At 47.1% G+C, this 57,671-nt stretch carries 49 protein-coding genes and 1 pseudogene (1 of these 50 running past the window's edge); 10 read left to right on the top strand and 40 right to left on the bottom strand.

The window, feature by feature from the left end; all coding sequences use genetic code 11:
- The 6 genes from FE296_RS12510 to FE296_RS12535 all read right to left on the bottom strand — a co-directional run.
- On the bottom strand, nucleotides 1-1,889 hold a 1,889-nt coding region (locus tag FE296_RS12510; RefSeq protein ID WP_190945177.1), incomplete at its 3' end, for a DUF5704 domain-containing protein.
- A gap of 457 nt (nucleotides 1,890-2,346) precedes the next feature.
- Entirely contained in the window at nucleotides 2,347-3,570 is a 1,224-nt protein-coding gene (locus tag FE296_RS12515; protein ID WP_190945179.1) for an S-layer homology domain-containing protein, read from the bottom strand.
- A 47-nt stretch (nucleotides 3,571-3,617) separates the two neighbouring features.
- Nucleotides 3,618-4,001: a hypothetical protein gene (locus tag FE296_RS12520; RefSeq protein ID WP_190945181.1), complete on the bottom strand. Its 384-nt coding sequence runs from the start codon at nucleotides 3,999-4,001 to the stop codon at nucleotides 3,618-3,620.
- Between the two features lie 77 nt (nucleotides 4,002-4,078).
- Nucleotides 4,079-4,288, bottom strand: coding sequence for a stalk domain-containing protein (locus FE296_RS12525; protein WP_150365108.1), 210 nt, complete (start codon nucleotides 4,286-4,288; stop codon nucleotides 4,079-4,081).
- A gap of 240 nt (nucleotides 4,289-4,528) precedes the next feature.
- Nucleotides 4,529-4,774 (bottom strand): hypothetical protein, encoded by a 246-nt coding sequence (locus FE296_RS12530; RefSeq protein ID WP_150365109.1) that lies wholly within the window; start codon nucleotides 4,772-4,774, stop codon nucleotides 4,529-4,531.
- A 234-nt stretch (nucleotides 4,775-5,008) separates the two neighbouring features.
- Nucleotides 5,009-5,332 carry a hypothetical protein gene (locus FE296_RS12535; RefSeq protein WP_150365110.1) on the bottom strand — a complete coding sequence of 108 codons (324 nt, stop codon included), beginning with the start codon at nucleotides 5,330-5,332 and terminating at the stop codon, nucleotides 5,009-5,011.
- An 86-nt stretch (nucleotides 5,333-5,418) separates the two neighbouring features.
- On the opposite strand from FE296_RS12535, the gene FE296_RS12540 reads away from it, so the two are divergent.
- The 3 genes from FE296_RS12540 to FE296_RS12550 are packed head-to-tail and all read left to right on the top strand — an operon-like array spanning nucleotide 5,419 to nucleotide 7,056.
- The gene (locus tag FE296_RS12540) at nucleotides 5,419-6,198 is read left to right on the top strand and encodes a Tle-like phospholipase domain-containing protein (protein ID WP_190945183.1); all 780 of its coding nucleotides are present in this window, start codon (nucleotides 5,419-5,421) and stop codon (nucleotides 6,196-6,198) included.
- On the top strand, nucleotides 6,195-6,764 hold the full coding sequence (locus FE296_RS12545; RefSeq protein WP_150365112.1) for a hypothetical protein: 570 nt from the start codon (nucleotides 6,195-6,197) through the stop codon (nucleotides 6,762-6,764). The genes FE296_RS12540 and FE296_RS12545 overlap by 4 nt, the downstream gene beginning before the upstream one ends.
- Before the next feature lie 19 nt (nucleotides 6,765-6,783).
- Nucleotides 6,784-7,056: a hypothetical protein gene (locus FE296_RS12550; RefSeq protein ID WP_076212169.1), complete on the top strand. Its 273-nt coding sequence runs from the start codon at nucleotides 6,784-6,786 to the stop codon at nucleotides 7,054-7,056.
- Nucleotides 7,057-7,139: 83 nt separating this feature from the next.
- Here FE296_RS12550 and nikE read toward each other — a convergent pair whose 3' ends face one another.
- The 10 genes from nikE to FE296_RS12600 all read right to left on the bottom strand — a co-directional run bounded on the left by nikE (nucleotide 7,140) and on the right by FE296_RS12600 (nucleotide 18,385).
- A complete protein-coding gene (gene nikE / locus FE296_RS12555; protein WP_150365113.1) occupies nucleotides 7,140-7,940 on the bottom strand; it encodes a nickel import ATP-binding protein NikE in 801 nt (266 codons plus the stop codon).
- Nucleotides 7,941-8,099: 159 nt separating this feature from the next.
- Nucleotides 8,100-8,906 carry an ABC transporter ATP-binding protein gene (locus FE296_RS12560; protein ID WP_150365213.1) on the bottom strand — a complete coding sequence of 269 codons (807 nt, stop codon included), beginning with the start codon at nucleotides 8,904-8,906 and terminating at the stop codon, nucleotides 8,100-8,102.
- A 32-nt stretch (nucleotides 8,907-8,938) separates the two neighbouring features.
- Entirely contained in the window at nucleotides 8,939-9,769 is an 831-nt protein-coding gene (nikC, locus tag FE296_RS12565) for a nickel ABC transporter permease subunit NikC (protein WP_124116722.1), read from the bottom strand.
- Entirely contained in the window at nucleotides 9,766-10,710 is a 945-nt protein-coding gene (gene nikB / locus FE296_RS12570) for a nickel ABC transporter permease subunit NikB (protein WP_124116723.1), read from the bottom strand. The genes nikC and nikB overlap by 4 nt, the downstream gene beginning before the upstream one ends.
- Before the next feature lie 76 nt (nucleotides 10,711-10,786).
- Nucleotides 10,787-12,421, bottom strand: a complete 1,635-nt coding sequence (nikA, locus tag FE296_RS12575; protein WP_150365114.1) for a nickel ABC transporter substrate-binding protein — start codon at nucleotides 12,419-12,421, stop codon at nucleotides 10,787-10,789.
- A gap of 294 nt (nucleotides 12,422-12,715) precedes the next feature.
- Nucleotides 12,716-13,657, bottom strand: coding sequence for a glycoside hydrolase family 113 (locus FE296_RS12580; RefSeq protein WP_150365115.1), 942 nt, complete (start codon nucleotides 13,655-13,657; stop codon nucleotides 12,716-12,718).
- Between the two features lie 192 nt (nucleotides 13,658-13,849).
- Nucleotides 13,850-14,887, bottom strand: coding sequence for a glycoside hydrolase family 130 protein (locus tag FE296_RS12585; protein ID WP_190945186.1), 1,038 nt, complete (start codon nucleotides 14,885-14,887; stop codon nucleotides 13,850-13,852).
- A gap of 265 nt (nucleotides 14,888-15,152) precedes the next feature.
- The gene (locus FE296_RS12590; RefSeq protein ID WP_150365116.1) at nucleotides 15,153-15,986 is read right to left on the bottom strand and encodes a carbohydrate ABC transporter permease; all 834 of its coding nucleotides are present in this window, start codon (nucleotides 15,984-15,986) and stop codon (nucleotides 15,153-15,155) included.
- A gap of 2 nt (nucleotides 15,987-15,988) precedes the next feature.
- On the bottom strand, nucleotides 15,989-16,876 hold the full coding sequence (locus tag FE296_RS12595; protein ID WP_074092704.1) for a carbohydrate ABC transporter permease: 888 nt from the start codon (nucleotides 16,874-16,876) through the stop codon (nucleotides 15,989-15,991).
- A 195-nt stretch (nucleotides 16,877-17,071) separates the two neighbouring features.
- Nucleotides 17,072-18,385 (bottom strand): ABC transporter substrate-binding protein, encoded by a 1,314-nt coding sequence (locus FE296_RS12600; RefSeq protein WP_100528225.1) that lies wholly within the window; start codon nucleotides 18,383-18,385, stop codon nucleotides 17,072-17,074.
- 224 nt (nucleotides 18,386-18,609) lie between these two features.
- Here FE296_RS12600 and FE296_RS12605 point away from each other — a divergent pair, with 224 nt between their 5' ends.
- The 3 genes from FE296_RS12605 (at nucleotide 18,610) to FE296_RS12615 (ending at nucleotide 22,196) form a co-directional block, all read left to right on the top strand.
- Nucleotides 18,610-19,800: an AGE family epimerase/isomerase gene (locus tag FE296_RS12605; RefSeq protein ID WP_150365117.1), complete on the top strand. Its 1,191-nt coding sequence runs from the start codon at nucleotides 18,610-18,612 to the stop codon at nucleotides 19,798-19,800.
- Nucleotides 19,797-20,981 carry a glycoside hydrolase family 130 protein gene (locus tag FE296_RS12610; RefSeq protein WP_150365118.1) on the top strand — a complete coding sequence of 395 codons (1,185 nt, stop codon included), beginning with the start codon at nucleotides 19,797-19,799 and terminating at the stop codon, nucleotides 20,979-20,981. The genes FE296_RS12605 and FE296_RS12610 overlap by 4 nt, the downstream gene beginning before the upstream one ends.
- Nucleotides 20,982-21,119: 138 nt before the next feature.
- Entirely contained in the window at nucleotides 21,120-22,196 is a 1,077-nt protein-coding gene (locus tag FE296_RS12615) for a substrate-binding domain-containing protein (protein WP_124116731.1), read from the top strand.
- Nucleotides 22,197-22,271: 75 nt separating this feature from the next.
- Here the strand turns inward: FE296_RS12615 and FE296_RS12620 are convergent, their stop codons facing one another.
- The 3 genes from FE296_RS12620 to FE296_RS12630 all read right to left on the bottom strand — a co-directional run bounded on the left by FE296_RS12620 (nucleotide 22,272) and on the right by FE296_RS12630 (nucleotide 25,632).
- The gene (locus tag FE296_RS12620; protein ID WP_150365119.1) at nucleotides 22,272-22,949 is read right to left on the bottom strand and encodes a hypothetical protein; all 678 of its coding nucleotides are present in this window, start codon (nucleotides 22,947-22,949) and stop codon (nucleotides 22,272-22,274) included.
- A 449-nt stretch (nucleotides 22,950-23,398) separates the two neighbouring features.
- Nucleotides 23,399-24,826: a pectate lyase family protein gene (locus FE296_RS12625; RefSeq protein WP_150365120.1), complete on the bottom strand. Its 1,428-nt coding sequence runs from the start codon at nucleotides 24,824-24,826 to the stop codon at nucleotides 23,399-23,401.
- 290 nt (nucleotides 24,827-25,116) lie between these two features.
- Entirely contained in the window at nucleotides 25,117-25,632 is a 516-nt protein-coding gene (locus tag FE296_RS12630; RefSeq protein WP_091012544.1) for a DUF2179 domain-containing protein, read from the bottom strand.
- 244 nt (nucleotides 25,633-25,876) lie between these two features.
- Between FE296_RS12630 and FE296_RS33915 the strand changes: the two genes are divergently transcribed.
- Nucleotides 25,877-27,193 carry a Leu/Phe/Val dehydrogenase gene (locus tag FE296_RS33915; RefSeq protein WP_190945188.1) on the top strand — a complete coding sequence of 439 codons (1,317 nt, stop codon included), beginning with the start codon at nucleotides 25,877-25,879 and terminating at the stop codon, nucleotides 27,191-27,193.
- 377 nt (nucleotides 27,194-27,570) lie between these two features.
- On the opposite strand, the gene FE296_RS12640 is transcribed toward FE296_RS33915, so the two are convergent.
- The 12 genes from FE296_RS12640 to FE296_RS12695 all read right to left on the bottom strand — a co-directional run bounded on the left by FE296_RS12640 (nucleotide 27,571) and on the right by FE296_RS12695 (nucleotide 42,354).
- The gene (locus FE296_RS12640; protein WP_150365121.1) at nucleotides 27,571-29,238 is read right to left on the bottom strand and encodes a hypothetical protein; all 1,668 of its coding nucleotides are present in this window, start codon (nucleotides 29,236-29,238) and stop codon (nucleotides 27,571-27,573) included.
- Nucleotide 29,239: 1 nt separating this feature from the next.
- The gene (locus tag FE296_RS12645) at nucleotides 29,240-30,025 is read right to left on the bottom strand and encodes an ABC transporter ATP-binding protein (protein WP_105600387.1); all 786 of its coding nucleotides are present in this window, start codon (nucleotides 30,023-30,025) and stop codon (nucleotides 29,240-29,242) included.
- A 234-nt stretch (nucleotides 30,026-30,259) separates the two neighbouring features.
- Nucleotides 30,260-31,768, bottom strand: coding sequence for an RICIN domain-containing protein (locus FE296_RS12650; protein WP_223868859.1), 1,509 nt, complete (start codon nucleotides 31,766-31,768; stop codon nucleotides 30,260-30,262).
- Between the two features lie 375 nt (nucleotides 31,769-32,143).
- Nucleotides 32,144-32,773: a PepSY domain-containing protein gene (locus FE296_RS12655; protein ID WP_190945190.1), complete on the bottom strand. Its 630-nt coding sequence runs from the start codon at nucleotides 32,771-32,773 to the stop codon at nucleotides 32,144-32,146.
- A 228-nt stretch (nucleotides 32,774-33,001) separates the two neighbouring features.
- Nucleotides 33,002-33,802: a PepSY domain-containing protein gene (locus FE296_RS12660; RefSeq protein WP_150365123.1), complete on the bottom strand. Its 801-nt coding sequence runs from the start codon at nucleotides 33,800-33,802 to the stop codon at nucleotides 33,002-33,004.
- 297 nt (nucleotides 33,803-34,099) lie between these two features.
- Nucleotides 34,100-35,476 carry a sensor histidine kinase gene (locus FE296_RS12665; protein ID WP_124116737.1) on the bottom strand — a complete coding sequence of 459 codons (1,377 nt, stop codon included), beginning with the start codon at nucleotides 35,474-35,476 and terminating at the stop codon, nucleotides 34,100-34,102.
- Nucleotides 35,473-36,228: a response regulator transcription factor gene (locus FE296_RS12670; RefSeq protein ID WP_150365124.1), complete on the bottom strand. Its 756-nt coding sequence runs from the start codon at nucleotides 36,226-36,228 to the stop codon at nucleotides 35,473-35,475. The genes FE296_RS12665 and FE296_RS12670 overlap by 4 nt, the downstream gene beginning before the upstream one ends.
- 55 nt (nucleotides 36,229-36,283) lie before the next feature.
- Nucleotides 36,284-36,928 carry an SDR family oxidoreductase gene (locus tag FE296_RS12675; RefSeq protein ID WP_150365125.1) on the bottom strand — a complete coding sequence of 215 codons (645 nt, stop codon included), beginning with the start codon at nucleotides 36,926-36,928 and terminating at the stop codon, nucleotides 36,284-36,286.
- 319 nt (nucleotides 36,929-37,247) lie between these two features.
- Nucleotides 37,248-38,429 carry an NAD(P)/FAD-dependent oxidoreductase gene (locus FE296_RS12680; RefSeq protein ID WP_036606574.1) on the bottom strand — a complete coding sequence of 394 codons (1,182 nt, stop codon included), beginning with the start codon at nucleotides 38,427-38,429 and terminating at the stop codon, nucleotides 37,248-37,250.
- Nucleotides 38,430-38,453: 24 nt separating this feature from the next.
- Nucleotides 38,454-38,900, bottom strand: a complete 447-nt coding sequence (locus FE296_RS12685) for a DUF1641 domain-containing protein (protein ID WP_124116740.1) — start codon at nucleotides 38,898-38,900, stop codon at nucleotides 38,454-38,456.
- Nucleotides 38,901-39,587: 687 nt separating this feature from the next.
- The gene (locus FE296_RS12690) at nucleotides 39,588-41,387 is read right to left on the bottom strand and encodes an RNA polymerase sigma factor (protein ID WP_150365126.1); all 1,800 of its coding nucleotides are present in this window, start codon (nucleotides 41,385-41,387) and stop codon (nucleotides 39,588-39,590) included.
- A 37-nt stretch (nucleotides 41,388-41,424) separates the two neighbouring features.
- Complete coding sequence (locus FE296_RS12695; protein WP_150365127.1) at nucleotides 41,425-42,354, bottom strand: cysteine peptidase family C39 domain-containing protein; 930 nt, start codon at nucleotides 42,352-42,354, stop codon at nucleotides 41,425-41,427.
- 192 nt (nucleotides 42,355-42,546) lie between these two features.
- Between FE296_RS12695 and FE296_RS12700 the strand changes: the two genes are divergently transcribed.
- A complete protein-coding gene (locus FE296_RS12700; protein ID WP_017691655.1) occupies nucleotides 42,547-42,720 on the top strand; it encodes a CsbD family protein in 174 nt (57 codons plus the stop codon).
- 166 nt (nucleotides 42,721-42,886) lie between these two features.
- Here the strand turns inward: FE296_RS12700 and FE296_RS12705 are convergent, their stop codons facing one another.
- On the bottom strand, nucleotides 42,887-43,888 hold the full coding sequence (locus FE296_RS12705) for an NAD-dependent epimerase/dehydratase family protein (protein WP_190945192.1): 1,002 nt from the start codon (nucleotides 43,886-43,888) through the stop codon (nucleotides 42,887-42,889).
- Between the two features lie 152 nt (nucleotides 43,889-44,040).
- Here FE296_RS12705 and FE296_RS12710 point away from each other — a divergent pair, with 152 nt between their 5' ends.
- The gene (locus FE296_RS12710; RefSeq protein WP_150365128.1) at nucleotides 44,041-44,559 is read left to right on the top strand and encodes a cupin domain-containing protein; all 519 of its coding nucleotides are present in this window, start codon (nucleotides 44,041-44,043) and stop codon (nucleotides 44,557-44,559) included.
- A 279-nt stretch (nucleotides 44,560-44,838) separates the two neighbouring features.
- On the opposite strand, the gene FE296_RS12715 is transcribed toward FE296_RS12710, so the two are convergent.
- The 8 genes and pseudogenes from FE296_RS12715 to FE296_RS12750 all read right to left on the bottom strand — a co-directional run bounded on the left by FE296_RS12715 (nucleotide 44,839) and on the right by FE296_RS12750 (nucleotide 56,752).
- On the bottom strand, nucleotides 44,839-45,918 hold the full coding sequence (locus FE296_RS12715; protein WP_150365129.1) for a DUF1835 domain-containing protein: 1,080 nt from the start codon (nucleotides 45,916-45,918) through the stop codon (nucleotides 44,839-44,841).
- A 67-nt stretch (nucleotides 45,919-45,985) separates the two neighbouring features.
- The gene (locus FE296_RS12720) at nucleotides 45,986-46,621 is read right to left on the bottom strand and encodes a TVP38/TMEM64 family protein (RefSeq protein ID WP_223868860.1); all 636 of its coding nucleotides are present in this window, start codon (nucleotides 46,619-46,621) and stop codon (nucleotides 45,986-45,988) included.
- 291 nt (nucleotides 46,622-46,912) lie between these two features.
- Nucleotides 46,913-47,356: pseudogene (locus FE296_RS33320) on the bottom strand (HNH endonuclease); the annotation flags it as partial.
- Between the two features lie 1,582 nt (nucleotides 47,357-48,938).
- Nucleotides 48,939-50,114 (bottom strand): acyltransferase, encoded by a 1,176-nt coding sequence (locus FE296_RS12730; RefSeq protein ID WP_124116745.1) that lies wholly within the window; start codon nucleotides 50,112-50,114, stop codon nucleotides 48,939-48,941.
- Between the two features lie 281 nt (nucleotides 50,115-50,395).
- Nucleotides 50,396-51,742 (bottom strand): cryptochrome/photolyase family protein, encoded by a 1,347-nt coding sequence (locus FE296_RS12735; protein ID WP_150365131.1) that lies wholly within the window; start codon nucleotides 51,740-51,742, stop codon nucleotides 50,396-50,398.
- Between the two features lie 36 nt (nucleotides 51,743-51,778).
- Nucleotides 51,779-52,975, bottom strand: a complete 1,197-nt coding sequence (locus FE296_RS12740; RefSeq protein ID WP_223868861.1) for a response regulator — start codon at nucleotides 52,973-52,975, stop codon at nucleotides 51,779-51,781.
- 75 nt (nucleotides 52,976-53,050) lie between these two features.
- The gene (locus tag FE296_RS12745) at nucleotides 53,051-56,137 is read right to left on the bottom strand and encodes a hybrid sensor histidine kinase/response regulator (protein ID WP_124116748.1); all 3,087 of its coding nucleotides are present in this window, start codon (nucleotides 56,135-56,137) and stop codon (nucleotides 53,051-53,053) included.
- 240 nt (nucleotides 56,138-56,377) lie between these two features.
- Nucleotides 56,378-56,752, bottom strand: coding sequence for an SRPBCC family protein (locus FE296_RS12750; RefSeq protein ID WP_124116912.1), 375 nt, complete (start codon nucleotides 56,750-56,752; stop codon nucleotides 56,378-56,380).
- 308 nt (nucleotides 56,753-57,060) lie between these two features.
- Between FE296_RS12750 and FE296_RS12755 the strand changes: the two genes are divergently transcribed.
- A protein-coding gene (locus FE296_RS12755; RefSeq protein ID WP_150365133.1) for a class I SAM-dependent methyltransferase crosses the window boundary here: on the top strand, nucleotides 57,061-57,671 show its 5' portion. 157 nt of this gene lie beyond the right edge of the window; the window shows 611 of its 768 coding nt (coding positions 1-611); its start codon is at nucleotides 57,061-57,063; its stop codon lies off the right edge, out of view.

The raw sequence follows: 57,671 nt of genomic DNA on the forward strand, positions 1-57,671 counted from the left end.
ACTTCGTCGCTGGCCAGATGATAGGTTAGATCTGTGTTGGCATCGGGTTGGGCATTGCTTCTGGACATCGATTCAAAGTCGGCAGGTGCATTTTCAGCAATATTGCGGAACTCCACTTGGTAATCTCCTTCGTCTACCCATACAGGCAGATAAAAGGTGGTATCGAGCACGTCCACCGGAATATCGATCCATGTACTACGCGGGTAAAACTGTGTCCGGTCGGCACTGTACACGTCAAACGGAAACCGCACCTGTTTGATTCGATAATATTTGGCATAATCCCGATCCCCATATCCCGGATACGAGTTGACATCCAAATGCTGTCCGCTCGTGGGGATACGGACTGTGAACGGCCGCTCCAAAATAAGGGCAGACCGAGCCATATTCGGTATTGTTTTCTGATTATGAGGCTGATCGTCTGAAACAAGAGAATAGTTCACGACTGGAGTATGAACAGTGACTGTGTTAATCCCGTAGATTTGGTATTCCAGTTCTTCTTCTTCAGCATCAATACTTCCATCGGCTAATATGTAATTAATATGCCCTTTGCTGGTTGTATCCTTCTTGTTAGTCTTTTCGATCGGGATGTAGTTATACGGGCTGTACAGTACGTCCTTCCCAATTTGCACCGGCGCTGGGATCTGTCCAGGCTGCGACCCCTCCTTGGCTGTGCGCTGCTTGTTCATGACCGTTTGACCCTTGAACACCAGTGAGTCGTTCTCAACTTGTACATCTGGAACAGCAGCTTCGGCCACTGCTTGTAGATTTTCCTCATCCATGGATGGTCTGCTTGTTCCTCCGTCCTTCGTTCGAGATGGTCCAGGAACGATACCCGGATCTGGAGCAGGGTAAATATCACCGGTAGTGTCGGCCGTAAAGTCTGGTGGCGTATAGCCTTCAGGCGTGATCATGATTTGTTCACCGCTAAACGCGTAGTTCACCAGCCTAGCTTCCATGATGTTGTATACTCCCAGTTCAGCAATTGTCCAGTACGAGTAAGGACGAATGACAGTGTACACCGGTGTCCGCTTATCTGGTTCGGATCTAGGAATGTCATACACCGTAGTTGTTCCTCCACCTGGCAAAGAGACCGTTCTACCATCCTTCCAGGTTAAGGTCCAATTTTGCAAGACGCTCACCTTATATTCGCATGTGCCTGTCATCTGTACGAATTTGTTCTGGAACAAATAATCTCGGCTGAAGACATTACCGTACAGGCTCTCCGATGTCGGAATACCCTTCAGGACATCGAACATCTCACTTCCGCGCTGATCGGCTTTGATCATGGCTGTGACGACTGGATCCATATACCTTCCTTCCATAACTTGCCCAGGTTCTGGTCTAGTGCATGTAGAACCAGTTGGTTCTTCTTCACCACCCTCACCAACTGTTATCATCACACTTTCCCAAATATAATATGGTTCTCCATTTTCATATGGCTTCCATAACGCTGTGATTGTAGCAGTTCCTTCCCCATGAGCGGTTACTACACCGTTTCGATCAACTGTGGCCACATTTTGACTATTTGTTTTCCATTCTGTCTGAGACCTTCTTGAAACATCCGTCCAACCAGATTCACTTCCCTTATAGTCAATAGTCCTGATTTCAGCTGAAAGCTGTTTAGTTTCGTTTTTCTCCATCGTGGCACTAGAGCTCACTTGAATCTGCTTTTCTTCATAGACGTGTCCTAAGTAAAATATCTCCATCGGTGTCTCATAATCTAACTGCCATTTTTTTAACCCATCAGGTCTAGTAGCATATGGATGTCCATCCGATGCTTCTTTAGGATATCCAGTTTCTACTGTTATTTTCGCTTTAGTGCCTCCTACGGTAAATACAGGCTTCGTTCCTGCTTCAAAAGTGTAAGAAACCGCTGGAACATATTTCATATCAGATATCCCCAGGTCATCAATAAAGTTTCTATTAAAAGGGTTCTCGGCTGTATCACTTAATGAATCTGGCGAATATCTCAAAACATCTATCGTGTCTGTGAATGCTTTTAATAAAGGAAATCCTCTTTTGTCTACTCCTGTACCTACCCAGTGAGTTCCCGTATCAACGCGGCTACTGGGTTGCTCACCAGTAGCCTGCCAATTTTCATAGTCACCTTGAGTCCATACAATCTTAGGCCGAGGTTTATCCTTCCCTTGAACTTTAACTTTTAGTTTTTGCCTGCCTTTAGATTTACCATTTGAATCTGTTGGAACCAGTTTTTCAATGTCAGTTGTAGGATACGGATTAGCTGGATCAGTACCAAAATCGGCATATGCTTGAAATGGAGATACTAAAAAGAATAATAGATAAGGTAGTTAACCATTTTGTTATTTTCATTGATACCGCCTGTTCTTAATTATTGTAGAGAGACAAAGCAGAACCATCGTCCATATAATACATACCAACTAACCCTTTTCGATCTACGTAAATATTTTCTTTGATCCACAATTTCACTCCTGAACTAGTACTATACTTTGCAAAGAACTGTTCTGAGTTATAGGCTGGCAGCGTCAGGTAACCATATTTTTCAGGTAGTGAAGAAGGTGTAATTCTTTGTCCGCTCAATGCAGTTCTCAATCCAGTCCTAATATGATCAGAGCTAAATTTTTTTGCTTTAGGATAGATTGTGATTTCATGGAATACGGGAATAACATTAGTGTACTCTTTGTAGAAATCTTTATTTTCTTCCGAAATAAAGAACGGAGCATAAACGCTCTTTTTGTTAGTCCAATTAGTAGTATTAACATAGATAGTTCGATGCAAGACTACTTTACCCGCACCATTTTTTAATGTTTTTGTTTTCCCAGAAATTACTGCATATGTTTTATCATTTGCTGTTGAAAAAGGTGTCACTTGACTCAAATTAGACTTAGTTGCCCCAACGGCTCTTATCTCATTCAGATCAGAAAATGAAGAAGCCTTTTTACCTTCCATATTTGCGATTCTCAGCAATATTACAGAAGCTTCTGCGCGAGTGGTTGTTTTGGTCATCCCGAATGAGTTATCTGGATATCCAGTCATCACTCCTGTTCCGATAACCACTGAAATGAATGGAGCTTTAGCTTCTGAAATTCCTGGAGAGAATGATTCCTTAACTGGTACAAGCGTTGTTTTAGTATCTTCCAATGCTTTTTTGAAGTCAGTGTCGGCGGTTGCTAATCCGGAACTAATCCACTTAGCCATTTCTTCGCGGGTAATAGGAGTATTTGGTTTAAAACCATTTGGATAGTCTGCAGGATTTATGAATCCCAGAGAAACTGCACGATCAACTTCCTTTTTGCTCCAATGATTGGATAAATCATTAAATACATTGGATATGTCGACGTTGGGATCTGCTTTAGACACACGTGCAAGCAACGAAGCAAATTCAGAACGTGTAACTGAAGCGGATGGTTTGAATGTCCCGTTGCTATATCCTTTGAAGTATCCTTTCGATACCGCTGAATCAATGGATGTTTTAGCCCAGTGATTGCTTGGAACGTCTTTAAACGATGCAGCTGCTTGTATGGACGCCCCCCCCATTATTGTTGTTACAGCGGTAAGTGCGGCAATAAGAGTAACTAAGATTTTTTTCATGAATTGTGTTCTCCCCTCATTTTTCATTTTCTTTCAATGTTTTCCCTTTACTTGAATGGATTGATGATGGCCACAGCGTACTCATCCAAATCACCATCTCTCAAGAGAATATAATCTGCTGAAGAAAGTTTGAACTTCGTGTAATCATAATTCTCTACGAATTTTCCATTTTGAAAAAGATCCAAGCTACTTACTACTGGATAGTTATTCATTCCTGTTTTATCACCATTATTTATAAAAGCCGCATCTAGCACCGAACGCCCCTTTGCGAAACTATTTTTCACTAGGAACGTTATGGGATTTCCTCTGACACTACTTCTAATCTGTACCACATCGCCGCTACGTCCAGGACCTTTTACCAAATTAATTCTGTACACCACTTGACTATTCCCTAGTTGAATCGGTGAATCACTTTCTTTGATAATCTTCACGCCAGGGTAAGTTTCTTTCTCCAAATTTTAAAAATATTCCGTGCTTTGTGTATATGCTTTAAAATCACTTAACTTGGTTAACTTAACGCCTTGTCATCTGTACTCCGGAAGTCTTTGTTACCGATCCATACCCAACGACCGATCTTATCCCACTCAACCTTTTGGCCAAGACCTTCACTCACCAGACGCAGGGGAACAAAGGTCCGGTTTTGCTCCAGAATGATTTGCGTCTCGCCTAACCAATTATTCCATGGATTTTCTTGTGATACATTAGACGCATGAGACATATCTTGTTCTCCTCTGCGGGGGGTGGTTTGTGGTACTTCTATTTTACGCAGAGAGTCAGGTTTGTCTTTATTCACATTTCATGGAACTGATTTTGAGCAAGTACAGAATATTATTATTTTCACGTGGTATGTATTGTGCAAGCACTCTCCAATAAGACAAAAGACGCAAATATATCAATACTATCTTGAGTTTTAGGACTCATCTGATATCAATTCTTCAATAAGTAAAAACTTGTCCTTCTATTCACCAATCTTTTTAAGATCTAAAGGAATACCAGTTCCTGTAACTTCCAAATCACGGTAATCCAAACTTATTTTAATCTTATCTTCTTCTTTACCTACAATATATCCGTATAGCACCACTCTAGTTGTAATATAAGAAGCCATAACTTGTGAGTCGACAAATTCAACCTCCACACCATAATTATCTATAAAGTACTTCTCGCCGATAACCGTAGCTTTTTCAACAATTTGTTTATCAGTCAAGTAATTCTTAACAACTAAAAAACAAATAAACATAACTACTATAGATATAAAAATCAACAGGACTTTAGAATTAATTTTAATAAGAATCCCCCTTTGATTCTATTAGGAATAATATGTATTACTTTAACAATAACTATATTGGAAAATAAATACAGAAATTTCTTAAATGATGAGCTTTTATATGCCAGGTCTAAAGACATCATATGTCGGAATTAGGGCTCCTTGTCCAAAAAGTTAGTCCGATTCAAACATCCAGTCTGGTCCAGTTACATAATTAACTTCATAAGTATTATAATTAATCGCAATAGAAAATGTCTCGTTTACATCGTGCTCCACATATCCATACAATACCACCTTCGAATCTATATAACCTGGAAAAACCTGAGAATCTGTAAATTTAACGGTAACATTATACTTACTTTTAAAATATTCAATTGCTATGGGAGTAGCCTTTTTGACAATATTATTATTTTTCACCTGGTATGTAATTGCACATCCACTCACTAATAAGACTAAAGACACAAATATTATCAATACCATCTTTATTTTAGGACTCACTTCCTACGTTACCCCCTTGAAAAATACATTATTTTCAATTAATATCTTCTACTATAATGTATTAAATGAAAGGAGAAATATAGATATTGTTCATTTCAGATGAGACTTACCATAGAATTTCCAGTGTCGCTTATGACAGGGAACTGAAAAAAGAGAATGCAAAAATTGACGACGACTGGTCTCGTGCTAGCTTGCCTAATTCTACTCTCAACGATACAAACAGTTCAGGGTTTGATGCAGTAGTGTACTATAACGAAAAAGAAAATCAAGTAGTTATTGGATATAGAGGAACTGAACCTGATCTATCATGGGGTAAAGTCCCAGACATTGCAACGGATGGCATTGATGTTGTCGGGGGACGGTACAAGACCCTTAGAAAGACTGTCGAAAACAACCCTGACATTCTGTCAGAATCATCACCAAAATATCATGCAACAAAAAGCAATTATGAGAACAATCAGTTCTATCAAGCTGAGAAGCTATATCGTGAAGTGAAAGAGGCTTATCCTACTGCGGAAATTTCTACAACCGGTCACTCATTGGGTGGAGCACTTGCGCAATATACAGCTATACATAACAACCTGTCATCTACTACATATAATCCAGCCAGCATTCGAGCAGTTGTATCCGATGATATCCTAAAGAAAATAGATGCCGGAGAATATGACAAGAAAAACACAGCTTATGTCAACCCAGGAGATGGTGTTGGAGCAGGTTTTTCCAATACATCGACGCGGCATGCAGCCAATACAATCATGATTAATAAGACGTACGAGGAAGCGAATAGACCCAAAATCGTTATACCTTTAATAACCAAATCAACTGATACTTCTTCCGGTTTTTTTACACCGTTTTGGAGAATATGACTTTTGTTTCAACTACGCTTCCATCTGGTACGCAAAACATGGGAGTCAAACTTTTCAATTCTTTCGGTGGGGAAAAGGCCCACGGTCTTGAGAACTTCGAGTTTGACAAGAATGGCTTTATTACAAATACACTTTATACACGAGATGGTGAAGTGATTGGTGGAAATCCAAGGTACACGGAATACATAAATACCCTGCTTGCCAATGAAAAAATGAAGGATACCGTAAATAAATTAATTGAAAAGTATGGTGCCAACCTAGGACCTCTTGGACAAATGGCTGCTGCCGGTGCTGGGGTTACCATCCAACTCTCACTAGAGAATCTTCAAAGAGCCGGACAAAAAATGCAGCAGCATGTAAATGAATTTCAATCTAGCCTTCCCACAGCAACCAATGCCATTCTCAGACTTATTGAGTCCAGCGATAGCCGCTCTCTTGAACCTATTGTGGATCGGTTAACAAGTGATTTGCACAAATTTAGCCGCTGGTATGAAGAAGAAGCAAATGTTATTGCAGAGTATATTAATCAAAAAGCGGAAGATTTCAGACAAGCCGACGAGGGTTAAAAAAGGAGCGACGAAGCCTATGTCACGGAGCATTGTTGTAGAATTAGTGGATCTGATGAATGCCGAGAAGGAAATCAATGATTTAATGGATATGCTTGAAGCTAACAAACGTCATGTAAGATCCATTGATGAGAGTATTGGAGATTGGAAAGGTAAATCTGCGGAAGAATTGCGAAGAAAGATGGATCGTTTCCAGAACATTTTAGGAGAATGGATTGCAGATTTTAAGCAGCAACAGATTGAGCTTGTGAAGTATACATATCGTATGGAGCGTGCAGATCGAGGCAATTAGGATAACGCTCAACTGATGAATGAGATCTGAAAAAGGAGGCTTCTTATCATGAATATGGTAAGGAGCCTCCTTCACTATAGATTTCATTTAAACGAAATACGACTGGACGGATGCTCAGGTAAAATGGACGATACCAACTGCTGCACAGCAGGATGATCCGACTGCATGACCGAATCCCCGGCATCACCGCTATAGACCAGCTTCCCCTGATCCATTACGGTAATACGGTCACAGATGGTCATGGCGGCCCGAATATCATGCGTGATAAAGAGGTACGACAACCCGTAGGACGCTCTTAACTCCGTCAGTAAGGATAAGATTTGTGTCTGGTGCACCATATCCAGGCTGCTAATCGATTCGTCCAGTACGATTAACTTGGGCTTGAGCGCGATAGCTCGTGCGATGTTGACCCGCTGTAATTGGCCACCGCTGAACTGGTGCGGAAGCTTGCTCCCATCCTCTGGTGTAAGTCCAACCTGCTCAAGCAGTTGTCCAACCACACGAAGTTGTTCTTTTGCCGACAAACGCTCGTAATTATCCAGCGGCTCACCGATGATCTGCGCGGCAGTCATAAGCGGATTCACAGCCGAATAACAGTCCTGGAACACGACTTGCAGATCACGTCGTAATTCCTTAAGCAGGGGTTTGCTGGATCGATAGATATCCTGACCTTGAAATAAAACTTGACCCTGTCTGGGCTTCTCCAGACCAAGAATGATTTTGCCCAAGGTACTTTTACCTGCTCCGCTCGTACCCAGCAGTCCCAGACAGACACCTTTCTCAATCGTAAGTGAAATGTCTGCCAGCACAGGAGGACGCGCCCCCGAACGATCCAGCCAATTGCGTTTGCCATAGCTATGGCTTACTTCACGTACCTGAAGCATCAGGTCATCCTCCTCTCTTGTACTTGGCAGAAGCAATCTCCGAAGAAGACGAAATTGCACATCACCATGTCCATTCCACCCCTACCCTACCCAATCAAAATACAGTTCATACCCGCTCTACACATACACTCACTGAACGATTCAACTCACCTGTAATTGCTATCGTCCCAAAGACATACTGGGTCTAGCATTTAACAACATCCGGGTATACTCATGCTGCGGCTGATCGAACAGTTGATACACATCGGCCTGCTCCACAATTCGACCCTTCTGCATAACCGCGACTTCATCTGCCATTTGCGAGATCACGCCCAGATCGTGGGAGATGAGCAAGATGGATGTGCCGTATTCGGTACGTAGCCGATCCAATTCCTGAAGCACCTTCAACTGATTCACAACATCCAGTGCCGTCGTTGGTTCATCAGCAATAACCAAAGCCGGTCGCAGGCACATCGATATGGCGATCATCACCCGCTGCAACATACCGCCACTCAGTTGGAAGGGATATCGCTTCATCAGTTTAGCTGGTTCGGGTAAGTTCATATCTGCCAAGGCAGCCATGGCCCGCTCCCGGGCAGCTGCTTTGGACATTCCCGTATGCGTACGCAAAGTTTCAATGAATTGAGATCCAATTGTATATACGGGTGTAAAAGCATTCATCGGATTCTGCATAACAAATCCGATGTCCTTGCCTCGGATGCGCCGCATCTCCTCACCTGACAACGAGCCAAGCTCCCGTCCATTCAGCCGGATGCTGCCCGACACTTCCATCCTGCGCGGATCAAGCAGATGGAGCAAGGCGTTACACGTAACGGTCTTGCCGCTGCCACTTTCACCGACCAGACCAAAGACACGACCCTTTTTCAATTCGAAATCAATGGGCGCAAGTAACGGGACTGAACCCTCCGCTGTTCTAAGATTCACTTGCAGACCACGAACTTCGAGTACCTTCGCTGCATCATCCATCGTTACGTTCACCTCCATATGCCTCCGAATTACTACCTTTTTGCAATGCCATAACGCTCGGATAACGCTTCACCCAAGATGTTGAACGTAATGACTACCAGTAGAATCAATGCCCCCGGGTAGATCATTAACTCCGGATGACTGCGAATATAACCTGTTCCTTCATGAATCATGGCGCCCCATTCTGCATTCGGTGGTTGAATACCGAGTCCGAGGAAGGACAACGCAGATATATCCATAATCGCCCAGCCCATCTCCAGCGTGCCCATTACAACAATGGGACGCTGCACGTTAGGAATGATATGTTTGCGAATAATCGTCCACGAAGAAGATCCGCTAATCCGCGCCGCCGCGATAAAATTCCGTTCCTTCAGACTTACGACCATGTTCCGACAGATGCGTGCATAATACACCCACTGTACCATCATGAGCGCTAGAAGAACCTGCATCAGACCTGGACCAAAAATCCCCACAATACCGAGCACCAGAACCAGATTCGGAAACGCCATAATGCCTTCACACAAGCGCATCAGCAGACTGTCCACCCAGCCACCAAGATAACCGGAGATTGAACCTACAATGACACCTATGAGCAAAGAAGACAGAAAGATCAAAGTAGCAAATCCAAGCGACACCCGCGCGCCATACATCAGCCTGGTGAGATTGTCGCGTCCCAGATGATCCGTTCCCAGCCAATGCTCAAGCGATGGACTCGCCAGCTTCTGCACCAGATTCACCTTCACCGGGTCATGAGGAGCAATCCACGGAGCCAGTATCGCAATCACGAAGAAGAGCAATATGATCACCGAGCAGATCTGGATGGCTCTCTGTCCTTTAAATACCGAACGCCATTTGTTTATCAATGTTCTGCCCGTCCTTTCGCTGAAATCCGTGGGTCCATAACGAGCTGCACCAGATCAACGAGCAGATTGCATACGATGAACAGGCATGCCGCCAGGAAGACATAACATTGAATCACGGGAATATCCCGGTTAAATATCGCATCTACAAAGTATCGTCCGAACCCAGGCCAGGAAAACACTTGCTCCACAATAATGGTTCCTGTCAGCAGCTTGCCCATGCTCATCCCCATCCCCGTAATGAGGGGCGATATAGCGATCTTCAGGACATGCTTGAGCATAATGACTCGTTCGCGAATTCCACGTGTTCTCGCGTACTGTACATATGTCTCCTGCAATTGCTCCAGTACACTGGAACGCAACAATCGGGTGTAGACCGCAATAAGAATCAAGGAGAGTGTAATCGTAGGCAAAACCAGATTCTCCCACGATCCACGCCCCTCCACAGGCAGCCAGTCCAGCTTCACTGAGAAAAAGAAGATAAGCAGATAACCTAGCCAGAATTGCGGAATAGATGCTCCAATATAGGAAATGGCCCGGCTGACCATGTCAATCCAGCTATTCTTGTACACTGCGGCCAGTATTCCCAAAGGAATACTCACCAAAGCCGATAACAACATACTCCAGAAGGCTAGTTCAGCTGTAGCCGGAAGCCTTAATTTCACTTCATCCCATACGGGTTTGTTGGTGAGGTAAGAGGTGCCGAAGTCGAGCTTGGCAATCTTCTGAATCGTATGCGCATATTGGGTTAACAAGGGCTGATCCAGCCCGAATTCATGCCGCTTTTGCGCAAGCAACTCCGGTGTTGGATAGATATGAGCCGCTGTCAGATAAGCCTCGGCCGGATCAACAGGTGAAATATGAATAAGCGCAAAGGTAACAAGTGTAGCGATAAAAACGATAGGAATGATCGCGATCATTCGTTTACCGATATAACTGATCACCAAACGTTCCTCCCTTTCATCAAGCTACATGGCCTTACCAAGGGCCATCCACTTCCCTAATTAAAGTTATTACTATTTATTGATTGCCTAGTTCAATGCCCACAAATGGATTTTCGTCACGGTTCGCCGGGAAAATAAAGTTGGAGATTTTCTTCTGATATACAGCTGTTTTCTTAATATAAGAGATCGGTACGATCGCCGATTGCTCCTGAAGTGTCTTCAGGATGGAGCCATATAACTCCTGGCGTTTCGTCTCGTCTGTAGATGACAGGGCTGCATGCACCTGATCGTCCAGTTCTTTTTTCATCGGCAACGCACTCAAGGTCTCGGAAATCCCGAATCCAGGGCTTGCCACAACGTTAATGAAGGAATGGGGATCATACGGAGCGCCATAGTTATACCAGAAATACAGGTCGAAATCATTGGCTTTCAGACGTTTGATCTGTACCGTCAGTTCCAGTCCCGTGAGGTTTACTTTAACCCCCAGCTCGCTCCACTCAGCCTGAATGGTCTCGGCCATCGCTTTCTGAATCGGGTCCGTTTTGTCAAAAATCATCTCGAAATCAAGCTGCTGTCCGTCTTTTTCACGAACCGTCCCACCAGCCGGCAGCTTCCAGCCTGCTTCATCCAGTAATGCTTTGGATTTCTCCACGTCATACGTGATCGGTTCCAAGTCTACATTGGTGTAAGGATAGTTTTTGGACAATACGGTACCGGCTGGTTCTTCCAATCCGGAAGTGACACCCTCAACCATCGCCTGTTTGTTAAACCCTTGCTGGAGCGCCATCCGCACTCTGACATCGGATAACTTTGGATTGGAAGAGTTCAGCAGCAGACTGCGTGTGCCCACCGGATCAGACAATTGGGTCACATATTCATCGTTGTCACGAAGCTGTTGGAATGCATCCAGACTGATCACACCTTCCCCGTAGATCAGGTCGAGATCACCCTTTTCAAAAGCAAGGACACGGGTCTCCCCATCAGGAATGATCTTAACCGTAATCTGATCTACCTTCGGTGCTGTTCCCCAATAGTTCGGGTTACGCTTGAAGACGGCATATTCGTCCTGCTTGTACTCAGCCAGCATCCACGGGCCAGTACCCACCGGCTCTTTGATGCCTTGGGACGTATCTCCGTCATCCGGGAATCCGGCTTCACCCAGGAAGCGGAAAGGACGAACTACAGACAAATCCTGCAAGATCGGATAATACGGCTCTGTGAGTGTCAGTCGGAAAGTCTGATCGTCCACAACCTCCCTCTTGTCGAGCACGCCTACAATGCCCAGCCAGCTATGTGTATCTTTATTTTTCATAACAGCATCAAAATTCTTTTTCACAATCTCAGCATTAAATGGCGTACCATCAGAGAATTTCACACCTTGGCGAAGCTTGAATGTATATACTTTGCCGTCATCGGAGATAGTCCATGATTCTGCCAGGGCAGGTTCCAGTTTTCCGTCCTTCTGGTAACTGATCAGCGGCTCATAGAGCATGGATTGGGCAAATAATTGCGAAGGATTGTACGTATGCGGATTCATTGTACCGATATCACGTGGCCATGACATCGTAATCGACTTCGTTGATGTTTGATCCGAAGCAGCAGATGAGGATTTATCTGCACTTCCTGTATTGCTGCAGCCCACGATAACCAATAGCAACAAGAGCATAGTTGCCAGTGTGAGTGCCGAAGATTTGCGATGTTGTACAGACATGGATGTTGAACCCCTTTTCTCTATTTCATGATAATGATTCTCATATTCATCCATTAAGAATAGGCAGGAGTCCTCCTTTTGTCAATAAAATTCGACATGGTATGTGTTGTTACTAAAATAGCCAAAGAACCTTTCCTGTGGGAGGAAAGGCTTCTTGATCTGGATGTGAATTACAACTGGAAAAATGAGCTCCACCATAATCTGCTATTCCTTGCTCACAGCATGGAAATCACGAAAGTACATATAGAGATATATCACTAAGATTCATCTCACATACACCTTCTTGTTTCTCGTTTAAACTTCTGCAGTGATGCCTTCATAGAACCGACGAATAATATTCTCCGCAGGCTTACCATATACCCCGTATCCGTCGTCAATCAGTGCATCCCTCTCCGCGTGCAGATGTGCGCTCCAATCCCATAGACCGAATCCGCGCACCCAGTCACGCTGACTGACATGCCGGAACATGGCCTCATAGAAACGCTCCTGTTCCTCAGCACTCACTTCGCCTTCCAGTCCCCAATCGTTCGGTACCTGGGCTGATCCACTGCGGCTGGGACAGCCTGCTTCCGCGAAGAAAAAGGGTTTGCCATATGGAGCAATCACCTGTTCAATACGATCCAGCTGTGCCTCCCAATCTCCGATGGGATAATAGCCACTGGAAGAGATCACGTCCACAGCATCCCACCATTTCACATGACCTTCCTGATATTTGTCCGTGTTGTATGACACCAGTCCCGTGTACACATCACGCACACCGGCGATCACCTCTCGCCACTCTTGATCCCGACGCTCGGATTGCACCATCTCACAGCCTACAATGAACATCTCACACTTTTCCTGCTCTGCGATCGCTGCATAATGCTTCTGAAATGCCGTGTAGCTGCGGAACCAATCCTTCCACTTCGGCTCACACGGCACATCAATATCAAAAAAGTTAATATGTGCACGCCATGTGCCATCGGTGCAGTTGACGGTTGGTTTCAGAATGACACGCAGCCCGAGTGTACGGGCATAACGAATCATGTCGACCAGTTCATCATCCTCGACCAGATGTTCACCCCGATACTTGACCTCTACCGCCTGCGGATGATCCTGCTGTGCCGCCAGTGCAAAAATAACATGCGAACTGCCTGTACGTTCAGCCATCAGGCGCAAGGACTCCCTCGCTTCCGGCTTGCGGAAGTCTCCCCTGCCACTCATCCAGCCAAATGTAAATCCTTTGATGTACTCCATGTGCATTACTCCCCTGTGTTCCATTCACTTCATTTAAAAAACAGTCGAATATATACACTTCCACTACGATTGCAGTACCATCTTCCGATCGCCGTTATCCCCAGATTTCCGTTAATCCCTTTATAAGGGAGGAATCCGGGGATAAATGCGACCACTTCGCTTCTTCAGATTGGTTCTGCACTTTCACTTCAATTACAGCTTGCCTTCCTCGTGGTCTCCGGCAATAACTTCATCCGTCTCGATCACATAGTTCACGATCTCTTCGATGGTGGTGTAAGCCACGCCCACATACGTGTCGGCAGCGCCATAATAGATGGCGATACGTCCGGTATCAGCATCATGCAATGTTGCACACGGGAAAATGACGTTATCAACGAAGCCTTGTTCTTCATACCATTTTTCTGGTGTCAGCACGAAGTTGGAGGAACGATATTTTACTTTGGATGGCTCATCCAGATCCAGAATGACCGCACCCATGCTATATACCAATCCGTTACAGGTCCCCGTGACGCCGTGGTAGAACATCAGCCAGCCTTCGGACGTTTCGATCGGAGCAGGACCGCCGCCAATTTTGACCGATTGCCACCAGCCCTGGCCGCCTTTGCTCATCACATGACGGTGCTTGCCCCAGTACACGAGATCCGGGCTTTCGCTCAGGAAAATATCCCCGAATGGCGTATGTCCACTGTCACTTGGTCTGGACAACATTACATAGTTATCGTTGATTTTGCGCGGGAACAACACGCCATTCCGGTTAAACGGCAACATTGGATTTTCGAGGCGGACAAATGTTTTGAAGTCATCTGTTTTGGCCAGGCCCAGTGCTGCACCGTAGAAGTCTGTACACCAGATGATGTAATACGTGTCTTCGACTTTGACCAAACGTGGATCGTACGCATAGTTCGGCATAAACGGATCGCCATTCTCATCTACAAATGCAATGCGCTCTTCTTCAATCGTCCACTCCAAACCGTCCTCACTCGCCCCCATGTGAAGGTGCGGACGGCCATTAACGGTTTCAGCACGGAATACCCCAATGAATTTCCCTTCATACGGTACAACGGCACTGTTAAAAATGCGGGCAACGCCTTTAACTGGATTACGTGGGACCACCGGATTCGCCGAGTGTCTCCATACCGGGCCTTCCGTTCCCTCCGGTTTGGCTTCCCACGGCATATTCGGCAAAGCGTCCCCAACAATGTGTACATTTTTCGTTTCAGAAACTGACATTTTCATTTCTCCCTTCGGTTAGGCTTTATGAAATGAATACTTAAAATTGCACCAGACCACTTTGATGACAGAACAACCTTCCGATCGCCGTTATCTCCAGATTTTTTTGATCCCTTATAAAAGGGGAAAATCCGGTTATAGCGTATGCTTACGAAGTGAGCTTTCTTTCAGAAAGCTTTTAGCGAACACTCCGTTTCTCCAGCTTTTTTCTGTCCTCTTCGTTCCTGTGCATTCTCAATATGCATTTCATATAGCCTCTCGTTTTTTATTTAACTGAGCCTTGCGCGAAGCCATTGTAGATGTACTTCTGTAACAACAGGAAGATGATCATAGTTGGTATAATGGCGATCATGATGCCGGCGCTGATGACTTCCCACTGCGATCCAAACGGTCCCTTGAATTTGAACAAGGCAGTGGATATGACCTGCAGATCGGTCTTCGGCATGTACAGGAACGGTGTGTAGAAGTCGTTATAGATGTTCACACCCTTCACAATAATGACCGTTACAATGGCCGGTTTCAGCAGTGGCAGAATGATTTTCCAGTAGATCGTGAAGTACGACGCGCCGTCCAGCATGGCGGATTCATCCAATGCACTGGAGATAGAGCCAAGGAACTGCAGGAAAATATAAACCGCGATGATATCTGTACCCAGATACATCACGATGGCCGCCCAGCGTGTGTTGAACAGGTCGAGGGCGTTGATGATCTGGAATGTGGCGACCTGTGTTGTAACACTTGGAATCAGGGTAGCGAGAAGGAATGCCGCGACCATGATTTTCTTGCCTTTGAATTTGAACCGATCCAGCACATACGCAATCATGGAGCCCGTTAAGGTCGCTCCTATAATAGAGATGACCAGGATAATAATTGTATTTTTGAAACCAACCAGCATGTTGCCATCCACAAAAGCCTTTGTATAGTTCGCAAAGTTCAGCCAGTTGGCTGGCGGGGCAAGCGGGCTGCTGGTCGCGTATTCCGCATTCGTTTTGAAAGATGCAAACAGGATAACCACGATGGGTAACAGTGCGATAAACGCCGCAAGCACCAGGGAAGCATATTTAACCACGCTCGCAAGGGTGTATTTGAGTTGTGTCACGTTTATTCCTCCCCTTTCATGGTGACGCGCTGCACGAGCGTAACAAGAATAACGATCAAGAGCAGCACCACAGCCATGGCGGATGCCAGTCCCAGCTTGCCATATTTAAACGCCAAATGAACCGTCTGGATTACAAATGTCATACTGCCGTTGGAACCATCGGTCATGATATATGGAATATCGAACGCACTAATTGCGCCGCTAATCGCCAAGATCAGGTTGAGCTGCAGGATGCGTGTAATGCTTGGCAGGATGATGTGGCGGAATTGCTGCCAGCGATTGGCACCATCAATATCGGATGCTTCATACACATCCTTCGGAATGGAGGAGATTGCACCCAGGAAAATGATAAAGTTGAAGCCCATGTATCTCCATACCGATGCGCCTGCAAGCGACACATTGATAATATTCGGATTACCGAGCCAGAGCTGCGTATATTGTCCAAGCCCTACAGCATGCATGAGCATATCGAGTGTGCCGTCCGGTTTGAAGAAAAAGAGGAAGATAAAACCGATGGCTACCCCATTCAGCAAATAAGGGAAAAACAATATGCCTTTGAAGAAGTTTTTGCCTCGGACTTTGAAACTCAGAATCGTGGCAAAGTAAAGCGCCAAGCCCATCTGTAAGAACGTAGCCACGAAGTAGTACAAGCTGACAATAAATACTTTGAAGTATTCCGGATCACTGAATATGCGCGTATAGTTCTCAAACCCAACATAATCAAACCTTTTGCTGTATCCGTTCCAATCGGTGAAACTGTATTTGAACATGTTGATGACAGGTAAGTATGCAAACGTGAACAGCAACGCCAGCGGAATAATTGAGAAGGCACAGATGATAAATATGCGTTGCGCTGAGTAACCCCAATTCGAAACCTTTAAGTACTTCATGCTCTCCACACCTCCAAGCGGTTGACCCGCCTATATATCGAAAGACTCCCGCCCAATGGAATCCTGGTGGAACACTGCCGGGGGAAGAGCATGGGTATTATGCTTTCAAATACCACATACTCCATGCTCCATTCATATATGGATTCCTATATCCCCGCAGTTCATTCATCACCTGATCCACTTACGTTAATCCCATTATTTCGTGAGTTCTGCTCGTGCTTTTACCCACTTGTCATTCAGGTCCTTCATGATGTCGTCATATGATTCCTTGCGGTTACCAATACCTGCCTCGATAATGCGTTTCTTGAAGTCAGGCTGCCAGAGACCGATTTCGCCTTCGTTATCAATCTTGTCAACGAGACCTTCCTGACCTTCTTTGGCAGGGGTAAGTGTGGAGAATTTAACGTCTTTATACTGATCCAAAATCGGTGGCAATTCAGCGTTTTTGTCGGCATCCATACCGCCGCCTTGTTCAACCGCGTAGTTTGATTTCGCCAGGAACCAGTCAATCCAGGCTTTGGCGGCCGGTTTGTTCTCGCTGTTCACGTTCATGCCGATGTTATAGTCGGCGGAGAGCGGAACCACAACCTCACTTGCATTGGTTGGGAAAGGTAAGAAACCAATGTCGTCCGGGGTATCCGTCATGCCTTGGATCTGTGTGATCGCCCAAGAGCCCAGTGCCATCGTAGCAATTTTGCCTTTGGCGAGATCCGCTTTGGAGCTTTCCCAGTCGGTTGTCGTTGGATCTTTCTCGATTAGCCCGTTCTTGGCTGCATCATAGAGCACTTTATATAGTTCATAGTGCGGCTGACCAGGCACAAAGTTTTCATCTGTATTCGGTTGATCCACGTTCACGTAGTCCACGCTGCCTGCAACCGTTGGCAGGTCCGATTCCCATTGGGTGAGAGCCCAGCCGGATGCATAGTTGGTGTAGAGCGGAACAGCATCTGTATTGTCTTTGACCAGTTGAAGCGCAGCCTGGAATTGCTCCGGTGTTTTTGGAACTTCCATAATGCCTGCGTCTTTGAAGACCTGTTTGTTATAAATGATTCCAGAGAACGTAATTACGGTAGGGATACCGTAGACCTGACCATCCACCATGCGTTCTTCAATGGCGGTGTATTTGTCTTTCAACTCATCGTACGTGCCGAGTGGCTCGAAAAAGTCTGGGATATCCGCGATCGGGACACTGGTCGGAATCATCAGTACATCACCATAATCCTTGGTGCTCATACGGATCTTCACTTGTCCTTCGTAGTCGGCCAGTGCCTGGAAATTTACTTTCACATCGGGATATTCCTTGTTGAATTCTGCTGCGTAGTCTTTGAACACGGTATCCACAATATCTGTCCGTTGCGTCAGAACGGTTATTTCACCTTTGATATCTGCCGGATCTGTACTGATCTCCTCCCCTGCCTGCGAAGATCCACCTCCGGATGAACATGCAGCAAGTAGCGAAGTGATGAGCAGCATCGTCAGCAACATCATCCAACCTTTGTTTTTTCTCAATTGTTTCGACCCCTCTCTTAAGTTAATTAAGTTATCGTTAAGGTTACAAAATGAATTCTATTATGGTAACGCTTACCTGTCAATTCATTTATTTATAACCTAACAATAAAAATTGCGAGGTAATTCGTTGACATCTGTTTTTCAGAGCACTAATATTATTTAATAAAGTTACCGTTAACTTAATTTAATTAGATTGATGCACTATTTAGAGGGAGCGCTCACTTATGAATACAAAAACAACCGAACTTCAATCTGAGATTAAGGCGCATTGGGAAAAGCAGATTTTACCCTTCTGGTCCAACCTTAAAGATACAACCCACGGTGGGTTCTACGGCTGGGTTGGCAATGATCTTCAGGTAAATCCACAGGCACCCAAAGGCGGGATCGCCACGGCACGGCAACTTTGGTCTTTTGCTGCAGCCTATCGGGTTACGGGAAACGAACGATGGCGCGATCACGCGGAGCACGCCTATCGTTTTCTCGCTGACCATGTGATGGATACCGAATATGGCGGTATGTACTGGATGGTAGATTACACAGGGGAAGCACTGGATACGAGTAAACATGTGTATACGCAATCATTCGGCGTGTATTCACTCAGTGAGTACTATCGCGCTACCGGGGATGCTTCTGCATTGGAACTTGCGAAAAGGCTTTTTGCACTAATCGAGGACAAAGGTCTGGATGCCGAACTACCTGCGTACAAGGAACAATTTGATCGTACATGGAAGGAACAACCCAATGAAATGCTGAGTGAAAATGGGGTGATTGCGGATTACACAATGAATACGCATATCCATGTATTAGAGGCCTACACCACGCTCTATCGAGTGTGGCCGGATCAACAAGTGAAGGCGGCGCTGGAACGCCTGCTCGGAATTTTGTATGAACGCGTGTATGACCAAGACACCAAGTTTCTCGGGGTATTTTTCAACAAACAGTGGGAATCCATCATCGATCTGCGCTCGTTCGGACATGACATTGAAGCCAGCTGGCTGATTGACGAAGCACTGAAAGTTCTGGGGATGGAACAACATCCAGAGTATGCGGCGATGGTAACAGATATTGCCTATAACATCTCCAATGTAGCCGTGAATGCGGATGGTTCCCTGCTCAATGAACAAGAAGGTGAACATTTCGATGAGAAGCGCATTTGGTGGGTTCAGGCGGAGGCGATGGTCGGTTTCTATAACGCGTATCAGCGCACAGGTGATCCACTGTTTCTGGAGAGAGTGGAACGCTTGTGGACCTATACAAAAGAAAACATCATAGACCAACGTGCCGGCGGGGAATGGTACTGGTCGGTTGATGGGAACGGAACACCGGATCAGAGCGAAATCGCAGGACCGTGGAAATGCCCGTATCACAATAGCAGATTCTGTATTGAACTAATTGAGAGGATGGGATCAGAATGATACACCCGAAATACAAGGAGTTACTGGAGAAACAGGAACAGCTACTTAGTCGCCCTAATGAGATCAATTCTTCCTTCTACAACGGCATATATGATCGGTACCAATATCCGGTTATCACTCGCCATCATGTACCGCTGCATTGGAGATTCGATCTGGATGAGACGACGAACCCGCATTTCATGGAACGCCTGGGCATTAATGCGACGTTGAATCCGGGAGCCATCTATTTCAATGGCAAATACGTCATGGTTATTCGTACGGAAGGATTGGATCGCAAATCAATCTTTGCGCTCGCCGAAAGTGACAATGGAATTGACGGATTCCGTTTCACGGGTAAACCATTGGTCTGGGATGATATCGATGCGGATGAAACCAATCAGTATGATATGCGTCTCGTTCAACATGAAGACGGCTGGATCTATGGCATCTATTGCTCTGAACGCAAAGACCCGGAGGCTCCTGCGTTTGATACATCAAGTGCAGTCGCACAGGCAGGACTGGTTCGTACACGGGATCTTACAAGCTGGGAACGTTTGCCCAACATCACAACGAATTCCCCTCAACAGCGCAATGTCGTATTGCACCCGGAATTCGTGGATGGAAAGTATGCCTTTTACACCCGTCCACAGGACGGATTCATCTCAACAGGCAGCGGCGGCGGAATCGCCTTTGGTCTGTGTGAGGACATCTTGAACCCTGTCATTCATGAAGAGGCGATTATCGACGAACGGCAATATCATACGGTATATGAGGTCAAAAACGGTCAAGGTCCTGCTCCGCTCAAGACGGATCGTGGCTGGATTCACATTGCTCATGGAGTTCGGAACACCGCAGCAGGCCTGCGTTACGTGTTATACACCTTCGCTACGGATCTGAATGATCCGGCGCGTATTATTGCCAAGCCGGGCGGCCACTTCATTGCTCCTTATGACGATGAGCGGGTAGGCGATGTGTCCAATGTTATTTTCTGCAACGGTGCTGTGGTCAATGAGAATGAAGAAGTCTTTATCTATTACGCTTCCAGTGATACCCGCTGTCATGTGGCAACAACCACGCTGGACAAACTAGTTGATTATACGTTTAATACACCGGCCGATCCATATCGTTCCCTGGATTGCGCCAGCCAGCGGGGTCAGCTGATAGAACAAAATGAGAAGCTTTTAGAGAAACAATTGACATAACATCGCTATAACAACCTTCAAGCAAGCCCAAAATATGCTGAAAATAGCGAAACAACAGCCAGAATTGCTTTATTCCAAGTGGGTAACGATGTATACTGATATGGATTGTTATTATGTGCGAAGAAAGCGCTCATCATAATGACAGCACATTGTGCCTATACCGGCTTGAAGGAGGCGACCATACTGAAGAATAATATCACCATGCGGGATATCGCCGACAGGCTCGGGGTCAGCAGTGTGACCGTCTCGAAAGCATTGAATGATAAAGATGGCGTTAGTGGCGAATTAAAGGAAAAAATTAAAGTGCTTGCTGCCCAAATGGGCTATCGGTATAATGCTGCTGCCCGTTCGATGAAGGAAGGCTTAACCCATAATATTGGCGTAATTATCCCGGAGCGTTTTACCGGGCCTACGCAGTCGTTCTATGTACGCGTGTTCCAGCGCATCACCAAACATCTGGAGGAACAGGGCTACTACGGCATTTTGCACATTCTGAATGTGGAGGATGAGGAAGAATTAACGCTACCCAAGCTATACAGCGATAACAAGGTCGATGGTTTCATCGTACTCGGACAAATCAGCAAAGAGTATATTGAACTGGTGCGATCGATGGAAGTTCCCAAAATGTTTCTCGACTTCTACGATGAACATTCCGATATCGATTCCGTCGTTACCGATAACTTCTACGCTGCCTATGAGCTGACGAACTATTTGGTTCAGCAGGGCCATCGTAACATTGCTTATGTGGGAAACCTGTATTCCACAAGTAGCATCCAGGACCGATTCCTCGGATATTACAAATCCTTGCTGGAACATCGGTTGCCGATGAATCCGGATCTGGTTCTGAATGATCGGGATGAACGGGGTACGTTTATTGAGATTGATTTGCCCGATCAGCTGCCAACGGCTTTTGTATGCAACTGTGATCAGGTCGCTCATCTGCTCGTTCAGAAACTGACTTCCATGGATATTCAGGTACCTGGCCAATGCTCGGTTGTTGGTTTTGATAATGATATCTATGCCACACTCTCCGATCCCAAGCTGACAACCGTCGAAGTGGATGTGGAACAGATGGCGCGCACGGCAGTTCAGTCCATGCTCAAAAAAGTCGACAACCCAAACCGCAGTTTCGGCCGTGTACACGTGAAAGGCAACATCATCTATCGTGACTCGGTGAGTGCTGTGTCTGCCTCATCAGATACTATGGATATTTGAATTAAAAAATGAAATAAACGAACACAGATGACTGGCCTGTATCTTACTGGCCAGTCTTTTCTGATGCATGAGGGCTTAAGGACGGCGACGATCTGTTGAACCCCTCAAAAATGTAGTCGTTCTCCAAATCGAGAGGATGAGGATCAGCTCATACACATTGGTTAAAGTTCCACTTTCCACTGGCAGGGAGATTAACTGCCCTGCAAACAACAATGCAGTTCCAACAAACAGCCATACCCATTTATGTTTGAAAAGAACGATCAGGCTAACAAATAACAAAACAATCCCAACGATGATCACCATCATCGGCGGACCTCCATGACCTTCTGCCATATATCTCAGTACTCCATACTCTTCTATAACCTTGAGATTTTTAACCTCGAATAAAGTAAAGCCTACAATCTGGTAGATAACCAGGCCTAATGTTATCAGCCATGCTACCACACTCGTTATACTTCTATTTGCAAACTTGGCACCTGAGCTGCGCAAGATATGGTAGCCAACAAGAATAAGGGTAGGGGTAGCAAAGGCATGCAGCCAAAATCGAAGGCTACTGAGAACCATTAACACTTCCCCATCCCCTATCAAATTACCTACAGCAATAATTCCATTGTCATATGCCAAGCTGAACGCTACAAATAGCTGGAAACTGGAATAATCGAGCCATTGCTTCCGCTGGGTTAAATAGACGGCCATCCGAACAACAAGTATCAAATAAACAAGAGTAAGTGCGGAGTATATCCATACATCCAAGCTGCTTCACCATCCTTTCGACAATCTTCAAGAGCTGGATCGGTTCTCCGAATTCAACTCCCCCCTTCTATGAGCCATTGCACAAGTGTTATATTTTTCAACTCATATTCACTTGCTCGTTTTTGTATATTGGTAAATAAGTGGTCAATTCTAATAAATTATATTTACCGGTAAGTAAAATTACAAGGTGGATTTGTAAAAATGGATAATTTGTCATAAATTACTCACTGGGGCAATGAAGATAAATATCAATTTACAACGTTTACCCAGGAGACCAACACATGCTGTAGCTGGAGATGATCCACCCTAACAAGGAGTCACTTTTCAAGTCGGCCCGCGAAACTGTTTATGGAGCTGATTCATATAAAAAGAGCACTCCCGGCTATTGTAGCTGCAGGAGCACTCTTTTCCTTATTTGAAGAACGTAAAAGCAACAGGTTACTCTGATATCAATAACTTGTCTTCAACCAATTATCCTTGGACCAGGTCAGTTTACCTGAACCCGCCCCATTGGAAGCAATGAGACGTGCATTCAACGTAGATGGATCATCCGTGGTATAGCTGTAAGGAAGTGTCGAGAAGCCGTTCCAGGAGAACGATTTTATCACCGCCGGGATTGGCGCCAGTGGACTGCCAGACGTATCACTGCTGCCACGGAATGAGCTTCCATCCAAAGAATACATGGTATCGGTCACTCTGATTTTGCCGGTATAGGTTGGGTCTGCCGGATCGGTCTGATTGTTGCGAACAGGATACAGAACGTCCTTGATGACTGATTTCTCAACCAATACGGCTCCGCTCTCTGTGGAGATTGCCCCATTGCCAATGATATCGAACTTATAACCTTTGGACGCAATCGCTGTTGCCATCGCCGTTGTAATTTTTGCTTTAGCGGCACGTGCCCCTGTCGAATCCATCACGATGTTGTAAGCATGTGCGTTGCCTCCACGCAGGCGTGGCATCCGGTCCTGAATATCTTTGTACAGATTATGGTGAAGCGTCATGGACAGGTTCGCGTTAGCTGATTCCAGGCTGGTCGAACCGACCAGATGTCCTTTCTTTTGTGGTCCTGAGATGGCGATAATATCGGCTTTGCTAAGACCTACCGCACTGCTGCGCAGGTAGTTATACATGGGATAGGAAGCCTTGTTTGCTTCCAATTCGTTAATCTGCTGGGTAACCCAGCTGTTCGAGCTGCCGTCATCCCCTTTCAAGAGGGACCAGGAGATGGTCACGCCGCTGGTTCCCTTTTTCGAATCCACGAGTCCGTCATAGGCTTTATTAAATGTGCAGTGATCAATCCATACGTTGCTGTTCTCCTCCAGGGTGATGTAATCCCAGTCATTCTTGTCGTAATCACCTTTGGTGGATTCATCCCATTCCCATAACTCATCGAACTCCAGATTACGGATGATGACATTCGAGCTTCGTTTCACGCTGATCGCAGCGTGTTTGATTTTGGAACCATTGGCGGAGAAAATCGTGAGTCCATTGAAACCGTCAATCGTGAGCTTGCTGACACCGGTCTGTTTTAATACGGGATGCGTCAGCGCATCATTATGCTTGGCAAAAGGAGAAGTCTGCGCTGCACTTGGAATTTCATTCCATCCCAGATTCAGATCGTTCATGATCTCAACAACTTTGACACCGGAGTTCTTTTTCAGCGCCAATGCCAGATCGGTCGCATTATACACTTTCTTATACGTGGCTGTGTTTGATTCGCTAATGATGCCACCGCCCGCGTTCCCTTGGGAGAAGCCTGTAAGATTGTAATCTGCGTTACCCGCTGCCTGCACACTTGCCGGTCCGGACAATAAAGTTAACCCCAACGTTAGAGCCAGGGCTGTGCTGCATAAGCTTCGAAATTTAGTTTTCATCGATTCCATTCCTCCCAATATATGATGATGACATTCGTCCATCGCTGCCATGCCAAGTTACGAAGGACATGTTCTCAATGTAAGCGTTGAAAGCGATTACAACAATAATCCCTATCTCACATGTGGTTAGGAAAGGCTGGTATGGTAAGGGTTTGTACTGTAAGCAACTTTGAATCGTACAGAGTTAACTTGGGAAGTGAGGTTTCAGGGATATATCGTGGTAACAAGAACATTCCAGATGGGATGAAATTAAAAAAGCAGGACTGCATCTGCCGCAGACCTGCTCAATTTTACTTTTTGATGGAACGTGTCCAGAAGCCGCCATGGAACTGTTTGGGCTCCACGGTGATGACAAATGCTTTGGGGTCCAGACTGAGAATCGTCTGATAGAGCAGTTTCTGGTTTTTTCGTTTCGCCAGAATCTCCATCACAAGCCGATCTCCGTCACGTCCACTACCCACCCACGCAGTAACACCGTATCCTTTGTCCCGCAGGGCATTCGCAACGTTGCTTCCCATCTGGTTACAGATTACTTTAACGGTAACGTAACCGAGGGCAATCTTCTCTTCGATCCAGGCCCCTAGTAATACACCGAGTCCATAACCTACCGCGTAGACGATCAGGGCAGATGGTTGGGTTAAATACTTGAGTACCAGATTCAGACCGAGCACATAGATCACAATCTCACCCATGCTGATCAGTGCGGCGATATATTTCTGGCCTTTGAGTGTCAGAATCATCCGTAATGTATAAGCCGATACATATACAATCTGGATCAAAAAGATAAATACCAATATTTTAAACAATCACAATCCCTCTTTCCTGGCCTTCACAACGGAATTGGCCCTTTGCTGCATATCCTCGACGATTTCGTATCATCTATGCTTCCTGTACGTTCGCTCTATCTCCATCATTGGACGTTATACCCTCATTCTAAACGGTTGGATGTAAATCCGTAGGCATTTTCTGCTCTCTGGCATGCCGGAACTGCCATTATAGAACCGTTTGTACCGATTATCAACCCGGCGGAGGTCCCAGGGTCGAAAACCGGTGCCTTTGAATATGCTGTATCATCATAAAGCCAAGCACGCTGGCACAGGATATCAGGTCAGAACCAGGATGGATGGGTCAAAACAAAAAGGGGGTACCGTCATGCAGCTATGGCAGGAGATGGAGCGGGAAGGCATGGAGGAACTCATTTTTTGCCATGATGCAGATAGTGGATTGAGGGCGGTCATTGCCATTCATAACACGGTCCTTGGACCTGCGCTCGGCGGATGCCGCTACTGGTCGTATGCGTCCGAGGAAGAAGCTGTTCGGGATGCTGTGAAGCTTGCAAAAGGCATGACATACAAAAATGCAATCTCCGGACTGCCGTATGGTGGCGGGAAAGTGGTCATGTGGGATGTGCCTATTGCGAAGAATGCAAAACAGGATGAGGATGGTTGCGGATCTCAAGGTGGTGAGCAGGTCGCTGGAAATCTAAGGGTAGAGCAGCAAAAGAGCGCTGCCACGGAACGAGAAGTCGTCACCGATCAGGTTGCTGATCGTATAGATAAAAGCCTGGATACTGACGTATCCAGGCGGGCGCAGCGCTTTCGCGCACTGGGACGTTTTCTGGAGCGGCTGAACGGACGGTACGTGACCGGTCTTGATCTGGGTACCACGGCGACAGACATGGACCAGATCCGACTGGAGACCGCACATGTGACGGACACCACGGGTTCGCTTGGGGCGCAGGATGACTTCACTGCCGAGATGACCGCCTACGGCGTACACATCGGCATTGTGACCTCGCTGCGCCAGCAAGGCATTGCATCTTTGCAGGGCATTCCCGTTGCCGTCCAGGGACTGGGCAAGGTCGGGTATGCCCTATGCCGTTACCTGCATGCAGCCGGGGCACGGCTCATTGTGGCAGACGTTGTACCGGAGCGTGTACAACGTGCCCTTGTGCAGTTCAGCGGCGCCATCTCGGCCGATCCGGCCCATATCCACGCCGCTGACTGCAAGGTCTTCGCCCCCTGTGCCCTAGGGGGCGTACTGACCCCGGCAACGGTGGAGGAGCTGCGCTGCTCCATCGTTGCCGGGGCGGCCAACAACCAGCTGAGTGAACGACAGCTGGTTGCAGGCCGCATGCAGGCGCGCGGGATTTTGTACGCGCCTGATTATGTGCTCAATGCAGGCGGAATCATCTCCACCGCCTACGAGCTGGAAGGCGCCGGCCCTGACCTGATCCGCCAAAAGGTGGCGGGGATTGCAGGCACGCTGAGCAAGGTATACGCAGAAGCTATGCAATCTGCGATCTCCACAGCGGATGCAGCCGATCGGCTGGCGGAATCCATCCTCCGAGCAGGCCATACAAGATAAGGTGCCCCCTCCTAGAGAACCTCCACTGCTTTACTTCATTCTAAAGAAACTGATACACGCTATTTGGTCCTTTTAGCATGGATCTAATATCTAACGAATCTCAGACACGTTATTGTGCCTAGTTTGGTCCTTTTTCAAGCTAAATATCTACTTTTCCGAAGGATAGCGCTCCTGAGGTTCGTTAGAATTTATATTTCATGTTTTTGCCCCGAATAGGTTGTCTCAGGTTCGTTAGCGCTGCGGCCGAAGATTTCTTTGGGTTAGTATCACCTATCAAAAAGAGCTAACCCCGACATCCGTGTCCAGGTTAGCTCTTTTACCCTCTCTTATCATTTCTCGTTCTTTCTATCTTTCTATCTTTCTCTACTACTCTATTCTCAAACTGCAACCGACCTCTTCTCCGATGTCTTCTTCCCTCGAAACAGCAGCGTCCACAGCAACACATTCGCTACGATCAGTAGCGCACCATAGATCCATACGCCCCCCGACACGGAACGGAAAAAGACATGGACTCCCCAAAACATGGCAAGCACAGGGAGGGCGGCGAATACATACCAACCATCACTTTGCTGCGCCACACTGAAGGATTGGGAGAACGGCGGCTTACGCAGCAACAATTTGCCTGCCAGTGGGACAAGCGCAGTAGCCGTCAGCATAATAATTGCAATATCCGGCAGTATCCGTAATCCAAATGTCCAGGTGAACAGAATGGCATTTGCCAGAAATATAGGCAGGAACATGTTGCACAGGAACGCCTTCAGAGCACCTTTATATAACGCGCTATCATTCGCCATCGGTGCAGCGCGAAAGGTCCAGAACGCCTTGTATTGTCCCGAAAATTTCAGCATAACCACAACTGTTACAACCAACATCAGCACGATGTAAAAGGTGTATACAAACGAACTTTGCTTAAACTCTGCCCAGGTAGAAGATTGCAATTCGGTAAACCAAAATACATAAGGTAAAACAAATGATAAACCAAGCGATGGATACACCTTCAGCTTGAATTCCCGTTCATTACGCATCATGCTGGCTGACAGACGGAAGCAAGCCTGCTCCTCTCTCGAACGACTGACCACCTTGGAGATCAACCGATCCCATCTTCCACGTCTGCGTCCGGAGGACTGACCCGAATGTGCCATTTTTTCCAAATACAACTCAAAGGAAGGCATAAGCATCACATATACGATCATACTCACCACCGGAACCAAGACTGCCAATGCTGTGAACGTATAGATCCACACATTCCCGCCCCCTGCAAATAACCATTCATATGCGGCCGCATACCATAACGGAGGCAACAGCAACTGCCACCAAGCCGGGGTAAATACCATACCAAAATCAATAATGCTGAATGAACGGATGACCAGCTGATAACCGATCGCAATCCCCACGGAAAGCAGAATCTGTACCATATTGATCATATCCTTCAGCTTCTCGCCATCCAAGAACTTCATCATGAACAGATAGATCAGGGACGTTGTCACCAGAATCAGCATATTGATCAGAATCAGTTCTACAAGAAAAATCAGAAAGAATCCGATCCCATGCGTCACCAACGCGGCAATTAGCGGTATACCGGTTAATGAACCCGTCAGCAATAGCAGGTATACGCCCGCATGGATGGCTCGGGCCATCCCCACCGTTCGCCCATTAACGGGCTTGGTCATAATAATATTGCGATCCCGGATGTCCAGCAGCACGGAGGAAAAATCCGAGATCATGGACGTCATGATCATAAACATTAAGATTCCAAACACAAGTCCCATCTGAAGCATGAAATGTCCCGTATCCCAGACGATGAAGGGAACCATCATCAATCCCATTAATCCATACAACCACAGGGAACGAAGAAACTGATTACCTTCCTTGCGCTCCTTTTTCCCTGAATTGTTGGATAAAATAGTAGGTACTCTACGTTGATCCATCTGGAACTTCACTCGCAAAATCAGGCGCAGCACATCATAATCAGCCCCTGTTCTGGCGATGAGCGGACGAAAGCGATCCAGGATCTTCAGCGTGCGGAAGTCGGAGGTTTCCTCCATATCAGTACACCTCCTGCACAATCGATACGAATCGCTCAGCAATGGCTATGTGCTCATTGAAACCCGTCAATTGATTGAAGACTTCCTCCAGCGTACCCTCCATGGACTGCTGTTGGAGCTGCTTAAACGTACCGTCTGCCACGACGCGTCCTTCAGCGATCAGTACAATTCGACTGCTGATCTTCTCCACCACATCCATGATGTGTGACGAATAGAAGATCGTTGTGCCTTTGGCTGACAATTGTGACAAAATCTCTTTGACCACCATCACACTATTGGCATCCAATCCGCTGAGCGGTTCATCCAGGAACAACAGATCCGGGTCATGCAGCAGCGCAGAGATCAACAGCACTTTCTGACGCATACCTTTGGAAAAGGATGCAATGCGGGAATGATATGATTTTTCCAGTCCAAAACAATCCATCAATAGCTTGGCTTTGTAATCCGCATCTTCATAGGACATACCGTATAACTCTCCCGTAAAAGTCAGATACTCCGCAGGCGTTAATTGTTCGTACAATTCCGCGACCTCCGGAACATAGCCGATTCTGCGTTTGTACTCCACATCCCCATCCGCAATATCTTTACCAAAGATTCGCACCGTGCCTACATATCCTTCAACCAGCCCGAGTAAAATTTTAACCGTCGTACTTTTGCCAGCCCCGTTCGGACCAATATATCCAATCATCTCACCGCGATTCACTTCCAGATCGATGCCGTTCAGCACATAACGTCCGTTGTATCTCATACGCAAGCTTTCAATGGATAGCACTTGTTGTTCACTCACTTCGTTATCCAGCTCCTGTCTCTATCTCTTTCTACAATTCTACTAGTTTACCACAGATTGGGATGGTAATGATCGGAAATAGGTCACGATATGAGCCATCAGCTGGATATCCCTTTCGAGTAAAAGCATCACGTAACATGCGTGAATACATCACAAAGCCCCTGTCCCACCTTATGGTAAGAGACAAGGGCTTCCACATTATTTTGAACCTTATTTTATAATATCTAAAAAGTCTTACTGCATCTTAACAATCTGAAAATGCTGATTCGTACCGCCATTATCCGTCCACTGGATGGCCGCAGCCCCATCTGCCAAGGATTGACTAGAGATATCCAAGACCTTGCCTGTACTGCGGTTCTTCAGTTTATAATAACCACCACCTACATGAACGAGCTGCCATTGCTGGCTATCCCAGCCACCATCATTCCACTGTTCAATGACAGCCCCATCGGTCGTGGCACCATTCTCCACACCAATTAGCTTGCCACTGGAACGGTTGATGATTTTGACATAGCCGCCACCCGCATCGGTAATCTGCCACTGTTGACTTGTCATCCCCCCATCTGCTCGCTGCTCCAGATCCGCACCGTTGGCGGAAGAACCCCCGATGACATTCAGTAATTTATTGCTTTTACGGCTAATCAGCTGATATGAAGCATTCGGGTCCCACACATCCGGTGTACTCACTCCGGTCACAGTCCCTGTTGCTGTATCCATTGTAATACTGCTGGCCCAGTTCATCGCCAGACTGGTTGCGCTTGGGAATGAAAGTGGCAGCCAGACATACTTGGAATCCTGCACAGGTCCGCTCCATGCACCAGCCCAGCGATCACCCATGTAGAGATAGGATGTGGTCTGTGAACCTTCTACTGGAACGACATAGGTAGATTGGGAGCCATACGTTGTGCTGTCTCCAAAATTACTAAGACCGCTCCATGTGCCTGTAATGCTGGAGGCTGTCGCATATTTGGCCTGATTTGGATTCCAGCCGGTCGCACCTGAGGTAATCAGGAAGTAGACGCCGTCTTTTTTGAATAGGGCTGGTGCTTCACGATATTGTCCGGGCCACAGCGTTGTGACAAGGGATTCAACACCCAGGAAATCCGGGGTCAGCTTATATATATTCAGATCTGCATTCACTCGGGTCGCGGAGATCAGATAAGCGGTTCCGTTATCGTTGTACACCGTCATATCTCTTGAATCATACCCAAGTGGACGATAACTGCCCACATACGTGTAGTTGCCATCAACCGTATTCGAAGTAGCTACCGCCACTCGGGCCTCGCCATAATCCAGACCATTCTCCTTGTGCATCCAAAGCACATATTTTCCAGTCGAACTGTTATAGATGACTTTTGGGCGTTCAATGTTGGAGATATTTAACTCGGCTGCCGAGCTGCTGGTGAGCACATCATTGCGATACTCCCAGTTCTTCAGATCCGATGAACGATACACCGATACCGCCTTGAATGTTCCATTCGGGTTGCGATTCTCCCCAAACCAGTAATAATACCCATTTGCCTTGATCATCCCGCCCCCATGGGCATGAACAACATTGCCATTGGTATCCTTGAACTGTATCCCGTTCATTACACTAAGCGGAGCAGCTGAAGCATCCGGTCCGGGTGCAAGCAGCATACCTATTGATTGCAGCGCCAACACCAAAGCAAGCAGATAACTTAAGCGGCGGGTAAAGCGACGTGAATGTATATTCTTTTTCAACCATCCATCGTTCATAGCCATATCGTAATGCACCTCCACGTTTTTTATGAAGCGCTTACATAAAATTAAAATCGATATGTCTCATCTGCCTCCGATCGATGATGCATTTCAGCAATAGAATTCCTGGCATTACTGGCTGGCCTTCACCTCCTTGATTCCGATTGTATCCGCCACGTTCCTGCTCGAATAGTGAACAATCCGGCGGAAGATGTACAATTATATACTTTGCTCTCTACATAAACAGCAAAAAGACGCTTCCCCCGAAGCGTCCTCTGCTATACCTGCCCTGCTCCTCCATGATGTAACGATCTCTAGCTGTGTGCGGCTGTTCATAGGCAGGTTTTTATATGATGTTTTTATCGGCGTATCCTCGCCCTTATTGCTTAATCTTGTTGCTTAATCTTGGTCGTCAAAATCCTGGTCGAACGATAACACTTTACCTGTGTTGGCATCGATATCTACATCTGCTTCACCTTGAGCAGTTCTCAGTTCGATCTCATACACATAGCGACCATCATCATGATCCAGCTCGACTTTGGTTACTTTACCACCCGAAACTTGTTTCAACGCAATGCTTGAAGCTTGGGATGCCGTCAATTTGACCTGCTTGGAAGCAGAGTTATTAGACGTGTTACCTGTTGCAGTACCTTTATAATCATCGTCGTCATCGTAGTCTTCATCATTCACGACCGCAAGGATTTTGCCTGTATAAGCATCCAGACGAACGACAACATCATTAGTTCCTTTTCTGTCGATCTCAACTTCATAGAACGTTTGGCCGTTTCTACGCTCCAGATCCACGTCATCCACTTTACCATCGGCTGCTTTTAACGCCAACGCTTTCGCTTGTGATGCATTCAGCATTTTACCTGTGCTGTTCTGATTCTGTGTTACAGATTGTGTTGTTGACGTTGGTGTAGTTTGCACCGATTGTCCGTTCACATTCCCGCTAGCCGCTACGGCCGATCCACCAAGTAATACTGCTGCTGACAAGCTGCCAATCCAAAGTTTATGTTTGTTCATCATCATCATTCATCTCCTCGTTATTGTTGTTTTCGTTCTCGTCTACATTTACAGAATAACCTGCAGGAATGAGAGATCAGCGAGAGTTAGATTAGAATTTGATGAGAAAATGAGGAGAGTGCTCATTTAACAGGTATCCATGTCCATCTAATTGAAAAAGATGACCCCTAAACTAGGAATCATCTCTCTAAAGCAGTTTAACACTATATCTAATGTGTTCCTTGCAACATGTTAATCCTCGTCCTCATCCCAAGTCACCGAACGAATCGCTCCCGAGATGGCATTCACCTGCACAATAGCCTCCCGGCCATCCGCCAGATCAATTTCAACCAGATAATACGGATTCCCGCTGTTGGTTCCACGCAGTTCGATGTCGTCCACTTCCCCCGGAACCTCCGCAAGTGCCTTCTGCTTGGCTTGTTTCTCGCTCAGAAACTGAGGTTTGGGATCATCCTTGGTTGGTTCAGTTGTCGGGGCTGTTATTGTTTTGGAAGATATCGTCTTTCCGGTATATGGATCAATCGTGAGTTCTTCACGGCTGTTATCCTTTGCCTTCACTACCGCGGTGTATACCGGACTGCCTTGCTGCTCCACAAGTTCAAGCGAGACCAATTGGTTCTCTGTTTGTTGTTTTAACAACACCGTCTTGATCTGCTCGCGGCTCCATAACGTCTTCTCTTCCGCTTGCGGGTTCGACTCCAGCCGTTTAATGGAATTCACAGCAGCTGTAACGGCATCCACTTGCACATCATATAGGCCGGTCTCCGAACGGAGTTGCATGATATACGTCCCGTCCTTCAACGTGGAATTCACAATCTCACCCGGATATTGATCCAGTACGGATTGGGCCGCCGCATCTGCCGTAAGTACCGCACCCGTCGATTGCCACGGCTTCCACCACACCACAGCTGCCACAATCAGCACAACGAGAAGCCCCGCACCCCACCAGAGTGACCTTCGCGATTTCGCCCATCCGCTATTCCCCTGTTCATGCCGTTTCATCTCCGGTGGTCGCTGCTCATGCTCTGTCATCACGTTTCCCCCTTATAGCTCTCCCCATAGCCCAAGTTCAAATGCTATATATTCGGTCTGAGTTTAGTTTCCAATGGCTACTACATAAAATGAACTAATCTTTTACACAGTACGGAGAGGACAGAAAAAACCTGAAAAGCGAAGCGTTCGCCTTTATCCCCGGATTTTCCCCTTTGAGAAAAGAGAATCCAAAAAATCTGGGGATAACAGCGATTGGAAGGTTGTTCTGTCATCGTAGTGTCAGTGTGAACAATCTTTAGTTCAGTTTATATAGTATATAAGAGAAGAATGAGAATTTCATGAGAGCGGCCCGTTCTGAACGGATATTGGCAAAATAATTGAAGCCTCGGTGCCTTCACCCTCGGTGCTGGTCAGTTCGATTCTTGCTCCAACTGCTCCTGCCAGTTCTTTGGCAAGCGACAATCCCAGACCCGAACCGCTTGCGCCCAAGCTGCGTGTTCTGGCCGGATCAACCCGGTAGAATCGGTCAAATACCTTCTCCAGCTCGTCTTCCCGCATACCAATCCCGGTATCCACAATCCGAATTCGGCACTCTTGTTCCTTGGCTTCCAGCCTGACTTCAATTGCATCTTCACTATACTTCCGGGCATTATCCAGCAAAATAAACAACAGTTGCTTCAGCTTGCTCTCATCGCTGATCGCCCAGATTGGACCTCGATCTTCACACCGGACTTCGCGGTGATAGGCTTCGCGAAACACACGTGCGGAGTCTGTTGCAACTCTCGTGATATCCACACGCTCCAACTGTACATTCCATTGCTCTGGCTGCTTCGCAAGCAGTAACAGTTGCTCGGTCATCTCTCGCATGCGAACCGATTCGGACAGAATCGCTTCCACCGCTTCATCAAATACCTCAGGCCGTTCTTTCCCTCGCCGCTGTAGCAGACTGGCATAGCTTTCAATAATGGTCAGCGGTGTTTTGAGCTCATGAGATGCATCGGATACAAATCGCTCCTGTCGTTCAAAGTTGGATTCGAGCAAATCCATCATCCGGTTAAACGTCTGCCCCATCGTTTTCAGTTCATCCTTCGACCCTTCCTCCAGTGGAAGACGCTTGAATTGGCCGCTGGACTGAATGTCACTCATCGTACGTGTCATCTGCTGAATCGGTCTGGTCATCCGGTTTGCGAGAATTCGGCTGGAGATAATGGCCGGAATCAGGGCAATAATCGTGACTGCCACAAGCACGGTACGCAGTACAGACAGTCGATTCTCCGTCTCTGCAATGCTCTCGGTAACCTGTACATTCACCACCTCGCCATCAGGCCAGATGACCGGGACTGATACCCACACATAACCAATCTGTTCCACTTGGGTATACTCCGATTTCTTCTCACTTTCGTACTTATAGGGCAGCTTGCTCAGCTGCTCGGAGGCTGATGTTGTCGTCACCGGGGAACTGGTGCCGTCTTCATTAACAATCCGAAGCATGCCGTTCACAGGCGCGTAGGCCCGCAGCAAGTCATCCGGCGGAATGGAGCCGGCAGACTGACGTACTCCTTTGACAATAGACTCCGCTTCCGCTTCCACCCGATTAACCTCGTTATCAATCGACATCCGTTCAAACACGATGTAGACCGACAGGTTCACCGCGATTAACAGCACAGCAAATAATACAGACGAATATCCGTAGATTTTACTGCGCAGGCTCATAACTGTTCCTTCAGGACGTATCCAACGCCCCGTACGGTATGTATTAAGGACGGTGTGAATCCGTTATCCACCTTTTTGCGCACATAACGGATGTACACATCCACCACATTGGTATCTCCATAATAATCGTATCCCCACACGGCCTGCACAATCTGGTCACGACTGAGCACCTGACGTTGATTCTGAAGCAGATACACGAGCAAGTCGAACTCACGTGGAGTAAGCTCAATGGCCACACCATCTCGGGATACCTCTCGCGTTCCTTCATTTAGTTTCAACCCGGCAGCCGTCAACCAGCCTGCCTCAGCTTCATCCTGATGCCCAGAAGAGTCATTCCCCGTATCAGCAGGTGTAGACGAAGAAGCGGAAGAAACAACAGACGCCACTGCACTAAGCCGTAAAGCCGCCCGAACTCGGGCAAGCAGCTCTTCAATCTGGAACGGCTTGGTGATGTAGTCATTGGCTCCGAGATCCAGGCCGGATACTTTGTCTTCCACGGAATCTTTGGCGGTGAGCATGATGATCGGAACCGTAGCATCTTTGGCCCGAACTCGCCGCAACACTTCAATTCCACTCAGACCAGGCAACATCACATCAAGCAGAATCAGATCCCACTGTCCTTCTGCATACTTCTCCAGTCCTTCTGTTCCACTACCCGCCTTGCCTACCTGATATCCCTCATACTGTAATTCCAGTTCCAGCAGACGTGCTATTTTGGGCTCATCCTCTATGACCAGCACAGCTTCGTTCATGCAGCGCTCCCCCTCATCCCCATCATTTCATTCTCCCGTTATCTTACAATAACATCTACAATTTGCCCAAGGCATCTTCAACCGGATGCTCCCCGGCAATCAGATCAAAGGCCATTCGGTACGTCTTCTCTTCCTGCAAAGAAGCCACAATTACACGGGCCACATCTTCACGTGGGATACTTCCCGGCTCCAGATCGGTTCCTACTGCAATCTTGCCCGTACCCGGTTCATTCTTAAGACCACCTGGGCGAATAATCGTGTAATTGAGATCACTTGCAAACAATGCACGATCCGCATAGTGCTTAGCCACGTAATATGGCTTGATGGACTCTGACCATTTCTCCCGTTGATCTGCGCCATACGCACTGACCAGAATATATCTGGAGATTCCTTGCTGCTCTGCGGCTTCCATCGTTTTCACCGCACCGTCGAGATCAATCAGCAGTGTTTTGTCCTGACCGGTAGATCCGCCAGAACCTGCAGTAAACACAATGGCATTATGATCCTTCATTGCTTCAGCCAAGTCCTCTACACTGCCCTCCAGATCACCGATCACCACATCTGCACCGAGTTCCTTCAGTGCGTCCTCCTGCTCCGGTTTGCGGATCATGGCCGTTACTTTATGTTTGCCTTCCTGTACCAGCTGCTCCACTACCAACTTGCCGATTTGTCCATTTGCTCCTATAACTAAAACGTTCATACGTCAGTTCTCCTCTCAGTTGAACGGATGGCTTGATGTGGCTCCCCCGTTCCTTTTATTTAAAGATGCTCATCCTATAATTTAAACGAAAGCCGGCGCTTCTAAGCGCCGGCTTCATGTTCATGCCCGTTCAGTACATCTATGAAATGTGATGTCATCCGTTGTCCCCATTAATATGCCATATCCCCTAGGTGGTTTATACGCGACCTCACATCGACCACTTCTGCCGCACCTTTTTCCCATCTGAATATCTGTTATTCTTGGTAATCGTGACAACCAAAAAGGACGCCCAAAAGGGCGCCCTTGAATGGCATTAAGATTAGTAAGCCAGTGCGAACAAACCGTGAATATGAGCCAGGTAACGGATGTTACTTGCTTCTTTCATCATGGTTGCAGGCAGACCTTTCAGACGAGTCTGGTTGCCACCGATCATGCCGACAGCATCTTTACGACCCAGACTTCCCAACGTACCGGAGAATACTGGTGTGAAGGATTCCATTGCGCCACCTTTGAACATAACACCCAAGTTGTGACCAATAGTCTCACCCATTTGCCAAGCCAATTGTGCTGTTGGAGGGTAAGGGCGAGCGCCTTCGCTAGGGAAGACCACTGCGCTGTCACCAGCAACAAACACGTCTTTGTGAGAAGTAGATTGCAGAACTTCCGTAACTTTCGCACGGCCACGATCCACTTCAATTCCGCTGTTTGCAACAACAGCGTTGCCTTGTACGCCACCTGTCCATACGAGTGTGTTCGTAGGGATGGAGCTGCCGTCTTTCAGCAGAACTTCATTTTCTTTCATCTCGGTAATCGCTACGCCAACGATGAAGTTAACGCCACGTTTCTCAAGACTTGATTTAGCACGCTCAACCAGCTCTGGCGGGAATCCTGCCAGAATGGAAGGACCTGCTTCAACTGTGTACAGGGATACTTCTTTGAAGTCGATGCCTTTTTCTTGACATACTGCAGGAAGCAGGTCAGCGAATTCGCCAACAAGCTCAATACCTGTCAAGCCGCCGCCACCAATAACAAACGTAGCGTCTGCTTTGTTGCCGGACTGTTTGTAAGCATCAAGACGTGCTTCAACGTGTGCACGAATACGGTTTGCATCGCTAACCGATTTGAGCGTGAAGCTGTACTCTTGCAATCCCGGAATTCCGAAGAATGCCGTTTCGCTGCCCAAGGCAACGACAAGTGCATCGTAAGAGTATGTGGAGCCGCTGGTCATCAGAACTTTTTTCTCGTCCGGCTTGATCGTATCCACCGTATCGATTTTCAAGTTCACGTTTTTGCCACGCAGCAATTTTTCAAGTGGAAGAGCAACTGCTTGTTCAGCAATGCTTCCCGCTGCAAGACGGTGCAGTTCCGTGATAATTTGGTGTGTAGGGTAACGGTTCACGACAGTAATTGTCGCTTCTTCCGGAGACAAGTATTGACGTGCAGTCAATGCAGTCAACAGACCGCCGTATCCTCCACCCAAGATCAAAATTTGCTTCGACATATCCATCCTCCGTTCTTCTAAGTCTTAACGTTTCTGTTGTTGACGCTCGTTCAGAATGCTCAGGAAAGATTGAGCAAAACGAAGCGATTGTTGTACGTTTGGATCTTTAAGCATTTTCAGCATAGCGAACAAGCCAACTGAAGTTTGCTCTGTTTGCGCACGGTCATTGGCTTCGATGGCAGCAGAAGCTACCCCTTTAGCTTTGTCTACAACAGGCTTAGCGAACTCGCCCATTGCGCTCATTGTGTCGCTGATCAGAACTTTGTCTGTTGCTACACTTTGTGCAAAGTCATAAGCTTTTGTCATAGCAGTAACCATTTCAGCCAATTTAGGCAGGTTCTCCACCAGAACGGTTAAAGACTCCTGTACCTCAGGCTTCATCAGTTGATCCAGAACGTCCAAGGACTGGCGCTCGGAAACGTTGGCACCTTCTGTAACTGGCACCTCTTGTTGAGTAGGCGATTGTGACATAAGAGAAAGTCCTCCTTTACTTTGGGATAGAAGTCCGCGACTTTCATGATGCCTGTCAAGCAGAGCCGAACCACAAAATACATCGAATACATCTAAATGTACCAAATTTCACACAATAGGATGAGCGTAGCTCAGGGCCACTCCCATATCATGCATTGTATCTTGGATCTATTGCGGACAACATGTGTTGACGCACAAAACGACAAGCAGGCCGAAACCGAACTCTATACCCTTATATTACACCTCTTACACATGAACATGAAAAAGAAATTTTTTACACTTGTGAAGATATTGTGAACATTGTAACAAAATCGATCTTTTTGTCAACCCATGAAGGCAGACTAAATCCGCCGATCCTCCTGTCCAAGATCCGTATTCCTACCACATGTGGTATTAAGACAAGATCACATATGACCAGATGTACGATATGTACACAAGGAAGGATTCGTTTATTCAAAATTTCAGGAATTGTTTTCCAATATCTTGATAATGATGCAACGAAATTGGTCACTGTCGTTATTATGCAGCGTTGGGCTCGGCCTTATTCCATCATTGAGACACTTTTCTATTTCAAGTATGAACCTCTTGCGTCACGAATGCAAAAAAGACAGAAAGAAGGCCTGACGGATCGCCCTGCCTCCTGATATTTGTTTTCGCTGTTTGCCCAATCTGATCGTTACAATTAGGTCACATCATAACTTTTTCTGGGGAATGCTGATCCATTCCTTCAAGCAACGCTTTTATTACAACGACGGCGGCTCGCTCCAATTCCTCTACTTCCAGAAGTATCAAGATAGCCTGATCAGCATGAAGCTTCTCATTGGGCAGTCCTCCATCTGGAAAAGGAAATAATGCCGCGAGTGTATTTAACTTTTGGGACATGTTTCGATATAACTCTTCTGCCTGAAGACAGAATGGAATCAAGCTGGAATAGCAGGCAGTCGAAGCCCACTTTAGAGAAAGTTCTTTGAAAAACTCACTAGCATAACGTCTTGCATCCCACAAAACCGCAATGTTATAGGCGTGACCGTTTGGTTCTACCCGTCTGTATTCTAAGGCTTCTCTCCAGACTGCATAGGCAGCCACACCACTGACTGTGTTAGGCAAGGTATACGGGTCCTCTCCACGATAATGAGCCAACACAGCTGTCATTGCCGCGTGCAAGTTCATTTCTCGTATCATGCCATCCGATTCCGCTGCCAGTACAAATACTTCCTGATTCACACCCCGGCCTACATGATCATAGGGAATTGTTCCTGATTTAATGAAATCGGTACCGTATAGGGTCCGGGCTGCATCATCATAGCCATAGATCAACCCGAATTCGGGAATATTCAGGTCCCACACAACGGCCGGAATCCCCCGATGAATGGCGTAACGTATCAGGGAGAGGGCCTGGACAAGTCTTGGATTAAGCAACCTTTTCCCTTTCGCTTTCTCCTCTAGCATCAAAGGATCGACCAGATTGGCATTGAGACCCGCTTCGCTCGCCAAAGCCTCAACTGCATGGGAACGATAACCCATATGTTGCAATCCTCTTGTAAGCACCTCTTTGAAGTTATAGGCGGTGGGTCCAGCGATATGTATGTCCTGAGGCAGGATGGTCAAACGAAAAGAAAGTCCACTCATCCCCATAACCTTGGGGAGAGACGGAGATGGACCGATATAACCTAACATCTCGTGAATGGACGCTGCTGCCGAGTTCCAGGTTTGGGGAGCCCCAAACGAAAGGGGTTCCTCCAGAGTCACTCGATTTTGCCCGAGTGAATTCCACTCTGCCAGCATTTCTTCTACAGATAAATGAATATGAAGCTGAGACACTTTTTTACGTGAACGGGACAGAATTTGATACACATTGGCACTTGTCAGATTGAATTTGCTGGCCATTTCTTGCGGTGACAGCTGCTCCATCCAATATGATGTGAAGACCTGTTGTTCTCTTTCATTCAGACAACCCAACAACCTGTGGAGATTGTTCCTCATTTCCTGCTGAGCAACAGCTTGATACGGATCATAGCCTGTCTCCTGCGATCTCTGATTTGAGTCATTCAAAAGATGATTCAGCGTTATGTCGAGCGAGTCTTGATCGCTCCATGAGGCATCATCGGCTCCAATTCCAAATGCAAAGAACGAAGAAAAATGTTCTTCCCGCTGCTGCTTTTGGCGCTGCATATGTGTGTATGCCTGATTACGCAAAATTCGCTGCATCCAGGCCATAAAACGCTCAGCATTCTGAAGCTGTCCCATATGAATGAACGCACGAATAAGCCCATCCTGTAAAATGTCTTCTGCGAGATAAGAATCATACGTAAGTGCTCGTACATAACGAAACAATTGCCCACGGTAACGGTGAATCAACTCTCCAAAGGCCTCTGTATCCCCCGTTTGGGCTCGTTGGATAAGCGTGATATCCGGCTCCTTTTGCCGATCCTCTAATATTTCATCTTCCCCTGGCCTGATATGGCGATTGTTAGTTAATCCATCCATTTATATCTCCCTTTCTTATAGCGTCGCTTCACTTTCATTACTCCATCTTCATAGCAGCTTCGATCATGGCTTCCGTCTCCGCGAGTGCCACCATGATTGTCGCAGCAGCCTCCCAGTTCCGAGAGACAAGACGGGATTGGCATTCCCCGAATTGGCGGGATTGTGCGTATTTCAAAGCAGAAAGGTCAGGATGGATTGTTTTAAAAAACAAACCATAATCATGGGCACGACGCGCGCCTACTGGCAGAGCAAAATACACATAATGAGCCCACTCATTATCATCGATTGCTCCAGTACGAACCTGTTCCGCCTTATGCAGAATGGCTGAAGCTCCGGTTCGTCCTTCCTGTGCAGCGATATCATGGGTCTGTTCTGTAAGGGTTGATTTGAACCAAGTAAAAGCCCGGCGGTTAATCTCCTCTAGATCAGGATGTTCAATGCGTTCAGGACTCCACCATCGTCGATACACACCGCTACTCCATGGGAATTCAGACTTCCATGCTTCCTCAAGTTTATCCAGTGTCAGGAAGACATTCGGAAATCCAGCCGGGTCATGCAGGCATACTTCATCGCCCCTCATATTGAGCGCAACTACATAATGATCGCTACCACCCAGGTTGGGAGAGTTGGGATTGTAGACGAGTTTGCCCATATCCAGCGGCCCCATCATCACAGGGCCCTGCTTCAAAGCCTCTCTTAGCTCGTCTACAGGCATCTCTGTACCCCGTGCTTGCACACTTTCACGCACACTAAATCCCAGAATGCTCATCGCCTTGCTGATCGCCAGATCAGGACTGGAGGTACAGTTATCAAAAAAAAGCATATTTTCCTGCGTTCGAAAGGCCCCTAGTGAAAAGCCACCGATGGTTTCAAGCAGACCGGGATCTATCTTTTCTCCAATGGACGACAGCAGCATTGAAGCTGAATTGGCATAGCAATACGCACCATTTCCAATATAATTGCTCATATCATAACATCCTCTCATTCCTTTAATGAAGCATGCGATTAAGCAATGCCTATAGTTATACTGACTCTTCGTACAGATCATTTCTGACAGAATATCCAGAAGTAATTTCTGACCGCCATGAAATAGTGAACGTTTAGAATCCGGACATCCCGGTTAATAAGGACTACACCAGAAACGAAGGAGATGTTCGATATGAGTAATTCAACTAGCGATAAAATCAAAGCAGGCGTAAACAAGGCCAAAGGCGAAGTGAAGGATCAGATCGGTAATGCAACCAATAACAGATCCCTTCAGGCTGAGGGTAAAAAAGACAAAGCCAAAGGTGCTGTACAGGATAAAATTGCCGACGTTAAAAGAGATCACTAGATCCTTTTGATGTAAAACTCAGAAAGCACGAAGATTTCGTGCAATAGATCGTTTTAAAATAGCATGACCGTCCGTGTTCGGAAGCTATCCGAAAATGAGACGGAGGCGCAAAAAAGCCAAGGAAGGTGTTACTCAATACACCCTTCCCTGGCTTTTTTTGTGCATTTTATACTGCTGGAACTGCGTATCTAGCCATATCGATAATGAAACTGCGCGTTTCTCTTGTTGTATGATATTCACGGCTGAACTGCCTTACCCATTCGGGATGTTCCTGGTACCAGCGGAAGGTTCTCTCCAATCCCTTTTCCAACGTGGTTTGCGGTAACCATCCCAATTGCGCTCTCAATCTGCCTGAGTGCACGACCAGACTGGATCCTCTGGATTGGGTAGGTTCCTGCTCCCGAATCTCTACAGCAGCTAAGGATCGATCCATTGGTTTCAATATCTCCCCGATCTCCTGCATGGTTGTTCCAAGCCCTGTCGATATGTTGTAGACCTGTCCGTCTTTGCCTTTCAGCATAATCTGTTCAATGGCCCGGAGGGCATCATCTACATACAAGAAATCACGCACTGCCGATCCCTGAATATCCAGAGTCAGTCCATCCAACATCCGACCAAAATTTCGGGGAATAATACGGTCTGGTAATTGCCATGGTCCATAGAGGTTGGTCAAACGAAAGAGTTTGACTGGAAGCTGGTAACATTGAGCATAGGAGTGAGCCAGCATTTCACAGGCAACTTTGGATGCAGAATAAGGAGAGACGGGCGCATACGGATCTGATTCATGATAGACTCTGCCCCAATCGCCGCCATATACTTCAACGGATGAAGCCAGCATGACTGGAATGTGATGTTCCGTAGCATATTGCAGGATAGCCTGTGTGCTAAGTGTATTATTGCGGAAAACTTCCCCTGGCTGATGATACGAATAATCCACGTGTGGCATGGCCGCCAGATGAATGATGTAATCTGTTCCCGGAGGTAGATGAATCCGGTCCGATGCAAGGTTACAACAGATGAACGGCATCTCATGCAGAGGAGAGATATGAACCAGCCTCTGACAATAATCATCCCGATCCAGAAGGGTAATTCGATGCCCTTTTTGCGCCAAATACTGTGAAAGATTAAATCCCACAAATCCAGAAGCCCCTGTAATAACAATGTTCACACACGATTCCCCCTTGCGATTTATACAACGAGTGCATTGAAGAGAGTTTATGTACTGAGTATAACCTTAAAATGATACATTTTGTATCATTTTACAATTGTTTTTTGTTCGTCCTTGAGGTTATCGGGTAATTTATTATGAGGTGATATGAGATGAGTAAATGGAAAAAGAATATAGAGACGTTATTTCTTCAGGATGACGGTGTAATTCCCAATCACCCGACCCTGCCTGTGCTTTTGTATAAAAACGTATGGGCTGAAGAGGTTCTTCATGCAGAATCGTTGCTGAACCGTAATGGATGGGGAAATAGCTGGTTGAATGGTGTGTTCAATTATCATCATTATCATAGTAATGCTCATGAAGCTCTTGCTGTGGTGAGTGGATTCGTGAAACTGATTTTAGGCGGAGAACATGGTCAGAAAGTTTACCTTCAAACAGGCGACGTTGTCGTGCTTCCTGCTGGAACAGGGCATAAACGTCTGGAGTCCAGCACTGATTTTCGTATTGCCGGTGCTTATCCGGGCGGCATGAGTTACAACACACGCACAGGTAAGGAAAACGATCGTGCCAAGGCTCTTCAGGAAATCCGAGAGGTTCCTGTCCCCGATACCGATCCTGTCTATGGTCAGGATGGGCCACTAATCGAAATTTGGAGTTGGAAGAATTCATAACCGATATGAAGATAATGAAGCAAAGAATACTATTGGACAATGCACAGTTGAAGTTGATTTATTTTTTAACGAGTAACAAATAGACTGTTCCCCGGACATGTAGGAGTTATCCACCGGTGGAACAGTCTATTTAAGTGGGAATTCTGAACATCTCGTATCGGAGACACTTCGTGATAACCTTCCTGATTGCGGAAGGAAATGCTCAGATCTTCCGTCATATTTCAAACTTTTCGATCACGTATCTTGATTTCTATCCGTACGTTTCAGCCTTAGGCCCTTTCAGCGTTCGGCAAGCCGAACACTGTAATACCTCATTGCAAGTGGCTTTCCATCCATCTCAAGTCGGCCTTGCAACACCAGTTGTCGTAGACGGTACTCCACGAACGCATCACCTATATGCTGGCTGCTCGTCCCAATCACTTCGCCCACAATACGAGCTGCTCGGATATACTTGCCTGGCTCCCAGTTCGGTGTCAGTTCCCTTACCTTCTGCATAATGTACTCGTCCAACGCATCTTCATGTAGACTTCGAATCTCACCATTTTCCATCATACGCAATAGTCCGGGCCGTACCGAAAGTTCCAGCCAATCCTGTTCCAGTTGGAGGCGTTCTTGCTTGGACAGCGGCTCTTGCTCAGAGCAGACTTGCCACATCGCCAGAAGCTTTTCCGGAAGAATCTCACCTGTGTGGAGCACATCATATTGAACATCAGGTCTATTGAATAATTGCTGATATAAGCCGCTCGTTTCGATCAGATATATAGGACTTTTACTGCTGCGCAATAGATGCATCGCATAGAGCAGTCCCGTCTTCTCACGTGCATTATCCGAATACCAGATGATGATTGACGTCTTGGAATCAATAGACTGCATTGTGGAGCTAAGCTCAAATATTGATTCAAGCTCATGCATGGCATAAGCCTCGCGGTCACTGAGACACATTCGTTCGGTCAGCCAAAGATGCCTGCGCTGCAAATCTGCACGATGGGCCAGATCACCTAACGGACCCACAGCATAATCATCATCCATAGAGAAGAAGCTCCGCTTTTCCTGATTAGGTAACGTGCTCATTCCCATTTTCAGACTACTCAGAGGTGATTCTCCAAACGTAATATGAATTTCATTTGGCTTGTCGGTCTCAGCCAAGGCTTGTTGTTCCAGCAATTCCAGATCAAAAGGGGGTTCCATATCCCGAAACAGAGACTGTACCGCATCCGCAAAATCCACCTTTTCGCCTTGCTCCTCCTGCCGCTTGACCACCTGTGCCGATTTCATATAAAGCACACGCAGTACTGAACGAAGTTCATTCTCATTCATGCGATTCAACAATCGACTGAAAGTAAAGATATCATCAATCATGCTGATCCTCCTTCAAGCTAACGTCAATATTGACAGAAACTATATCTGAACACTGATATTCCTTTGTTTATGAGGAAATCGATTTTCCAGTTGGTTGATTCAGATCATGCAGATTTTCACCATCTGACGATGACCGGGTAAAGTGTCGCTCCAGTTTGCGGCTTGCCCACAGAGATACCGCAATGAACAGTAATACACCTACCCAGCGTACAGGGTGCTCCAGAAATTGTTCCACATTGGAACCGATATACGTCACAGAGAAAATCATAATCGCTTTACCACAACCCACCGCAAGCAGGAAAGATAACAACCGCATTCGCGCGATTCCTGCCGCCACATTAATAATGACAAACGGACCTACCGGGAAGATACTCAGCAGAAAAACATAACTGAATGCATTCCTTCGAATCCATACCATGCTGCGTTGCACACGAGGTTTGCGTGCCCATCGTTCCACAAAAGCGGATTTCCCAATCTCCCGTACGATCAGGAATGTAACAGTGCAACCGAGGACCATGCCGATCCATGAATATAAAAACCCTGCCCACAGACCGTACACCGCGCCGTTTACGCCCACAATCAACAGCGTTGGAAGCGGCGGTACAAATGATTTCATAAACGTAAGCAAAATTCCCGGTAACGGGCCCAGGGAGCGAAACTTCTCCAGCCAGAAACGAATATTTTCTTCCGTAATATATGACATAATGTCTAATGCTGCTGGGTTCATCTGCATCCATCCAATCTATACAGTCTAAGTTCTTAGGCTTGATGTTCACTATACATTTCATCATTCATATGGATGATGAAGCTTCTTTAGCAACTCCCTCCCAGTATAACGTACATCTTCGATGAACACCGTTGTCAATTTGAAGAAATTATTGCACAGCAAACTCACTTCCCACCCAAATCAGAATTAAATCAAAAAAGCACACCTCGACCTCTCTGGTCTGGTGTGCTCTTCATATCAAAAGCCCGATTCCATCTTCGGGGGCATTTATCCTTCTTCCATTTGCGTTTCCTGCATGGCCAGTTCAATCAATTCTGCCTGATGGGCAGCATTCCATTCTGGAATACCGGAACGCATGAACTCTTCGGCATCCATCGCTGCTTTGGACTGGTTGCACAGATTACAGGCGCAGACACAGTTGAGCGGGGTGGTATGTCCACCTTTGGCACGCGGCAATAGATGGTCAATCGTATCTCCATACGATCCACAGAAGTAACAGGTGTAGTGATCCCGGGTCAGAATATACCGCTTGAAATCCTTGTTGCTGAACAATCGGCGAATCGTGTACCGATTGACCACCACAGCGGCTTTTTCCTTCACCAGCGTGACTGCAAGCTCCATGTCCACTTCCTGATGCCAGCGTCTGCCCTTGTCGGTCTTGCCTCGCATCCGTACCATGCCTTGTCGGTTGGTCCGGAGCGAAGCCGGATCTTCCGGGTCAATGGCCACCGGAGCCGCCGGCGTCTGGCGGCGGGGACGGCCATCCGTGCCAGCCCCGTGGCTGCGGCTGGCATGCGTGGGTCGCTGCCCGGATGCACCGCGGGCAGCGTCTTCGCCGTTCGCCTTGGGCGCACGCTCCTTGCGCGCCTGGCGCGGCTTGGACCCTGGCGAGCCAGGCTGGCGCACGGGCGCAGGAGGCCCTGCCTCCGCAGCAGCCCCCGGCGGCGCTTGCCCAAGCTCGCGCCCGGTGGCGGCTGGCTGTGCCTCCGCCGCCGTAGGTGCAGCGACCGTGGTGGCATCGCCACGGTCGCTCAGGGCCGGCGCATGGGCCTCAGCAGCGATGCTGCGGGCCTGCCCTGCGCCGGACGCGAGCGCGGCAGCACGCTTGCGGCGCCGCTTGCGCTTGCGTTTGGCTGCGGCTGGTTGATCCGCAGCCATGGGCTCTGCTGCCGGGCCTTGCGGCTCAGCCGGCAGCAGAGCTTGGTGGGCCGCCGCAGTCTGCTCGGCGGCCTGCACAGCAGCGGCTGCGCGCGCGCCAGCCCGCTGCTGTGCACTGCCTTTTTCATTCGCAGCAGCATACCCCTGCGAATGCCATTCTTCCCCACGGCAGTGCTCACGTGGCTGTGGATCATCTCCTACCTCACCTGCCGAGCCACCCTGCTCCAGACTCGTCTCTCTCAGCTCATTGCCCGTTATGCTCTCCGATCGCTTGCTCTTCCTCCGTCTTCTCCTCTTTTTGCGTATACCCGAAGAAGAGGGGGGCGAAGTCACCAACTCAGCGCCTTCATCGTCATTCGAAGAACTTGAGTCTACTGATGGTTGAGACACCAGAATTTTGTCAGACTCAGACACCGTAGCAGCTCCATGCTCCATGCCGTGGGAGGTACGACCTGCCTCATTTTTCGCAGATGCAGAGGGTCTGGCAGTAACAGCACGTGTCTCCAAGCCATCCTGTTGACGCTCCATCCGTTCATTCGTTCGTCCGACGCTTGAACCTGACTCGTGGTCAGCCTGTCCACCGAGCTGACGACAGCTGCGGCAGGCTCCCCGCCTGGCTCCGGGACCTGCCCGCTTTCCGGTTCTGCGCCGGAATTCGGACATCGGCCGCTGTTGTCCGCAATACATACACGTTTTGCTCAGTCGCGCTTCTTGTTCCGTCTTTCCTTGCCGGAAAGGGGCTGGACCCGTCTCCATGTTGTCACCTCGGTTCCGTATGAATCCGGTTTCTTTCTATTGTATCACATCTGCTCGCGAACACCCTCATGGCCAAAGGCCTGATAATCTTTCGAATTGTACTCCTGAGTCTGTTCACTGCATTCGTGAAGAATGTGTTCCACATATTCCAATATATCTTGCATCGGTCTCCCGCATTTTTCGCATGTTGTCATTATATTCACCTTAATCCTGTTATCCATAATGTATTATCGTTCCGCCTTATGATTACCCCTCAACCATGAAAAAGAAACACTCGTTCCCCACATCCCGCATATCTGTATAGACGAAAAAACCGCTCCCTGCTCTCCCCTAAGGTCGACCAAGAAACGGTTTATTATTCCTGTGTTGGAAATACATCTTAACGAACGTCCAGTTGGCCCGAGTTCTGTTGGGGGACGAGACGTGGTTTGGGTTTTGGCAGATTGCCAAAGATGACCCATGCATATGGAACAAACCTTGCCGTCAATCCAACGACGATCCACGAAGCGATTAGAGCTACACCGAATCCTCCGGCATACCATAGATGCACTAACCAGGAGACTCCTGTTTGCGGTGGAAATTCACGATACACCAACAGGAAGAAGGGATGGATCAGATAGATCCCAAACGACAGAGCTCCAAGCCGGTTTAGCGGCTTCACGATCAGTGATGGTCCTTTGCGATAGAGCAGATAAGCGACCTGGATCAGGACCAGCGCACAAGCGAAGGTATGAACATTCCAGAAGAATTCATACCATAGTGTGTTATACGTTGCGATCTTCAGACGAAGCAGATAATAGATATACACATGGCCAAGTCCGGCAATGATCCACACCGCCCAGAGCAGAATCCATGAAGCTACGCGCCCTTTGGTTGCATTGGCCCGACTGATGACGAACCATTGCTTGATTTTAGGGAAATACACCCCGATAAAGGCACCCAGCATGAAATAAGAGAAGTACGAGAAAGCCCAGCTTCCCTTGTTGGGTACCTGGAATCCATATTTATTACTTACGATGAATGCCCATTGAATCAATAGTCCAATCGGAACAGACCATTTTACCACAGAAGGATATTTCTTAAGCAACCATAACACCAATGGGAATAACAGATAAAATTGCATGTTAATAAACACAAAGTACAGATGTGTATAGGCCTTACCTGTAAACAATTTCGTGATAAAACTTACTGCCGATTCGCCGAAAGGTCGGCCCTGATAATGCGTGAAATGCAGCAACACAAAATACATTAATGAAAACAGGAAATACGGGAGCAAAATATACACAAATCTTTTCTTGTAGAAGTTACTCACTAGTTTCTTATCCAGCGGACGGGAATAATAGTTATAGAACAGTACAAAACTGCTCATAAAAATAAAGGTTGGCGTACCATATTTCATAAAGATATTAATAAAGTTGTACAGCCAGTAGTAGCCTGAACCCGTCATATCCACCGTGGCATAGGACGTGGAATGCACGCACAGTACGCCGATAATTGCCATGGCACGCACCAGATTCAGCTCCGGGATTCGCTCTCTTTTCAGTGTTTCACTCATGTTTACGTTTCTCCTTAATGTGTTCGTCAATATGTCAGATATGACTTAATACAATAAAGCTCTCTATCTATTAAAAGCCATAATGCTTAAGATGGATAGTCCATTTTCTTAACAATTCCTAAATTTTCAACACATTTCACACTATTTTCATGTCTATATATGTAAAAAAGACCGCGAGTACGCGGTCTGTGGAACATCCTGCTCACAACCAAATGAATATTGGATCAACCGGATGAGAATGGTAAATTTGGGTTTGGGCATGATCACGCCCCTGACTGAGTCTACTTTCCACGACTCGCCAGAATCTGTTTATATACGTCAATAGCTGCCTGTCTCGATGCCTTCAGATCAACAATGGCATCCTTGCGCGGCTGATGGATATCCTTGCTGTGCAGATCCTTCAATTCGGGTAACCACTTGCGAATATAATCACCTTGCGGATCATATTTCTCGGATTGCGTTACTGGATTGTTCACCCGAAAATATGGAGCCGCATTCTCACCAAGCGAAGCACACCATAACCAGTTACCACGGTTTTGAATGTTATCATAGTCACTCAGCTTGCGCCTGAAATAAGCTTCACCCAAGGTGAATGGGCATTGCAGGTTTTTGGTGAGAAACATCGCCGTGAGAATCCGCAGCCGGTTTGGCATATGTCCGGTTTCATTCAGTTCCGTCATCGCTGCATCAATAATCGGAATGCCTGTCTCCGCCTTGCACCACCGTTCAAAGTGATCATCATGGAGAGCCGATAGATCGTACACCTTTTCATATGTAAAATAGTGACTCTCATAAACTGCACGATACAGATAGAAGTCGCGGAAGCACAACTGCCTGATCCATTCCCCCGCTTCTGCCGTGCGACTCGCCGCATCATACATTTTGCGAATGGATACAGCCCCCACAGCCACGTAAGAACTGAGATGACTTGGCTCGTAAGCCTCATATTCGTCCCGATGATCCCCATATTCAGCAATTCGATCCAACAAAAATTGATCCAATAGCAGATGCGGGTCCTCGTCACTCGAACCACTGCCCTCCAGCAACTCCGGAGGTACCTCCATTGCATTCGGCCATTCAATCTGACGATCACTCACCTTCAGCTCTGCAACCGTTGTTGCCGAAGGAGGGTTGGGATGTTCATTCATGAATTCCACCCACCGCCGATGGAAAGCCGCAAATACCTTATATGGCTCCGACTTGCCTGTAAAATTGGCAAATCCATTCAGATCCATCAGCAGATGATCCGTCAGTTGTGTGAACGAAACCTCGTGCGCCTCACTGACTTTGCGTATGGCCCTATCCCGTTCGATTGCATATGGCGTCATGTCCCGATGGACCACAATCTCGTCAATCTCACCTTTGAATTCGTTCAGGATGAATTCAACCACTTCAGCGGGTTTGCCATAAGCAACATGCAGATTTCGTTTGGCTTCAAAATAACGTCTGCCTAATTCCGCTGCATGCTGCCTGAAATTCACACCGCTGTGTTCCTTCTCTCGGCCTTGCCGCAGGAGGAATGGATCATGGATGAGAACATGCACACTCTCTTCTTGGTTTTCCCGCAAATAATCGAATGCAGCCAGATCATCCGTTCGCAAGTCTTTGCGGTGTATGAAAAGCTTCATGCCTCACCCTCCTGTCTGAGCTTACGTTACATACATTTATTTGTCCGTCAGGTTCTGATATAACCTGCTTGTTTCGGGCTCCGGCTGATACCCCAGATCCTCATTTAATGTCAATGTAAATGAATGATACAAACGAAGTATGCCTTGCTGATCATCCATGGATGCATACACTTCCATCATGAGTCGGCAGATTTCTTCAGAATAAGGCTCCCGTTCCTGCAATATCGTTAATTGCTCAATCGCTTCCTTGCCACGCCCATGCTCCATATCCCATCTCGCGATATCCATAACCAGCGCTGTATACTTGCGTCTGAGTTCCCTTGCTTTGGCCTGTGCCCAACGATAGTCATGCTCTTCCAGATAATCGCCACGATAAAGCGGAATCATATGCCTCAAGTCACCAATATTGTCTGATGTGATGACGTTGTAGACCATGGCTTTTTCAAATTGATCCACATCACTTACCAGATTGCCTGATAACAGACGATAACGGTTCATATTGTACTCCAGCTTGCCTGTCATGTTCCATTCCCTAAGCAGCTTTCGAATCTGGTACACAGAAGTATGTAGATGGGTTAATCCCTTTTCTTGGGAAACATCACCCCATAGCTTATCCAGCAGAATCTCCTTGCTTACCCATTCTTCCCTGTGATGAAACAAAAAAGCAAACAATTCCTGTGATTTGGTTGTGCGCCACTTATGTTTCTTGGCACCCTGATCCAAACTTCTGTAGATATCCAGATGTTTGAACGTTAGCAGCCCCGGAACTTCAGTATCCAACTCCACAGGTATGGGTTCCGATCCCTGTACCTCGGCGGTGGCTGCAACTTGGGAATTATGCGACATTATGCCCGCGATTCGATCAACGGTTTTGGCCAATCGGGTTGAGCTAACCGGTTTCAGTACATAATCCAGTGCATGCAGCTCAAATGCTTCCACTGCATGGTCCGCATAAGCCGTAACAAAGATAATACGAATACTCTGATCCAATTGCTGTATATATTCAGCCGCTTCCAGGCCATTCATCTCCGGCATTCCAATGTCCAAAAATACAACATCTACACGTTCCTTTGCCAGAAAATGCAGACCATCACGAGCTGTCGAAAAACATTGCACGGGTGTAATTCGTCCGTCCGTTCGTAGTAGTCGCTCCAGATGAAGCTGCGCTGGCTTCTCATCATCGATCACAATGGCTCTCACCGTTCTTTCAGCCTCCTGCCATGAAAGATTCAATAGGAATACCGATTTTATCGGCATCCGCTTATTAGTCTGTTAACCATAATTGCTTCACTCGGCACATTAATTGGATTAATCCACCTTTTGCACAGGGATACGGAATCGGATCTGCGTACCTTTACCCACATGGCTATGAATCTCCAGTCCCTGACCATAGAGAGACATCAGGCGACGGTTTATATTTTGCAGCCCAACACCTCCCGGACCTTCGGTGCGCCCAGACTTGACCTGAGCCATACGCTCAGGAGGGATACCTACACCATCATCCTGGACCTGTACGACTACATGCTCGCTCTCTTTGAAAATCCTAAGATGAACTGTCCCGCCGGCTGCCCGCTCCATCACACCATGGCGAATGGCATTCTCCACAAGTGGCTGAATACTGAGAGGTGGCAGATACAGATGAACGTCCGATTCCACCTCATACTCAACCACCAGTCTTTCCTCAAATCTCGCCTGTTCCAGATGCACATAAGACTCCACCAATTCCAGCTCTTTGGTCAAAGGAACAAGCTGCTCCCTGTTCTGGAAGTCAAAACTTCCGCGCAGGTAATGACTCAATTCAATCAGCAGATCGGTTGCTTTGTCCGGATTCACTGCACAGGTCGCGATAATGACATTGAGTGCATTATATAGAAAGTGCGGCTTGATCTGGGCCTGCAAAAAGGCCATTTCCGTCCGAATAGCTTCCTGCACAGAACTCCGCATCTCAATTAACGTCCGAACACGGGCACGCAATTCACCGGCATCCACCGGTTTGCTCAGGAAGTCATTGGCTCCCGCCTGGAATCCGTGTTTGATATCCTCAGGCAACCCGCGGGCGGTCAGCATCAGAATCGGTAACTCAGACAAGGAACTGTGCTCGCGTAGTTTACGACATAACTCAAGCCCGGACATCTTAGGCATCATCCAGTCCGTAATAACCAGATCAATGGACGGGAACTCCTCACGGAGTTTCAATGCAGTGGACCCGCTGTCCGCTGCAATCACACGATACCGTTCCGTCGACAATAGGTTAAGCAATACCTGTCGATTCACGGGGTCATCGTCTACAATCAGAATCGTATGCTCCGCTTCCATAAGATCATCCTGCTCATCTGACTCTCTTGTCACAAGCTCCTTCGCCCCTGCGCCCTGTGCAGCAACATATCGGGCTGCAGCTGGTTTCGAATGAGATTGCAGTAACGGCAGCTTCATAACAGGCAAGGTGAAATGAAAGGTCGAACCTTGCCCCGGCTCCGATTCAACCCAGATCTCACCACCGCCAAGCTCAACGAGTTTTCGCGTAATGCTCAGACCCAGTCCGGTTCCATTATTCAATCGCTCGATCGTGCCGTTACTCTGCTCATATGCCTGAAAGATATCCTCCTGTTTGTCCAAGGCAATACCTACCCCTGTATCAGCGACCGATACCTTCACCCAATCTCCTTCAACACTAGCGTACAATCGAATCTCACCCTGCTCAGTGTACTTATAGGCGTTACCCAGCAAGTTATACAAAACTTGTCGGAGGCGATCTTCGTCTGCCTCAACAAGTGGCAACGACTGGGGCCATTGCTGAATCAATATAACCGGCTTGTCCTCAAACGTGAAACCCGAGACTTCAACTACAGTACGAGCAACAGATTCCAGATCAACAGCTACCCGTTTCAACTCAATCTCACTATTTTTCAATTTGGAAAAATCCAAAATATCGTTAACCAGCAGCGAAAGACGCTTTCCGGTCGAAGTAATCATGGACAGATTCTTCGCTTGCTTGGGCGTGACTGCTCCGGCCGCCCCTTCCAGCATGGATTGCGCAATATTAATGATGCCGTGCAGGGGGGTTCGCAGCTCATGAGACGTGTTCGCCATGAACTCGTCCTTCAGGCTGTCGATGGCCAGCAAACGCTCCGACAGGGCTTCCACGTCTCGGAATGATTGTGCGAAACGGATTGCGGTGACAATCATCTGGGCAAATACAAATAATAAAAGTTCAATCAGCGCAAAGAACGCTGTGTCTAGGGTAGTGAACGCACCAAGCGTATACAACACAACAACCATGAGTATGCTCATCATGCTCACGAGTGCAAAGTGGCTATCATTCGGTCGTCCTTTTAACCAATAGAACATGGCTCGCAGCGTATAAAGCATGACAACAAGCGAGATCAGCAACATGGGAAGCTCAAGCATGGAGAATAGAGCCGGAGGAAGCGTAAGACCCACAATGGTCTGGGTAACGATTAGCACGACAGCCAGACGTACAAACCACTGATGAACTGCTCCTGGCACCCGGGCATCCATATACCGAAGCAAAAAGTAATAGGCAAAGGCTGAACTAAGAAGCTGAATCCGAAGCATCTCATTGTTGGTCAGGAACGGTACAAACGTACCCAGTAACTTCTCCCCATGTGTCAAAGCGTACACCGCACCAGAAAGGCTGAATAATCCGAGAAAACGAAGCTCCTTCTCCGTACTTCGTAATCTGAACAGAAGTAGAAAAAAGGCGGCAGGCAAGATAAAACCGAATAAGGCCATCAGATCCTTGAGCCAACCTTGTTGCTGGCTTTTCAGAATACTATGCTCGTCCCCAAACAAAATGGGCGCTATAATGCCCCCGGAAGAATAACTATAGTTCGATACCTGAATGATAATGTCAGCCGTGTTGCCCTCAATGGACGTGAATCCTGTAAAGGGCAGATTTAATTGTATATCTGTCGCCTTCGTCTTTCCTGGCAGGCCTTTACCACCTATCTCTTTACCATCGATAAATACCCGGTGAGCCATGCGTATATTCTGCGTGCGTATGCCATAATCGTTTTTCATCGTCCGGGGTGTAAGCTGAACTTGCAAATGATAGGTTCCATACCCATGGGCCTGACCCAAAGATTTGTTCCATCGGGCAGGAACCTGAGTGCCATACGAAGCCGGCAAAGGCTTGCGACCGGATACACTTGCTTCAATATCTGCCGGACTCAGCAACTGCCCAGGGTAGAAATCCCAGACACCCTTTAGAGACGCTGCACCATTGCGATCAAAGTCCCATTGGGTCAGGTCAATTTTCCCATTTGTAGCCTGGGGGTTACTCCGCTCGCTAATTAATGTCTGGGCGATCCAACCCAGTGGAACAATGACAATGCATATGAAACTTATGGTCAGCATAATCCAGTGTTTTCTCATCTATGTATTCCTTCCATCCACAATGGCGAGAGACGTCTAATTTTGTCGATTTATCACTATAATTCATGTTACACGTTTCTGGTGCTCACGGAAATAGTTTCCGTATCATAATCGGTCAACTTCTTTATAATTTGAAGGATCTCTATCTGTTTCCGCCAGCTCTTGGTACACCAAGAAACCCCAGGCCAAATTTCACCGGAATGAACGGGCGAAATGGCCTGGGGTTGATTGAATGAAGATTTATTTAACAACTTGGGCAAGCTTCTGAACGATTCCGGCCCATCCCTGTTCCATACGTTCGCGTACGATAGCGTGGGCCTGTCCAAACTCGGTCAGTTTATCCGCATCCCAACCGCTGTGAATCAGTGTGAAATCCGTACCTTCGGACTGTTCATCCAGTTGGAACGTCAACGTCCAGTCCTTACCCCAGCGAAATGACAGCTTGTGCAGCGGAAGAACTTCCGTCACCTGACATGGTGATTGGCCGAAGGGGCCTGCTTCCAATATAAACTCGTGACCTTCCACGGGTTCCAGATTGCCCGGCATGAACCAGGTTTTCAGTCCCTGCTCGGTCGAGACCATCTCCCACACTTTCTCTACAGGTGCATGGAGCATAAGTTCCTGCTGGATATCTGGCAGTGCACTTGATGATGAATCCACTTGTATCGCCTCCTTGGATATATTTATTCATTGTTTGAGATTTTAAGATTCATGTCAAATGGGTTCACATAACGACCAAAAAAGGTGTTGACCCCAACTGTGACACCACCCATAATTGGAATATACTACATAAAAGGCGCGTGATTCCTATGATAGTCTGCTCTGAAAATTCCAATTCCAACCGTTGCCGGAAGGGATAATCTTAACGAGTTCCCTTCCACGTTTGCAATTCATTATATCAAAATGTGGGGGACACCTATACTATGTCATTCAGTTATTACGGTCCATTATGCACCGCCGTTTATGATCTCACGAAACCTGTGGGACACTCCTTGGGAGGAGACATTGAATTCTATCGCCATTATCTTCAGCGCTGCAAAGGACGTATCCTTGAAGCCATGTCGGGATCAGGCCGAGTGCTTATTCCTTTGCTTGAAGCAGGCTTGAAGGTGGATGGAATTGATTCTTCAACCGATATGATCAACTCTTGCCGTTCTCGTTGTATGGAGCGGGCATTACCCATGCCTGAACTGTTCGTTGCCGATCTGGAGAAGCTTGACCTTCCATATCGATACGAGGCAATTATCATTCCCGGAGGTTCTCTGCTCCTCATCCAAGACAGACAGGCGTCGATTAACGTATTACGTAGTCTATTTCAGCATTTAGAACCTGGCGGCAAGCTCGTGTTTGATCTGTTTCTGCCCGATGTGACACAACCCTCTTCTGTGGAAACATCAACCGTTTCATTACCCGATGGCGATACAATCACGGTAGAAGTGAAAACCATTGAAGTGAACCTTCTTCAACAGTACAAAGTGAGTCTGATCCGCTACGAACAATGGCATCAGGGTTCTCTTGTTGCTACGGAGCTGCA

This window comes from Paenibacillus sp. UASWS1643, from assembly GCF_008693195.1.
Taxonomy (GTDB): domain Bacteria; phylum Bacillota; class Bacilli; order Paenibacillales; family Paenibacillaceae; genus Paenibacillus; species Paenibacillus amylolyticus_B.

What these genes read in the sequence shown, in the direction of transcription:
- FE296_RS12515 (WP_190945179.1), bottom strand. Translation starts at nt 3,570, where the DNA reads ATGAAAAAAATCTTAGTTACTCTTATTGCCGCACTTACCGCTGTAACA.
- FE296_RS12525 (WP_150365108.1), bottom strand. Translation starts at nt 4,288, where the DNA reads ATGTCTCATGCGTCTAATGTATCACAAGAAAATCCATGGAATAATTGG.
- FE296_RS12545 (WP_150365112.1), top strand. Translation starts at nt 6,195, where the DNA reads ATGACTTTTGTTTCAACTACGCTTCCATCTGGTACGCAAAACATGGGA.
- FE296_RS12550 (WP_076212169.1), top strand. Translation starts at nt 6,784, where the DNA reads ATGTCACGGAGCATTGTTGTAGAATTAGTGGATCTGATGAATGCCGAG.
- nikE (WP_150365113.1), bottom strand. Translation starts at nt 7,940, where the DNA reads ATGCTTCAGGTACGTGAAGTAAGCCATAGCTATGGCAAACGCAATTGG.
- FE296_RS12560 (WP_150365213.1), bottom strand. Translation starts at nt 8,906, where the DNA reads ATGGATGATGCAGCGAAGGTACTCGAAGTTCGTGGTCTGCAAGTGAAT.
- nikA (WP_150365114.1), bottom strand. Translation starts at nt 12,421, where the DNA reads ATGTCTGTACAACATCGCAAATCTTCGGCACTCACACTGGCAACTATG.
- FE296_RS12580 (WP_150365115.1), bottom strand. Translation starts at nt 13,657, where the DNA reads ATGGAGTACATCAAAGGATTTACATTTGGCTGGATGAGTGGCAGGGGA.
- FE296_RS12585 (WP_190945186.1), bottom strand. Translation starts at nt 14,887, where the DNA reads ATGTCAGTTTCTGAAACGAAAAATGTACACATTGTTGGGGACGCTTTG.
- FE296_RS12595 (WP_074092704.1), bottom strand. Translation starts at nt 16,876, where the DNA reads ATGAAGTACTTAAAGGTTTCGAATTGGGGTTACTCAGCGCAACGCATA.
- FE296_RS12605 (WP_150365117.1), top strand. Translation starts at nt 18,610, where the DNA reads ATGAATACAAAAACAACCGAACTTCAATCTGAGATTAAGGCGCATTGG.
- FE296_RS12610 (WP_150365118.1), top strand. Translation starts at nt 19,797, where the DNA reads ATGATACACCCGAAATACAAGGAGTTACTGGAGAAACAGGAACAGCTA.
- FE296_RS12615 (WP_124116731.1), top strand. Translation starts at nt 21,120, where the DNA reads ATGACAGCACATTGTGCCTATACCGGCTTGAAGGAGGCGACCATACTG.
- FE296_RS12625 (WP_150365120.1), bottom strand. Translation starts at nt 24,826, where the DNA reads ATGAAAACTAAATTTCGAAGCTTATGCAGCACAGCCCTGGCTCTAACG.
- FE296_RS12640 (WP_150365121.1), bottom strand. Translation starts at nt 29,238, where the DNA reads ATGGAGGAAACCTCCGACTTCCGCACGCTGAAGATCCTGGATCGCTTT.
- FE296_RS12650 (WP_223868859.1), bottom strand. Translation starts at nt 31,768, where the DNA reads ATGGCTATGAACGATGGATGGTTGAAAAAGAATATACATTCACGTCGC.
- FE296_RS12655 (WP_190945190.1), bottom strand. Translation starts at nt 32,773, where the DNA reads ATGATGAACAAACATAAACTTTGGATTGGCAGCTTGTCAGCAGCAGTA.
- FE296_RS12660 (WP_150365123.1), bottom strand. Translation starts at nt 33,802, where the DNA reads ATGACAGAGCATGAGCAGCGACCACCGGAGATGAAACGGCATGAACAG.
- FE296_RS12665 (WP_124116737.1), bottom strand. Translation starts at nt 35,476, where the DNA reads ATGAGCCTGCGCAGTAAAATCTACGGATATTCGTCTGTATTATTTGCT.
- FE296_RS12670 (WP_150365124.1), bottom strand. Translation starts at nt 36,228, where the DNA reads ATGAACGAAGCTGTGCTGGTCATAGAGGATGAGCCCAAAATAGCACGT.
- FE296_RS12675 (WP_150365125.1), bottom strand. Translation starts at nt 36,928, where the DNA reads ATGAACGTTTTAGTTATAGGAGCAAATGGACAAATCGGCAAGTTGGTA.
- FE296_RS12680 (WP_036606574.1), bottom strand. Translation starts at nt 38,429, where the DNA reads ATGTCGAAGCAAATTTTGATCTTGGGTGGAGGATACGGCGGTCTGTTG.
- FE296_RS12685 (WP_124116740.1), bottom strand. Translation starts at nt 38,900, where the DNA reads ATGTCACAATCGCCTACTCAACAAGAGGTGCCAGTTACAGAAGGTGCC.
- FE296_RS12690 (WP_150365126.1), bottom strand. Translation starts at nt 41,387, where the DNA reads ATGGATGGATTAACTAACAATCGCCATATCAGGCCAGGGGAAGATGAA.
- FE296_RS12695 (WP_150365127.1), bottom strand. Translation starts at nt 42,354, where the DNA reads ATGAGCAATTATATTGGAAATGGTGCGTATTGCTATGCCAATTCAGCT.
- FE296_RS12700 (WP_017691655.1), top strand. Translation starts at nt 42,547, where the DNA reads ATGAGTAATTCAACTAGCGATAAAATCAAAGCAGGCGTAAACAAGGCC.
- FE296_RS12710 (WP_150365128.1), top strand. Translation starts at nt 44,041, where the DNA reads ATGAGTAAATGGAAAAAGAATATAGAGACGTTATTTCTTCAGGATGAC.
- FE296_RS12715 (WP_150365129.1), bottom strand. Translation starts at nt 45,918, where the DNA reads ATGATTGATGATATCTTTACTTTCAGTCGATTGTTGAATCGCATGAAT.
- FE296_RS12720 (WP_223868860.1), bottom strand. Translation starts at nt 46,621, where the DNA reads ATGTCATATATTACGGAAGAAAATATTCGTTTCTGGCTGGAGAAGTTT.
- FE296_RS12730 (WP_124116745.1), bottom strand. Translation starts at nt 50,114, where the DNA reads ATGAGTGAAACACTGAAAAGAGAGCGAATCCCGGAGCTGAATCTGGTG.
- FE296_RS12735 (WP_150365131.1), bottom strand. Translation starts at nt 51,742, where the DNA reads ATGAAGCTTTTCATACACCGCAAAGACTTGCGAACGGATGATCTGGCT.
- FE296_RS12745 (WP_124116748.1), bottom strand. Translation starts at nt 56,137, where the DNA reads ATGAGAAAACACTGGATTATGCTGACCATAAGTTTCATATGCATTGTC.
- FE296_RS12750 (WP_124116912.1), bottom strand. Translation starts at nt 56,752, where the DNA reads ATGCTCCATGCACCTGTAGAGAAAGTGTGGGAGATGGTCTCGACCGAG.